The 57671-nt window shown below is 70.9% G+C and carries 43 protein-coding genes (1 of these 43 running past the window's edge); 15 read left to right on the forward strand and 28 right to left on the reverse strand.

From position 1 onward, the window contains the following. From AC6JA9_RS13610 to AC6JA9_RS13680, 15 genes are all read right to left on the reverse strand, one after another. A protein-coding gene (locus tag AC6JA9_RS13610; RefSeq protein ID WP_223785029.1) for a putative baseplate assembly protein crosses the window boundary here: on the reverse strand, nucleotides 1-820 show its beginning. 1781 nt of this gene lie to the left of the window's left edge; only the first 820 of its 2601 coding nucleotides appear in the window; it begins with the start codon at nucleotides 818-820; its stop codon lies beyond the left edge, outside the window. A gap of 1 nt (nucleotide 821) precedes the next feature. Then, entirely contained in the window at nucleotides 822-1178 is a 357-nt protein-coding gene (locus AC6JA9_RS13615) for a GPW/gp25 family protein (protein WP_223751500.1), read from the reverse strand. A gap of 2 nt (nucleotides 1179-1180) precedes the next feature. Further along, entirely contained in the window at nucleotides 1181-1504 is a 324-nt protein-coding gene (locus tag AC6JA9_RS13620) for a hypothetical protein (protein ID WP_141328759.1), read from the reverse strand. A gap of 2 nt (nucleotides 1505-1506) precedes the next feature. Then, nucleotides 1507-2055: a phage baseplate assembly protein V gene (locus AC6JA9_RS13625; protein ID WP_141328757.1), complete on the reverse strand. Its 549-nt coding sequence runs from the start codon at nucleotides 2053-2055 to the stop codon at nucleotides 1507-1509. Continuing rightward, the gene (locus tag AC6JA9_RS13630) at nucleotides 2052-3194 is read right to left on the reverse strand and encodes a hypothetical protein (protein WP_223751501.1); all 1143 of its coding nucleotides are present in this window, start codon (nucleotides 3192-3194) and stop codon (nucleotides 2052-2054) included. The genes AC6JA9_RS13625 and AC6JA9_RS13630 overlap by 4 nt, the downstream gene beginning before the upstream one ends. Before the next feature lie 7 nt (nucleotides 3195-3201). Continuing rightward, the gene (locus tag AC6JA9_RS13635; protein WP_046712450.1) at nucleotides 3202-3492 is read right to left on the reverse strand and encodes a hypothetical protein; all 291 of its coding nucleotides are present in this window, start codon (nucleotides 3490-3492) and stop codon (nucleotides 3202-3204) included. Between the two features lie 26 nt (nucleotides 3493-3518). Continuing rightward, nucleotides 3519-4160, reverse strand: coding sequence for a hypothetical protein (locus AC6JA9_RS13640; RefSeq protein ID WP_223751502.1), 642 nt, complete (start codon nucleotides 4158-4160; stop codon nucleotides 3519-3521). Continuing rightward, the gene (locus tag AC6JA9_RS13645; RefSeq protein WP_141328751.1) at nucleotides 4157-4429 is read right to left on the reverse strand and encodes a hypothetical protein; all 273 of its coding nucleotides are present in this window, start codon (nucleotides 4427-4429) and stop codon (nucleotides 4157-4159) included. The genes AC6JA9_RS13640 and AC6JA9_RS13645 overlap by 4 nt, the downstream gene beginning before the upstream one ends. Next, entirely contained in the window at nucleotides 4426-6408 is a 1983-nt protein-coding gene (locus AC6JA9_RS13650) for an ATP-binding protein (protein ID WP_497959886.1), read from the reverse strand. Before AC6JA9_RS13650 ends, AC6JA9_RS13645 begins: the two co-directional genes overlap by 4 nt. Continuing rightward, on the reverse strand, nucleotides 6405-7607 hold the full coding sequence (locus tag AC6JA9_RS13655; RefSeq protein ID WP_223751504.1) for a Pvc16 family protein: 1203 nt from the start codon (nucleotides 7605-7607) through the stop codon (nucleotides 6405-6407). The genes AC6JA9_RS13650 and AC6JA9_RS13655 overlap by 4 nt, the downstream gene beginning before the upstream one ends. 202 nt (nucleotides 7608-7809) lie before the next feature. Further along, nucleotides 7810-8226 carry a hypothetical protein gene (locus tag AC6JA9_RS13660; protein WP_223751505.1) on the reverse strand — a complete coding sequence of 139 codons (417 nt, stop codon included), beginning with the start codon at nucleotides 8224-8226 and terminating at the stop codon, nucleotides 7810-7812. Between the two features lie 926 nt (nucleotides 8227-9152). Beyond that, on the reverse strand, nucleotides 9153-9881 hold the full coding sequence (locus AC6JA9_RS13665; protein WP_267697012.1) for a T4 family baseplate hub assembly chaperone: 729 nt from the start codon (nucleotides 9879-9881) through the stop codon (nucleotides 9153-9155). Nucleotides 9882-9895: 14 nt separating this feature from the next. Further along, a complete protein-coding gene (locus AC6JA9_RS13670) occupies nucleotides 9896-10423 on the reverse strand; it encodes a phage tail protein (RefSeq protein WP_046712457.1) in 528 nt (175 codons plus the stop codon). A 15-nt stretch (nucleotides 10424-10438) separates the two neighbouring features. Continuing rightward, the gene (locus AC6JA9_RS13675) at nucleotides 10439-11968 is read right to left on the reverse strand and encodes a phage tail sheath family protein (RefSeq protein ID WP_223751507.1); all 1530 of its coding nucleotides are present in this window, start codon (nucleotides 11966-11968) and stop codon (nucleotides 10439-10441) included. Nucleotides 11969-12404: 436 nt separating this feature from the next. Beyond that, nucleotides 12405-13895: a hypothetical protein gene (locus AC6JA9_RS13680; protein ID WP_408891057.1), complete on the reverse strand. Its 1491-nt coding sequence runs from the start codon at nucleotides 13893-13895 to the stop codon at nucleotides 12405-12407. A 211-nt stretch (nucleotides 13896-14106) separates the two neighbouring features. On the opposite strand from AC6JA9_RS13680, the gene AC6JA9_RS13685 reads away from it, so the two are divergent. From AC6JA9_RS13685 to AC6JA9_RS13730, 10 genes are all read left to right on the forward strand, one after another. Continuing rightward, complete coding sequence (locus tag AC6JA9_RS13685; RefSeq protein ID WP_497959890.1) at nucleotides 14107-15648, forward strand: ELWxxDGT repeat protein; 1542 nt, start codon at nucleotides 14107-14109, stop codon at nucleotides 15646-15648. Between the two features lie 96 nt (nucleotides 15649-15744). Continuing rightward, entirely contained in the window at nucleotides 15745-17559 is a 1815-nt protein-coding gene (locus AC6JA9_RS13690) for a hypothetical protein (protein ID WP_473570789.1), read from the forward strand. Between the two features lie 90 nt (nucleotides 17560-17649). Further along, a complete protein-coding gene (locus AC6JA9_RS13695; RefSeq protein ID WP_141332636.1) occupies nucleotides 17650-18222 on the forward strand; it encodes a hypothetical protein in 573 nt (190 codons plus the stop codon). Between the two features lie 48 nt (nucleotides 18223-18270). Beyond that, on the forward strand, nucleotides 18271-18951 hold the full coding sequence (locus tag AC6JA9_RS13700; protein ID WP_223785037.1) for a leucine-rich repeat domain-containing protein: 681 nt from the start codon (nucleotides 18271-18273) through the stop codon (nucleotides 18949-18951). A gap of 156 nt (nucleotides 18952-19107) precedes the next feature. Further along, nucleotides 19108-21198 (forward strand): FUSC family protein, encoded by a 2091-nt coding sequence (locus AC6JA9_RS13705; RefSeq protein ID WP_223751512.1) that lies wholly within the window; start codon nucleotides 19108-19110, stop codon nucleotides 21196-21198. 95 nt (nucleotides 21199-21293) lie between these two features. Next, a complete protein-coding gene (locus AC6JA9_RS13710) occupies nucleotides 21294-22580 on the forward strand; it encodes a hypothetical protein (RefSeq protein ID WP_497959892.1) in 1287 nt (428 codons plus the stop codon). Between the two features lie 413 nt (nucleotides 22581-22993). Beyond that, nucleotides 22994-23290, forward strand: coding sequence for a DUF3325 family protein (locus AC6JA9_RS13715; RefSeq protein ID WP_141326279.1), 297 nt, complete (start codon nucleotides 22994-22996; stop codon nucleotides 23288-23290). A gap of 2 nt (nucleotides 23291-23292) precedes the next feature. After that, nucleotides 23293-23550: a hypothetical protein gene (locus tag AC6JA9_RS13720; protein ID WP_223751514.1), complete on the forward strand. Its 258-nt coding sequence runs from the start codon at nucleotides 23293-23295 to the stop codon at nucleotides 23548-23550. Next, nucleotides 23547-25097 carry a PepSY-associated TM helix domain-containing protein gene (locus AC6JA9_RS13725; protein ID WP_223751515.1) on the forward strand — a complete coding sequence of 517 codons (1551 nt, stop codon included), beginning with the start codon at nucleotides 23547-23549 and terminating at the stop codon, nucleotides 25095-25097. The genes AC6JA9_RS13720 and AC6JA9_RS13725 overlap by 4 nt, the downstream gene beginning before the upstream one ends. A 36-nt stretch (nucleotides 25098-25133) precedes the next feature. Next, nucleotides 25134-26363 (forward strand): DUF4374 domain-containing protein, encoded by a 1230-nt coding sequence (locus AC6JA9_RS13730; RefSeq protein ID WP_223751516.1) that lies wholly within the window; start codon nucleotides 25134-25136, stop codon nucleotides 26361-26363. Between the two features lie 53 nt (nucleotides 26364-26416). On the opposite strand, the gene mxcH is transcribed toward AC6JA9_RS13730, so the two are convergent. From mxcH to AC6JA9_RS13750, 4 genes are all read right to left on the reverse strand, one after another. Beyond that, nucleotides 26417-28933, reverse strand: a complete 2517-nt coding sequence (gene mxcH, locus AC6JA9_RS13735; RefSeq protein ID WP_497959894.1) for a TonB-dependent siderophore myxochelin receptor MxcH — start codon at nucleotides 28931-28933, stop codon at nucleotides 26417-26419. Between the two features lie 229 nt (nucleotides 28934-29162). Next, a complete protein-coding gene (locus AC6JA9_RS13740; RefSeq protein WP_223751518.1) occupies nucleotides 29163-30008 on the reverse strand; it encodes a fatty acid desaturase family protein in 846 nt (281 codons plus the stop codon). After that, entirely contained in the window at nucleotides 30005-31447 is a 1443-nt protein-coding gene (locus AC6JA9_RS13745) for a cytochrome P450 (RefSeq protein WP_408891050.1), read from the reverse strand. Before AC6JA9_RS13745 ends, AC6JA9_RS13740 begins: the two co-directional genes overlap by 4 nt. A 15-nt stretch (nucleotides 31448-31462) precedes the next feature. Continuing rightward, complete coding sequence (locus AC6JA9_RS13750; RefSeq protein WP_408891049.1) at nucleotides 31463-33493, reverse strand: lipoxygenase family protein; 2031 nt, start codon at nucleotides 33491-33493, stop codon at nucleotides 31463-31465. A gap of 230 nt (nucleotides 33494-33723) precedes the next feature. On the opposite strand from AC6JA9_RS13750, the gene AC6JA9_RS13755 reads away from it, so the two are divergent. Continuing rightward, nucleotides 33724-35766, forward strand: coding sequence for a lipoxygenase family protein (locus tag AC6JA9_RS13755; protein ID WP_497959895.1), 2043 nt, complete (start codon nucleotides 33724-33726; stop codon nucleotides 35764-35766). 33 nt (nucleotides 35767-35799) lie between these two features. Here the strand turns inward: AC6JA9_RS13755 and AC6JA9_RS13760 are convergent, their stop codons facing one another. Then, a complete protein-coding gene (locus AC6JA9_RS13760; RefSeq protein ID WP_408891047.1) occupies nucleotides 35800-42825 on the reverse strand; it encodes an RHS repeat-associated core domain-containing protein in 7026 nt (2341 codons plus the stop codon). Between the two features lie 179 nt (nucleotides 42826-43004). Here AC6JA9_RS13760 and AC6JA9_RS13765 point away from each other — a divergent pair, with 179 nt between their 5' ends. Next, a complete protein-coding gene (locus AC6JA9_RS13765) occupies nucleotides 43005-43379 on the forward strand; it encodes a hypothetical protein (RefSeq protein ID WP_408891046.1) in 375 nt (124 codons plus the stop codon). Between the two features lies 1 nt (nucleotide 43380). Here AC6JA9_RS13765 and AC6JA9_RS13770 read toward each other — a convergent pair whose 3' ends face one another. Continuing rightward, on the reverse strand, nucleotides 43381-45351 hold the full coding sequence (locus AC6JA9_RS13770) for a 2,3-oxidosqualene cyclase (RefSeq protein WP_497959897.1): 1971 nt from the start codon (nucleotides 45349-45351) through the stop codon (nucleotides 43381-43383). Then, on the reverse strand, nucleotides 45348-46394 hold the full coding sequence (locus AC6JA9_RS13775; protein WP_223751524.1) for a phytoene/squalene synthase family protein: 1047 nt from the start codon (nucleotides 46392-46394) through the stop codon (nucleotides 45348-45350). Before AC6JA9_RS13775 ends, AC6JA9_RS13770 begins: the two co-directional genes overlap by 4 nt. 46 nt (nucleotides 46395-46440) lie before the next feature. On the opposite strand from AC6JA9_RS13775, the gene AC6JA9_RS13780 reads away from it, so the two are divergent. Beyond that, complete coding sequence (locus AC6JA9_RS13780; protein ID WP_223785047.1) at nucleotides 46441-47802, forward strand: FAD-dependent oxidoreductase; 1362 nt, start codon at nucleotides 46441-46443, stop codon at nucleotides 47800-47802. Here the strand turns inward: AC6JA9_RS13780 and AC6JA9_RS13785 are convergent. The 4 genes from AC6JA9_RS13785 to AC6JA9_RS13800 form a co-directional block, all read right to left on the reverse strand. Next, on the reverse strand, nucleotides 47799-48998 hold the full coding sequence (locus tag AC6JA9_RS13785) for a glycosyltransferase family 2 protein (RefSeq protein ID WP_223751526.1): 1200 nt from the start codon (nucleotides 48996-48998) through the stop codon (nucleotides 47799-47801). The two genes, AC6JA9_RS13780 and AC6JA9_RS13785, sit on opposite strands and share 4 nt — an antisense overlap. Continuing rightward, nucleotides 48995-51226, reverse strand: a complete 2232-nt coding sequence (locus AC6JA9_RS13790; protein WP_473570772.1) for an MMPL family transporter — start codon at nucleotides 51224-51226, stop codon at nucleotides 48995-48997. Before AC6JA9_RS13790 ends, AC6JA9_RS13785 begins: the two co-directional genes overlap by 4 nt. Then, nucleotides 51223-52563 carry a hydroxymethylglutaryl-CoA reductase, degradative gene (locus tag AC6JA9_RS13795; protein WP_223751528.1) on the reverse strand — a complete coding sequence of 447 codons (1341 nt, stop codon included), beginning with the start codon at nucleotides 52561-52563 and terminating at the stop codon, nucleotides 51223-51225. Before AC6JA9_RS13795 ends, AC6JA9_RS13790 begins: the two co-directional genes overlap by 4 nt. 173 nt (nucleotides 52564-52736) lie before the next feature. After that, the gene (locus AC6JA9_RS13800) at nucleotides 52737-53336 is read right to left on the reverse strand and encodes a DUF998 domain-containing protein (protein WP_223751529.1); all 600 of its coding nucleotides are present in this window, start codon (nucleotides 53334-53336) and stop codon (nucleotides 52737-52739) included. A gap of 106 nt (nucleotides 53337-53442) precedes the next feature. Between AC6JA9_RS13800 and AC6JA9_RS13805 the strand changes: the two genes are divergently transcribed. Beyond that, entirely contained in the window at nucleotides 53443-53826 is a 384-nt protein-coding gene (locus AC6JA9_RS13805; RefSeq protein WP_497959899.1) for a VOC family protein, read from the forward strand. 6 nt (nucleotides 53827-53832) lie between these two features. Here the strand turns inward: AC6JA9_RS13805 and pdxR are convergent, their stop codons facing one another. Further along, the gene (pdxR, locus tag AC6JA9_RS13810; RefSeq protein WP_497959900.1) at nucleotides 53833-55260 is read right to left on the reverse strand and encodes a MocR-like pyridoxine biosynthesis transcription factor PdxR; all 1428 of its coding nucleotides are present in this window, start codon (nucleotides 55258-55260) and stop codon (nucleotides 53833-53835) included. A gap of 103 nt (nucleotides 55261-55363) precedes the next feature. Between pdxR and AC6JA9_RS13815 the strand changes: the two genes are divergently transcribed. Next, nucleotides 55364-55828 carry a cupin domain-containing protein gene (locus tag AC6JA9_RS13815; RefSeq protein WP_497959902.1) on the forward strand — a complete coding sequence of 155 codons (465 nt, stop codon included), beginning with the start codon at nucleotides 55364-55366 and terminating at the stop codon, nucleotides 55826-55828. A 12-nt stretch (nucleotides 55829-55840) separates the two neighbouring features. Here AC6JA9_RS13815 and poxB read toward each other — a convergent pair whose 3' ends face one another. Further along, a complete protein-coding gene (poxB, locus tag AC6JA9_RS13820) occupies nucleotides 55841-57568 on the reverse strand; it encodes a ubiquinone-dependent pyruvate dehydrogenase (protein ID WP_223751533.1) in 1728 nt (575 codons plus the stop codon). Between the last annotated feature and the right edge of the window lie 103 nt (nucleotides 57569-57671).

Below are 57671 nucleotides of genomic sequence, written 5' to 3' on the forward strand. Positions count from 1 at the left end.
CGCGGGCGTTGCCGCCGTCGTGCATGGGGTAGTCGAGCAGCCGCGCGTGGCGGCGCACGGAGGTGCGCTTGCGCGCGGTGCCCAGGTACGCCTCGGTGGCCACCGCGTCCTGGTAGTAGCTGAGGTAGTCGGCCGAGTAGGCCATCAGCTCCACCAGCGTCACGCCCAGGTCCGCGGGGTTGCGCTCCTTCCACTGCGGCGCCACCTCCGACAGCCGGTCGAGGAGCAGCCGCCGGAAGCTGGCGTAGTCGCGCGTGAGGTAGTCGAGGGTCGGGTCCACGCCGTCCGGCGTGACGGCGGACTTCGGCGGGGCGCAGTCGAACTCGCTCGGGCACTCCACCTTGAAGGTGAAGTCCACGCGCGACAACAGGGCGTCGAAGCCCTCCAGGGGCACCGTGTCCAGGAAGCCCCGCAGGAGCGCGAGCGTGTACGTGGAGAAGTCGCCGGAGGACGTGGTGCGCACCACCAGCGTCTGCTGCGTCTCCGTCGTGCCGTTCTCCACGTCCAGCGCCACGCGCCGCGCGTACTCATCGCGCTCGGCCTGGGTGGTGAGCGGGTCCGGCGGCGGCTGGTCCATGCGGAACGCGAGCGCGACGCCGATGTCCTTCAGGCGCACGCCGCCGGTGATTCCCACGTTGTCCGCGCTGATGGTGACGGGCAGCGGCTTGTAGCAGCGCACCCACAGCGTGCGCTGGCGCTCCAGCTCGAGGGTGGCGGCCTCCTCGTCCAGGACCTCCAGGTAGTCGATGCCGTTGAAGGTGGGGTGGGCCTCCACCAACCGGCGTCGCTGCTCGCTCTGGCAGACGTAGCGCGCGCCCATGTCAGAGCTCCCGTGAGAACTGCGCCGTCTGGCGCTGCTGGGTGCGGCGCACCACGTAGCGCACCGTCACCTGGAGGGCGGCCTCCTCGCTGTGCGTCTCCACCGCCTCCACCTGGATGAGGTCCCCCAGCCACTGCTGGAGCGCGCCCTGCACCAGGAACTGCGTGGCGGTGGCCAGCTCCGAGCTGTTGGGCGCGAAGACGAGCTGCCCCAGGCCCGTGCCGAAGGTGGGCCGGTTGACGCGCTCACCGGGCGAGGTGAAGAGCACCTGCTCGATGAGGTGCCGCACGTGCGTGTCCAGGTCCGCGTCCGCCGTGCGGCCCCGTCCATCCAGGCGATAGGGGAAGGCGATGTGCATGGTCAGGTCCCCCTCACGCGGACCTGCGTCATCACCACCTGCGGCGGCCCCAGGGGCGCGGCCCCCAGGGACATCCCCACGCTGTTCTGCAGGATGACGAACTGGCCCCCCACGCGCACGCGCACCGAGGGCACCATCCACTTCACCTGCACGCACGGCCCTCCGCTCTGTGGCGGGAAGGTGCAGCCCGTCACCAGGTACTGGTCCGCCATGGTGGCGACGAACTGCCCGCCCACCTTCACGCGCGGGTTGCCGGGCATCGTCTGCACCTGGCCCCCGTGCGGACACATCACCGTGGCTCCGACGTGGACGACGAAGGCTCCCATGGCTAGATGACCTCCAGCGCGCCGTTGTTGACGTTGACGCCCGTGGGGCCGAGCTTGATGTTGGCGGCGCCGAAGGACAGCTCGATGCCGGTGGCGCTGAGCACCACCTTGGCCGTGCCCCCGTGGTTGATTTCGATGCCGGCCGCCGTGAAGGTCGCCTTCAGCGGCATGGGCACCGCGGGCGGGCTCACCTCGATGCTCAAGCCCCCCGCGCCCGGCAGGTCGTCGAGCTTCACGGTGACGGCGTCCGTCTTCCACACCTTGGTGGTGGGCAGGCCCGGCGTGGCGGGCGCCTCGCCCTCGCCCCAGAAGCAGCCGGCGACGATGGGGTAGTTCAAGTCCCCGCGCTCGAACTCCACCCAGACCTTGGCGCCCACCGCGGGCACCGCGAAGAAGCCCTTGCCGCTGCCGCCGTACGGCATGCACGGCATGGCCCAGCCCAGCTGGCTGTCGCCCAGGACGGTGGGCACCTTCACCTGCACGCGGCCCATCATCAAGGGGTCGATGTTGTTGACGACCTCGCCGCGGTACTTCCCGAAGTAGGAGCTCATGGCGGCACCACCGGAGTGAGCGCCCCGGCACCCTCGCGCGTGAGGGTGAAGCGCTGCTTGTACTCACCGGGGCGGATGGAGTGGGTGACGTTGCGCACGTAGAAGAAGCCGTCGTGCTGGAAGCCCGCGCCGCGCACGCCGACGAGCCCCCGGGGACGCAGCACGTCGCCGTAGCGCGTGGCGTCCAGCTCCCCGGAGCCCGTGAGCACCTGGTCCGTGGAGGCGTCCGTCTGCCCCTGCGCCCGGGCGAACGCGGCGAGGTAGCCCGCGCCGTCCGGCACGTCCTCCAGCAGCGACGTGCGCACGCTGGACTGGGTGAGCAGCGCGGGCTGGCTCGCCAGCGGCGGGACGCGGAGGCTGGCGAAGGTCTGCACCGGCAGCGCGCGGCCGAAGACGATGGCCTGGCCCTTCACCGTGGTGGGCGCCAGCGCGTTGTACTGGAAGTCGAGCGAGTCCACGTTGGTCTGCGCGCCCAGGTTCACCGAGAGCGCCCGCTGGGGGATGCCCAGCCGGTTGGGCGGGCCCCAGTACGCGGTGTTCATCAGCGGCGCGGGGCCGGGGGTGACGTGGAAGACGTAGCCGTAGCGGCTGGCCATCTCCTGCAGGTAGGCGTAGTCGGTGCCTCGGAAGACGGGCGTGCGGTAGATGGGCAGCGGCACGTCCAGCGTGGGCGGCGGGATGATGACCGGCACCAGGCCGTACTGCGCGTAGCCCAGCACGAGCTGCGCGATGATGATGGGCTCCACCTGCGCGGGGTGCTCGTGGACCTTCTGCTCCAGGTCCATGGCCACGCTGATGTCCTCACCGGTGACGGTGAGCGTGGAGGCGCCCGGCTGATGGGAGGGCGTGAGCGTGCGGTGGGTGATGATGCCGTCGAAGAGCACCTGGGGCACCACGTTGAACGTCACCAGCAGCACCACCCGGTTCATGGGCTTGAGCAGCGGGTGGCCCACCAGCCCGTAGTCGAGCAGGTCCATGGCCCCCGCCCGGCCCACGCCGAAGGTGAGCTGGAAGCCCGAGCGGCCCTCGTCGTTGTGGGTGACCTCCACGTTCTGGAGGGCCTCCATGAACGACGCGGGCGCGGGCACCGCCACCGTGGGGCCCACCAGCAAGGTGAGATGGATTCCCAGCAGGCTCATCGGGCGCTCAGAACTCCGGCATGGCGATACGCACCACGGAGCCCGTCTCCCGCATCAGCTCGAAGGGGTTGAGCGTGTCGTTGGCGTCGCACACGCGCCAGAAGTGCTCCGGGTCTCCCAGCGTCCGGTGGGTGAGCAGGTCCAGCCGGTCTCCCTCGGTGACGGTGACCTCGGCCAGGACCTTGAGCGCGTTGCCCGCGGGGATGAAGCGGCGGCGCTTGTAGGCGGCCACGCGCCCGTCGGGCAGCGTGAGGGTGGCGGTCTCGAGATTCGCGTAGCGGCTGGTGGGGTCGAGCATGGTGACTCCCGGGTGACGAAGGGGCTTCAGCGAGGCAGCGAGGCGTTGGCCACGCCGGAGACGCTGCCGACGACGGCCAGGGCTTCCTTGACGACCTGGTGCGTGAGGAAGAGGGCGTAGCCGGGGTGCGTGAGGGGCAAATCGTTGTACGAGAGCACGCGCAGCCCCAGGGACACCTTGGCGCGGATGGGGTTGAGGTTCGGGTCGAAGGCTTCCTCGGTGATGGTGAACTCGGTGAGCTTCACCGGCAGCACGCGCTTGGGGCCCCAGACGAAGAGCGTCAAGGGCGCGGTGGCGGGGACGACCTCCAGCGTGCCCACCTGCATCAGCACGGCGTTGAGGATGACCTGCGCGGACTTGGGGTAGACGAGCATCTCCAGCGAGGACAGCTGCGGGTAGATGCCCACGCTGCCGGCCAGCGCGTCCCCCTGGGCGAGCTGGTCCGTGGCGTCTATCTCCACCTCCACGCGGATGTTCTCCACGGGCGCGCCCTTGAGCCTGAGCGCCTCCGTGCGGTCCCCGCCTTCGCCCGACATCTGGGGCGTCAGCGTGCGCGTCATGGTGTCCGGGTTGTATTGGAACACCACCAGGCTCGCGACGGGGTTGAACGGGTCCAACCCGACGATGGCGCCGCGCTGCGTGCGCGGGGTGCGAGGGAACGAGCTCATCGCGTCGGTCCTCCCTGGCCCAGGCCCGCGTACACCGCCTGCGCCACCTGGACGCCCAGCGACTGGGGCGCGGCGTGGGGCCTCGTGTGGATGGCGCCCGCGTCCACGCGCGGCACGGCGCCGGACAGGCCCTGGGGCAGGCCCCGCTCGGTGAGCAGGCGCGTCAGCTCCACGCGCACGGCCTCGCCCACCTGCTCGCGGTGGGAGGCGGGGACGCCGTGGAGCACCAGCTCGTCGATGTGCAGGCAGATGTGTCGTGGCGTCGTCATGTCCACCCCGAGACCTCGGCCTCCGCCAAGGGCTTGTCGAGCTTGCTGAACTCCGAGCGCACCGCGCGCTGGAGGTGGGCCATCCGCACCGGCTCGTTGGCGTCGGCGGCCAGGAACGCGGCGTTGAGGGCGATGGTGCGGATGTTGCCGCCGGTGACGCTGAGCCGGGCCAGGCGCGCGACGTCCAGGCCTTCCGTCGGCGTGGCGGCGGGGAACATGCGCCGCCAGATGTCCGCGCGCTGGGCGGCGTCCGGGAAGGGGAACTGCAACACGAAGCGCAGCCGGCGCAGGAAGGCCGTGTCCAGCGCGTCCTTCATGTTGGTGGTGAGGATGGCCAGGCCCCCGTACGACTCCATCTGCTGGAGCAGGTAGCTCACCTCGATGTTGGCGTAGCGGTCGTGGCTGTCGCGGACCTCCGAGCGCTTGCCGAACAGGGCGTCGGCCTCGTCGAACAGGAGGATGGCGCCGCCCTCCTGCGCGGCGTCGAACACGCGGCGCAGGTTCTTCTCCGTCTCGCCGATGTACTTGCTGACCACCTGGCTCAGGTCGATGCGGTAGACGTCCAGGCCCAGCTCCAGCGCGAGCACCTCCGCGGCCATCGTCTTGCCGGTGCCGCTGGCGCCGGCGAACAGGGCGCTGATGCCCAGGCCGCGCGCGCCCTTGGAGGCGAAGCCCCACGCCTCGTACACGCGCGTGCGCTGGCGCACGGCGGCGGCGATCTCCTTGAGGATGGCCTTCTTGTCCGGCGGGAGCACCAGGTCCTCCCAGCCCGCGGTCGGCTCCAGCCTGCGCGCCAGGTCCTCCAGCCGGGGACGCGACTGCACGCGGCAGGCGTTCCAGAGGACCGCGCCCAGCGCGCCCTCGTCGTCGAAGGGGCCTTGCTCGCGCACCTCCAGGCTGGCGGCGCGGATGGCGTGCAGGGGCAGGTCGAACTGCTGGGTGATTCGCTCCAGCGCGCCGTTGAGCAGGACACCCTCGGGCCCGAGCGCTCCGGTCCACAGCGCCTGCTGTTCGACTCGCGTGGGCCGCTTCACCTCCAGCGGCAGCGACGCGCGGCCTCTCAGGCGCATGGGCTCGCGCGCGGCGAGGATGACCATGCCCTGCACCTGCTCGGCGAAGGCGCTCGCGGCGCGGAGCGACTCGGCGCTGGTGCCGTCGTCACACTCGATGAGCAGGCCGCTGCCAATCAGCAGGGCCTCGCGCTCCCAGAGCCGGGCGAGCATCCCTCGCTCCTCGGCGCCGAGGGGGAGCTGGCTCGCGCGCGCGACGTGGAGCTGCAGCCCCAGGGCCGCGCAGGCGGTGCTGGCGATGGCGCGCGCGCCTTCGGACTCCACGCCGCACAGCTGGATGACGGCGGCGCTCGCCTCGCGCTCCCAGAGTCGGTACATCCGCTCGGCGAGCTCCTGGTGCGAGGGCGGCGGCGGGGCCTGCGCGGGGACGGGCGAGACGAGCTCCTGGAGCCGGCGGTCCAGGTACGACAGGCCGGTGAGGTAGTGGAGGACGCGCTCGTCGATGCGCAGGGGACTCGTGGTGAGGCCGTCTTCCGGCGCGAGGGTGAGCAGCTCCCAGCGGCGCAGGGCGGCCACGGGGGTGAGGGCGCTCCAGTGCGCGTCCGGCAACATCGACAGGGCCAGGCCGAACGTGGGCCAGGGGCGCCGCGGGTCCCGGTTCACGGCGGCGAACAGCGCCCCGAAGCCGGTGCCCAGCTCCACGCTCGCGCAGCACAGCAGGATGTCGCGCTCGAAGGGGGAGAGCTGGAAGGTCTCGCACAGGTTCTCCAGCGCGGACGGGGCCGGCATCGCGGAGCCCGCCTGCGCGAGCGCGGCCAGGGCGGCGTCGATGTCGCTCCCCTCGGCGGGGAGGGACTCATCGCCCGTCGCGCGCACCTGCTGGAGCAGCCGCGCGCGCACCACCGCGAGCGCGGCGGTGAGCTGACGCTGGTTGGCCTCCTGCCAGGTGGTCGGCGCGGAGGTGCTCATGTGACGCTCACCCGCTGGGTGGGGTCGAACACGGGCGGGGTCTGGCTCCGGTCGATGAGGAGCGAGTCCACGCCGTCCACGCGCAGCCGGACGTGGTGGTCGCCCGCGTTGAACCCGCGTCCGGTGAAGGTGAGGTTGTCCACGGCGGCGACGCGCTCGGGCGCGGGGAGTTCCTGGCCACCGAGGAGCAGGGACACGCGCTGGTCCGGACGGACGTGCGGGCCGAAGGTGGCGGTGAGCGTGATTTCGCCATCGGGGCCGCGCGGCACGGGCGAGGGCGCGAGCGAGAGGATGCGCGGGGCGAGCGTGAGCGGCAGGGCGGGAGAGGCGTGCTCGACGCCGTTCGTGTCGGTGACGATGACGGACACGGCGTAGGTGCCCGCGGGCCAGTTGACCGCGTCATTCGGGATGGAGGTGGTGAGCCGCGCGGCGGTGACGTCGGCGGCGGGACGTGTCACCGGCGTGGTCCAGAGCGGATGCTGGAAGCGCACGCCCACGGTGTTGCCCGCGAGGTGGTGGCCGGTGAGCACGAGCACGTCCCCCAGGCGCGCGCTGGCCTGCTGCTGTGGAGGCGTGATGGCCTCGAGCAGGGGGAAGGGGGGCAGGGTGTCCGGCTGGACGGAGAGGACGGGACGCAGCACGGGGAGCGGCGTGGCGCGCGGACGGGTGCTCTCGATGAGGACGACGGAGACCTGGTAGACGACGGAGACCCGGTACTGCGTCTGGAACATGGTCCAGAGCTTGGAGAGCTCCTCCAGGGAGAGCGGCTCCGAGGTGATGCGCACGCGCTCGGCCTGGCGGTGGAGGTCATTGCCGGGGACGGCGACGCGGAGCTCCTCGGACCCGAGCAGCGGGTGGTCGTGGAGGACGCTCATCGCCTTGCCGAGCAGCTTGTGGCTCTCCACGTCGTCATCGGACGGGGCGTAGGGCGTGAGCAGGTACGTGAGCCGCAGCGCGAGGGGCGGGAGGCCCGACTCGCCGGGCTTCACGTGGGGCGGGAAGGTCGTGTTGCGGAGCGCGGCGTCGTGACCGACCTGGAAGAGGAAGAGGTTGAGCTGGTGGTGCGTGGCGTCCCGGGCGCGGGCCTTGTCCGGAGGCAGCGTGGTGACGGTGACGTCCGGCGTGTCCACCTGGAGGTGGTTGAACAGGAGGGTGCGCAGCGTCGCCGTCACCGTCGCGATGGAGAGCGAGTTGCTCATCGTCCACCTCCCAGGCGAGGCGCGAGGCGTGATGCATGTCGTGCGGCCATCCCGGGTCGGAAGAGATGACTCTTCGCCTGCCCGGACGCCCCCCGTGACGCATGACGCGTGGATGAGGTCGGGTGCGCGCAGCGTGAGGCCGCCCGTCGCGGTGCGAGGCACAATGCGTGGCGCGCGGCCATCGTCCGGCGAGGGAGGCGGTTCATCGGCCCCCTCCGTTGCGGCGCGCGAGGTAGTCCTCCAGCGACGGAGACGCAGAGGGGCGCGCGGGTACGCCCCGAGGAGGCGCGGCGGGCGCCACCGCGCGCACCTCGATGCGACCGATGGTGACGTTGATGACCGGGGCCTCCGGTGCCTGCGTCATGGAGGGCGGTGCGGCGCGGGGCTCCTGTCCGCCTCGCGCCCTGTCGCCCTCGCCCGATTCGAGCGCCGCGGCGAGCGCGCGCGCCTGACGAACGGGCGAGGCGGGGCGCATCGTGCGGTCCTGCTCCTCCGCGAGCGAATCGCGAGCCAGGCCCCGCGTCGTCTCCAGCGCGACGGACAACCCGAGGGCCGTGATGCCCCCGCGAGTCGCCTCGTGCGCGCCAGGTGCCGCGCGAAGTGGCTCATCCCGAGGCATGATGCTCCCCTCGCCGCGCGAGGACTCGTGCTCCGTGCGAGGCGTGAGCTCCCCGGCTCGCCGCGCGTGACGAGACGGGGACGCCGCCGAACCGTCGGAATGCTCCGTCGAGCGGGCGAGCGGTGACCCGGCGTCGGTCTCCTCCGCGCCCGGCGCCGACCTCGCACGCGAGGCAAGGCCCCCGTCCCCCGACGTCCTCACCCGCGGGACGACGCCTGACTCCCCATACGTCCCTGCACGCGGGGCGACGCCCGCCTCCCCTGACGTGCGTGCGTGCGTGAAGGCGCCCTCGGCACCCGGTGTCCTCGTACGCGGTTCACGCGTGAAGGCACCGTCCGCGCTGTTCCACGCGGACCCCGGCTGATGCCGAGCCTCGTCTTTGCGCCCCTCGTGTGGCGTGCCCGCCGCGCTCCATGACGACTGCTTGAGCCCCGTCGCGGTGTCGCGGTCCCTCGAATCCGAGGCCCGTCCCTCATCGGCGCGCGGGCCCAGGGCCGAAGCCGTCGACACGCGCGGACCGGGGTGTCGCGCGGGGCCCTCGCTCACCAGGGCCTCCGCGCGCTCACGGGAGCTCTCACCCCTCGACGCGGCCTCCGTCGATTCGGGCCCGCGTCCGAAGTGCCCCTCACCGACGCCAGGGCCTCCACGGCTCCGAGGCTCGCCGAGCAGCGGACCCACCCCGTCCCGAGCCTCTCCGGACCTGGGGGCCTGCGTGCCCAGGGGCTCGGCGAGCACCTGGCCCACCGCGCTCCAATGTTCGCGGTGAGGCCGGACCTGGCCGAGCGGGGCACGCGATGCTTCACCTGACGTCTCCTCCAACTCCCTCACCACGCCCCGCGTCTCGGGCGCGAAGTACGACGCACTCCGAGGCCGGACTCCCTCCGTGGGACGGACCTGCCGGGCCACCAGATGGCTCAAGTAGTCGCTCATCGCCCCACCAGCTCCAGGTAGCGCTGCCGCTTCCAGGGGCTCATCGCGAGGATGTGCTCCTCGGACCAGCCATACAGGCTCGCCAGCGTGTGCACGTCACGCAGCAGCCGCTGCGCCCACGCCTCCACCTCGCGCCACAGGAACTCCGCGATGTCGAACCCCGCCGCCCAGCCATGGCCACAGCCGGGACACGTCGTGGCCAGCTCCACGCGGGCCTGCGGATCCGCGGCCTCCATCGCCGAACTGATGGCACCCACCACGTCCTCCGGCAGCTCCCGCACCTCCACGCGCGCCCCCTCTCGACGGGCCTCCACCACGCACCGCGCCAGCATCTGCCCGGGCCCCGCCGGCTCCCGCCCCGCCGCCAGCGCCGCCAGGTCCCGACTGTCCGGAAGCCGGAACCGCACCACGTGGCCCGCCCGCTCCACCTCCAGCACCTCCGGCGCCGCCGCCGTGGGGACGCGGATGTCCCCCACCTCGAACGCCAGCTCCACCTGCTCTGCGCACCGCGGACACGCCACCAGCCCCCAGATGGCCCCGCCGAACGTCCCCTCCCGCAACGACAGCAGCAGCGCGTCCCGGGCCCCCACCGGCAGCCGCGCCAGCTCGCCCAGGCTCCGCTCCGGGAAGGCCGCGCCCAGCAGCGCGAGCGCGCGCCCCGCGGACGGGTGCGGGTAGCCCGCCTCCCACGCGCCCAGCAGCTCCGAAGCCGTCAGCGAGCGCATGGGGCCTCGGTGCGTCAGGGATTGGGCTCGTTGAAGGTGGGCTCGGTGGGCTCGGTGACGTCGTAGTCACGCTCCCAGCCCTCGTTCTCCAGCTTCAGCGTCTGGATGGCCACCGCGTTGGCGTTGGCGTCCAGGTCCGGCATCGCCTGGTACTCCGACACCCAGCAGCGGTAGAGCTTGTAGGAGATGGCCAGCTGTCCGGCCTCGTTGTAGACCTCCAGGATGATGTCCTTCCTGAAGTCCTTGAGGGACACCTCGGCGCCCAGCCCGGAGCCGTAGTTCCAGACCTTGTTCGCCCAGCGCTCGAACTCGGTGTCGTGGGTGACGCCGCGCTCCAGCGTAATGGCCTCGTACTCGCTGCGGCCCGGGGACTTGCGGCTGCTGCTGGGGTCGCCGCCCTCGCGGTGCTTCACCACCTCCGTGGTGCGCTTGAGCGCGCCCACCTTGCTGATGCCCGCCACGTAGCGGCCATCCCACTTCACCCGGAACTTGAAGTTCTTGTACGGGTCGAAACGCTGCGCGTTGACGCTGAACTGAGCCATGGAATGGGTCTCCCTTTACGCCGCGACCTGGCCGGCCATCTGCTGGAGCTTGAGGACCACGAACTCGGCCGGCTTGAGCGGCGCGAAGCCCACGACGATGTTCACCACGCCGAGGTTGATGTCGTTCTGCGTCGTCGTCTCCTTGTCGCACTTGACGAAGTACGCGTCCCGCGGCGTCTGGCCCTGGAAGGCGCCCTGCCGGAAGAGGTTCTGCATGAAGGCGCCCACGTTGAGGCGGATCTGCGCCCACAACGGCTCGTCGTTGGGCTCGAACACCACCCACTGGAGGCCCCGGAAGAGGCTCTCCTCGATGTTGAGCGCCAGCCGGCGCACCGGCAGGTACTTCCACTCGTCGGCGAGCAAATCGTTGCCGCGCGTGGTGCGCGCGCCCCACACCACCCGGCCCGCGGCCGGCAGCGAGCGCAGGCAGTTGACGCCCAGCGGGTTGAGCTGGCCGTTCTCCGGGTCCGTGAGCGGCACGCTCAGCTTGGGCACGCCGGTGAGCAGCGCGTCCAGGCCCGCGGGGGCCTTCCACACGCCGCGCTGGGTGTCCGTGCGGGCGATGACGCCGGCCACCGCGCCGCAGGGCGCGAAGGTGTCCAGCTGGCCCTCCCGCAGGGGGTTGGCCTGCACCAGCCGGGGGAAGTAGAGCGCCGCGTTCTTGCTGCGCAGGCTGCTGGCGTTGAAGCCGGAGACGGCGTCCGCCACGCTGTCCCAGGCCGCCGGCGGGTCGGCGATGAAGATGGCGCGGCGCTCCTCGCAGTAGGCCGCCGCGTCCGTGGCCAGCTCCGGCTCGATGTCGCCGCCCAGCGTGTGGGGCGCGATGCACAGCAGGTTGAAGACATCCACCTTCTCCAGCGCGAACAGCCCCTTCTTGTCCGCGCGCAGGCCCGCGGCCTGGGTGAAGTGGGTGCGGGTGAGCGCGCTGCCGTTGGTGCCCGCGTCGGCCGCGGCGGGCGTGTAGGTGCCGGCCGGAGGCCGGGCCGCGGTGGCGGGCAGGGTCCTCACCCGCAGGAGCGTGGAGCCCTGCGCGAGCACCGTCGGGTAGTAGCGCGCGCTGGCCGCGTCGATGGAGAGGTTGATGAACTTCTCCGTCACCTTGGTGCCCGTGTCGGTGACGGTCAGGTTGAAGAGCAGGTCGTCGACGGCCGGAACGCCCGTCTTCTTGGTGTTGTGGTCCACCACCACGCTGAGTTTGCCGCCCCAGGCGCCGGGGCTCGCCGCCTCCAGCACCAGCGGGCCTTCGGTGGTGGTGATGCTCAGGTCCGCGGTCTCCGAGCCGTTGTCCAGGCGGACCACAACGGCCTGGCCGCCTCCATTGAGGAAGAAGTCGCGGACGGCGAAGCTCATCGCTCCGTCCTCCCACAGACCTCCGAAGCTCCGCTCGAAGTCACCGTAGCCGTTGCAGACCACCGGCTCGTTCACCGGCCCGCGCAGCGCGCGTCCGACGAAGGCGGTAATCGACGTGGGCACCCCGGTGATGGTGCGGACCCCACTGGGAATCTCCTCGATATAGACGCCCGGATAACTGAGAGCTGCCGGCATGGACGACTCCTCCCTCTGCGGGTTCGTCGACTCCGCCCCGACTCACGAGGCAAGAGCCCTGCTACGCGCGGCGTGCTCCCAGTCCCCAGGGAGCACCCCGCACGTCGGGTGACACATTCAGCTGGAGGGGTTGCGGCAATCCATGCCGTCGTGGCAATTCCTATCGCGTGAAAACCGCGCGACCCCCCTGGTCTCGGAATCCTGGCTCACTGCTCGGCGACGTCTCGGGACTCTGCCAGAAACACGACGGAAAGTCATTCATTCCGTCGTAGTGGTTTCTACTTATGGTGCTTGGATGTGTCACGGGTCGGGTGCGCCGGACCAATCCAAGACATTGGATGCGGTGTGTTACACGGCTTCATTCATGGCCACCGTTGTACGAACGACGGCGGAGAGATTCCTTCGAAAGTCGTTTCAGCGGGGGCGTGGCGGTGCGTCACGTTTCGTCGGTGGCGTCCGAGTCCGCTGTGCCTGTCGCGTCCGCGAGGATGGCGGCGAGCCCCGCGCGCGTGCGGGCCTCCTGGATTCGCGCGGTGAGCTCCTCGGAGGTGCCTTCGGGCAGCCGGTCCAGGGCCTGCGCTCGGAGCTCCTCGGTCGCGGGGGCGCCCATCCGCAGCGTGAGCGCGCCCGCGACGGTGGCCTGGTGCTTCGCGTGGAAGGACTGGGCCTCGGGGCCCTGCATGTCGAAGTACCACCGTGAGGTTCCCTCGGCGTCATCCTCCCGGTTGAAGTTCTCGAGCGTGAGGCTGTCCTCGCCGTCGCGTGCGATCACCGCCGCGAAGTGGAAGCTCCAGAGTTGCTGTGGGTCCTCGGCGGTGCGCTCGCGGGTGCCGACGATGGCGTAGGACTCTCCGACCTCGGGACGTGCGTGGGCGTTGACGCCAATCCGTCGGCTCCTCTCGCTCATCGTCTGCTCGGGCAGTTCCCGGTAGGCCGTCGTCGTGGCGTTCCTGTCGTCCGCCAAGCGGGCATCGAGGTGCTGGGCGAGCCGGGTGGCCCAGCCCGCCTGGGTCTCGAGCTCCTCCCCGACATGGCCCGCCTGGATGAGCGGGGTGAGCACCTCCACGGCGAACTGCTGGAAGCCTGGCTGGTACTCATACCGGTCCTTCATGATGTTCTTGAGCAAGGCCCGGCGCAGCGGTTGGCTGGGGATGGCGTCCTCCAGCAGCGTGGAGGCCTCTTGCAGCGAGCTGGTCTCGACCTCGAGGCCGTCCCCGTAGGTGAAGCGGAATGATTCCAAGTCGTCCTCTCCGAAGCGCGCTTCCTGGGCGGCGACGACACCCTGAGGGGTGGGCGCCTCCTGGTTCGTCAGTTCCCGGGCGATGAGGTTGAGCTCCCCGACGGCCCCCGGGTAGGGGTTCTGTCTGCGCAAGGCCAGGTCGGCGTCATCGGGGCCCTGGTAGAGGGCGTGGGTCTGCCCCGAGTTCGTCACGCGGTCCGCCACATCGATGCACTCGTGGACGTCGAAGAGGGGCTGCTCGGCGACGACCGCCCTGGGCGTCACGGACTGCATTCCCGCCAGTGCTTCGGGGGCGTCGTCTCCAGCGAGGAGCCTCACGCGCGAGCCCATCGCCTCGAGGATGCGGTTGGACCGCTCGATGAGGGCGGGCGTGGCGAAGAACCGCTGCGTTTCGTTCTCGGCGGGCAGCGCGAACGCGCGGTTCGCGGAGATGCGATAGCCCGCCTCCTCGGTGAAGCGCTGGACCACGCCGCCGGTCCGCGCGGTCGACGTCCTCGCGCGCGAGCCCTGGTCCGCGTCGCGCTGTCGCTGGAGCAGCGACTGGACCGCGGGCCGGTGGTCCAACATCCGCTGCAGCGTGCGTTGGCGTGCGCCCGAGGCAGACTCCAGGCTGTCGCCAGCGGTGGCGCGAGGCTTGTGTGCTTCGGCGTGGTGCGTGGTGTTGCGCGGCCGCTCGTGGACCTTCATGGGCATCACGCTCCCTGGACGGAGCCACGAGCTTAGAGAGGCCGCGGGATGCGCTGAACGCCCTGGCACATCTCACGAGACCGAACCGGTGCACATGTCCCACCACACGCCTTGTCAGTCCAGGCAGGCGAGCAGGGTAGGTCCTGGGGGCACTTTGCACGGGGAATGACACGACACACCCTCCCTCCCAGTCTCTTCAGTAGGGGGCAGCATGTCGTGGCGTGGTGGGTGGATGGTGTCGTCGTTGCTGGTGTTGGGGGCGGGTTGTGGCGGTGCGCTTCCCGGGGAGGAGGTGCCCGCCCCCGCCGAGGAGGCAGAGGAGCGGTTGGATGGTTCCTATTGCCTGCCGACGGAGGATTCCACCCAGCGTGTGAAGACCATCCTCCCGCCCTCGGACATCGGGATTCCGCGCTACGCGGCGAGCCCCAGTGACTTCGTGCGCTTCAAGGGCCAGCTGCACTTCGCGGTGAACTACGAGGATGGGAAGCGGGCGCTGTGGCGCAGCAACGGCGCCGCGGCGGGGACCACTGAAATCAAGAGCCTCCCCGCGACGGAGGGGAACTTCACGCCGCCGCTCGGCGGTCTCACGCCCACCTCGTCCCTGCTGTTCTTCCGGGCGGCGGACGTCGTGCACGGCACGGAGCTGTGGGTGAGCGACGGCACCTCGGGCGGCACCCGCATGGTGGAGGACCTGACGCCGGGGACGGCCAGCTCGTATCCGACGCACATGACGGCCACCGGCAGCGGCTCGGTGGTGTTCTTCCTGGAGCGCTACGAGTCGGGCTCCACGCGCGTGCGCTACGAGCTGTGGGCGTCGGATGGCTCGGCCGGCGGCACGTCACGCGTGCGTGACTTCGGCGCCGACGCGGAGGTGAGCTACCTGTCCGGCGCGTCGAACAACACGCTGCGCTTCTTCGTGCGGGACTTGTCCGGCGGCACCAGCCTCTGGAAGACGGACGGCACGTCGGCGGGCACCGTCCAGGTCAAGCGGCTCACGTCGGGGCCCAATGCCTTCATCAAGGACGCGCGGACCCAGGATGGGCTCACGCTCTTCATCCTGCGTCAGGACTCGGGGCTCCAGGAGCTGTGGAAGACGGACGGCACGTCGGGCGGCACGCTGCGCCTGGCGTCCTTCGGCGCCACCCGGGACGTGCGCCTGCTGGGCGCGCTGGGGTCGACCGTCTATGTCACCACCACGTCCCTGACGACGCAGTACATGGTCCTCTACCAGGTGCCTCTGGCGGGCGGCACCCCGACGTCCGTGGTCAGCCTGCCCAATGACTACACCTCGCTGGGCGAGGCGTTCCCCTCCATCGACAGCGTCAGCATCCCCCCGGGAGGCTCGAAGCTGTTCTTCTCCGTCATCATCGGCAGCAATGGCCCCGCGCCGCGCGACTCGCAGCTCTGGGTGACGGATGGCACCGCGGGCGGAACGGTGCGGCTGCGCCGGCCGCTGAGCCTCTCGGACGAGTACGCCTCGCCCGTGTATGCCGTGTCGGACGACCTGGTCTTCTTCAGCGCCTACGAGGCCGACGGAGGTGGCATCGAGCCGTGGGTGAGCAACGGCACGCCGTCCGGCACGCGCAAGCTGCGGGACATCGCGAACACGGCCCTCTCGACCTCGTCCTACCCTCGTGAGTACTTCCGGCTGGGCTCGCGGGTGTACTTCAGCGCGTATGACGACACCGAGGCGGGACAGCTCTGGTACACGCAGCTGACCGACGCGTGCTTCGCGCCGCAATCCCAGCCGTAGGCTCGCGGAACGCAGTCACTCCTCGCGCCAGGTTGGGGGCGTGGGACACGTCAGGGCCGGTGGCTACGCTCCAAGGCCTGACGCGAGGAGTGCCTCATGAAGAGCTTCGAGTCGCGGCGCGCGGTGCTCTCATCTGAAAAGACAGAGGGTCGAGTCGCCCCTGTCCCCGCGGCGCCGACCTCCCGCGAGGCCGCGCTCCAACGGATGGAGGCCCGGCTCAACCAGTCGCCGCGCGTGGTGGCGCAGGCAAAGTTGTCCGCGAGCCTGTCGGGGCGTGATGCGTCCGCCCCCATCCAGCGGGTGGGCGGGCCGAAGTTCGGGCTTCGTCCCGCGGAAGGCGCCGACGGCTCGGAAGGGCTCGTCAGGCTCACCGCCGCCTATGCGGCCTACAAGGAGCAGGTCCGCAACCAGAAGCAGATGGCGCGGGCCGCCTTCACCGGGCACGAAGGCGACCACGGGGCGCAGACCGTCTACAGCCAGGCGCTGGCGGCCGCGGAGCTGACCTCCGAAGGGCTGATGGGCGCGCTCGGCGAGGGCTTCACTCGCGGCGAGGACGGGCTCATCTCTCATGGGGGCATCGCCGTGGCGAGCCTGCTCACGGGGGATGACGCCTATGAGGAGGTCGAAGAAGAGGGGCTCGCGCAACCCGTCTACAAGAAGCACACCCTGGAGGGGCTGAGCGGGAAGGATTACGTGAGGGTCCATGGCGCCTATCTGCGACGCATGGCCTACCGTGGAATCACGCCTCCGGAGCGCAAGGCCTATCAGGAGGGTGAGGCGCTGCGGCCGCTCAACGACGGACCTGACGCGCGCGTGCAGGGACAGATGGGCTACACGTTCAAGGAGTCCGGAGTGGCGAAGGAGCGTTCTCGCAAGCCTCAACCCGGGGACGACGACAAGGAGCGGCAGACGGACCTGGAGTGGGCCCAAAGCCACTTCAACGACGAGCTGGAGTCCTTCGAGGACGACGAGCAGTTGTTGTCCTTCCTCCAGACGCGCAAGGGGGTGGGGAAGTTGCTGTCCGCCAGGTCCACGAAGAAGCCCATCACGTCCAACGCGGGCAAGGGGTTCTCCGGGTTCGGTGAAGTGACGATAGACCTCGCCCGCGTCCCCCCCGAGTGGATCTTCCACCACTACGCCGAAGGCGGCTTCGATGCGGGGGCGCTGGCGGGCCTGCTCGGGAAGGACCACGTCCCGGGTGCCTTGAGGTGGGAGGTCGACCGCGCGAACGAGACCGTCCTGCGCAACCGGGAGATCGTGCTGGCGGGAATCCCTCGGGAGGCCGTGACGAGGTTGAAGGACGTTCCGTCACGCGAGGCGTATGACCAGGAGTTCCGCCGCCTGTATGCGCCCCACTATCGGGAGGCCTATGAAGCCTTGGTCGAGGAGGCGACAGGATTCCAGGAGCCCGCGCCCGAGCCGGAGCACATCCCGTCGCCACAGGACCACTTCACGCAGCTGCAGGCGCGCTCGGACCTGAATGTGGCGCAGGCCCGGGCGGAGGGCCGCGGGGACGCGCGTGCGCGCATCGACTACATCGACCAGTTCCTGAAGTCCTACCCTCATGCGTGGACGCAGGCCTACGAGGACACGCTGTCCGAAGAAGGCGATTGGGAGCGATTCGATTATCCGGAGGCGCCCAAGGCGCCGAGGCCCGTCTCGGTGCCGTCGATGGGCGAGGAGCCCGACGCGGGAGTCGCGGGAAAGGACCAGGGCGCGGTGGATGGCGCGGCGGCCGCGAGGGCCTTCCTGGCCAGGCTCGTCGAGGGCTCCAGGTTCGTGGAGGACGAGGGCGCGCAGCTGGATTCCGGCGAGGACGAGCCTGCCTCGAAGAGCAAATCCAAGAAGGGCAAGGCCAAGGCGCCGAAGAAGCAGCAGGGGAAGAAGGGCAGGGGCAAGGGCCACAAATAGCCTTGCCCGCATGCGCGAACGGGACACTCCCTCTCGACAGGGGTTGTTTGTCCGTGGCATTCCGCGCCCGGGTGCTGTTGTCTGTCGATCATGGAGAAGACTGTTCCGACAGACCGCGTGGAGTCACCCCAAGAGCCGTTGCCGGCGCTGGATGGCCCTCGCTGCCCGCGGCACCCCGAGGTGGAGGATGCCCAGCCCTGTCCTCGCTGCGGCGGGTTCTTCTGCGAAGCCTGTCTGCCGGACTTGCTCGTGGTGGAGCGGACGCACTGCGCGGACTGCCTTGCCCGCGACAAGGCGCCAGAGGCTGTCCGGACGGCGCTCCTTCGAGACCTGACCCGGGTGCAGGTGGGCGTCATCGCCATCCTCATCCTCGAGGCCCTGTTCAGCACGTCCCTCGCGCTGGGTGCGCCCCGTGGCGTGATGCTGTTGGGCAGCCTGTGTCTGATGTCGCCCATCATCGCCCTCACCTTGCTGTTCGCGAGGTCTCGCAGTGCCACGGTGGGCTGGGTGCTGTGTGTCATCGACCTCGGCATGGGGCTGCTTCAGCTGTTCGGGGGAGGCAATGCGCTCGTCGGGGCCGCCGTCCTGCTCGCGGGGGTGCTCGCCGCCTTCCAGCTCTTCAAGCTGGGAAGTCTCCCACGACTCACCGCCTCGCCGGACTGAAGACACCGCGGTCATCGCCTGCGGGCGATGTTGCGCGCGGGGCAGCCCGTGCTGGCCGACACGAAGCTCGGGCCGGTGGAGAAGGCGCTCGCGGCCGTGCGGGAGAAGGTGGCGCGCGGGGAGAAGGCGCCCAGGCTCTCGCTCGCGCAGAAGAAGCTGAAGGTGATTCCCGACGAGGTCTTCTCCCTCACCGCGCTCGAGGGGCTCACGCTGGACTTCAACCCCATCGACGTCGTGCCACCGCGCATCGGTGAGCTCAAGGCGCTGCGCTCGCTCAGCCTCGAGGACCTGCCGGTGACGTCCCTGCCCGAGGAGCTGGGCCAGCTGACCGCCCTCAGAAAGCTCAGCCTGCGCTACTGCAAGCACCTCACGCGCCTGCCGGAGTCGTTCGCCGGCCTGGAGTCCCTGGAGGAGCTGTACCTCGACGCGAAGGGGCTGGAGACCTTCCCCGAGGTGCTCACCCGGCTGCCGAAGCTCAAGAAGCTCTGGTGGTGGCGCTTCTTCGGCACGCCGCCGGAGAAGCTGCGCGCCCTCGTCGACGGCCTGGGCCGCATGCCCAGGCTCACCCACGCGGGGTTCCTGCAAGGCGAGCTGGGGCAGCTGCCGGAGGACCTGTCGCCGCTCGCCCGCCTCCAGCAGTTCAAGCTGGGCATGGACAAGGCGCCCGAGTCCGAGGTGCGTCGACTGGAGGCCGCGCTGCCCCCAGGGCGCCTGCACGTGGGGTACTGAGGCGCCCCTGGTGGCGTGCGAGGAGGCATGAGGTCGCCCGCGGGCATCCCGGGCGCCTGACACCTGTCGAGCGTCCCCGCGCGCCCGCGACGCTTACCGACGCGGCGGGTCATGGCCACATGAGGACATTCACCGCTGACTGGGGAGGTCGTGGGGATGCACCGTCTGTGGCGTCACCTCCGGAGATTCTTTCGTCTCCAGCCGGGCCGGCCCGCCTGGGCGTTGGGGATTCGCGCGGCGCTGGCCGTGACGATTCCGTACTCGCTCGCCACGTTGCTGGGCCTCAAGGACGCCGGATGGACGGGGCTCACGGGATTGCTGGTGACGCTGGCGAACCCGGGCGGCGCGTACCAGGGGCGGGCGAGGGTGATGGGGGCCGTGGCGATGCTCGGCGCGCTGGTGGGCACCGTGGCGGCGCTGGCGGGCGGGCGGTTGTGGCTGGACGCCACGCTGATTCTCGTGGGCGTCTTCGTGATGACCTTCGCGCGGTGCTACGGCGACACGGCGGGCTCGGTGGGGGAGAAGCTCGCGGTCATCTTCGTGGCGTCGCTGGGGGCGCACGCGGTGGAGCTGGACGCGGCGCTGACGCGCGGAGGCGCGCTGCTGTTGGGCGGCGGCTGGGCGATGCTCCAGTCGCTGGTGCTGTGGCCGGTGCATCCGTACCGCCCCTCGCGCCGGGCCATCGCGGACGTGTACCTGTCGCTGGCGGCGGGAGCGAGGGACCTGGCGACGCTGTCGCGTGAGGGCGCCTCGGCGGACACGTGGGCGGTGGCCACGGCGCGGCACCTGCCCCTGCGCGCGAAGATCGAGAAGGCGCGCCAGACGCTGGCGACCACGCGGGTGGGGCGCGCGGACGAGACGCTGCGCGGTGAGCACCTGCTCGTGCTGTTGGAGCTGAGCGAGCAGCTGCTCGGCGTGCTGTTCGCCCTGGAGCAGGCGATGGAGGTGGCGAGCCCCGAGCGCGGGCTGGGGCCGGTGCGCGAGGAGGTGGCGCGGGTGTGTGACTGGTCCGCGGACATCTCGGAGCGGGTGGCCAAGGTGTCGCTCTCCCCGGAGGCGGCGGCCGTCTTCTGGCCCCTGTTCCCGACCAACAGCGAGGAGCTGGGTCGACACGATTCGTGGCTGCGGGTGGTCCCCGTCTCGGTGACGGAGTTGCTCGCGCGCCTGCGGGGCCACTGCGTGGCGGCGCAGCGGGCCGCCATGGCCATGCGGCGCGGAGACCCGGTGTCGCTGGAGAACGCCCGGTCGCTGCTGCCCTCCGACGAGCGACGGCCGCTGCTGCAGCCCTTGCGCGCGAACCTGCACTCGCGCTCGGTGGTGCTGCGCCATGCGCTGCGCGCGGGGACGGTGGCCGCCGTGGCGCTGATGCTCACGCGCGCGTTGGGGCTGGGCGAGGCGTACTGGGTGGTGCTCTCCACCATCGGCATCCTGCAGCCCTACTCGGCGAACACGGAGGAGCGCGCGCTCCAGCGCGTCACGGGCACGCTATTGGGCGGGACGCTCGCGGCGGTGATTGCCACGCAGGTGGGCTCGCCGCTGGTGCTCATCGTGGTGATTGGGGTGCTGACGGCCACCTCCGTGTCGCTGTTGCCCCTCAACTTCGGCGCCTTCCAGATTCTGCTCACCCCGGACTTCCTCCTGCTCGCGACGCTGAGCGCGGGGGACTGGACGGTGGCGGAGAACCGCGCGCTCGGGGTGCTGCTGGCGTGTGTGCTGGCCTTGGCGGGGGTGTGGCTCTTGTGGCCCTACCCGGAGCGGCGGCGCTTCCCGGACGCGGCGGCGACGGTGCTGCTCGCGGATGGGAACTACTTCCGCCAGGTGGCGGCGAGCCGCGATGGACGCGAGCCCCGGGTGAGCGCGGCGCGGAGGGATCTGGGCCTGGCGCTGCTCGACGCGGAGGCCTCGTTCGAGCGGCTGATGGCCGAGTACCGGGGCCCCGCGCACCGGCTGGAGCCCGCGATGGCGCTGTTGACGTACTCGCGCAGGCTGGCCGCCTCGGTGACGGCGTTGGGGGAGCAGAAGGGCGTGATTGCCTCCTCGGAGGTGCTGGACGTGGTCGCGCACAGGGCGAGCGGCACGCTGGATGTGCTGGCGGAGTCCCTGCGCAAGGGACAGACGCCGCCGCCGATGCCCGAGCTCCCCTTGCGACGCATCGCGAATGACCCGGTGTCGGGGAAGCTGGTGGAGCGGGTGCCTCGGCAGTTGGAAATCCTCCATGGCGCGGTGGAGAAGCTCACTGTCGGATGATTCCGCGTAAGGGGTTTCCGCCAGTGATTGTTTCCGGTGGGTCGTGAGGGACGGTTCGGTGGCAACCCGGGTTCGCGGCCTCCGATAATCCAGACATGAGCCCCATCAACGAACTGAACCGCCGTCGCCAGCCCGTCGTCCGTCCGCCGGAGCCGCCGCCGGCGGAGAAGACGCCCGCCCAGGCGAAGCCGGCCGCGCCGAACCGCGTGCTGCGGGACGAGTCCCTGTTCGAGGCGCCGGGCGCGAAGCCTCGGCTGGAGCTCAACCCGCAGCGGACGTTGGCGGAGAGCCCCGCGACGCCGCCCCGGGGCGGCCGGCTGGACATCGAGGCCATCTCCAACATGACGGACCCGGTGGCGCGCAACCAGGCCATCACGGAGGGCTACTTCCAGCTGTCCAATGACATGGCGGGGCTGCTCGGCAAGGAGAACGCCAACTGGGCCACCTTCGGTGTCTGGGCATCCAAGCAGGCCGGGGTGAGCATCCGGCAGGAGGACCTGCCCAAGGTCTTCATGGACCAGCTCAAGAACAGCAACGCCTGGGCCAGTGGCCTGACGGCGGGCGCGCTGTCGGTGCTCAGCCCCGTGGCGCCGCTGCTGGTGGAGGGGCTGAAGGTCCCCATCCGGGACGCGCTCAACCGCGTCAGTGACGCCATCGCGGACGGCAACAAGAAGCTGTTCCAGGACATCGCCCCGGAGTTCCAGCGCTTCACGGAGACCTTCAAGGGCGACACGAAGTACGACGCGGCGAAGGTGGAGAAGTACCTGGCGGCCTTCCCGCCCGGGAAGGAGAACCTCAAGGCGGCCTTCTCCGACTATGCCAAGGCGATGTTCGAGAGCGACCCGAACAAGAAGGCGGAGCTGATGCTGGCCGCCAACAACCGCGTGGGCGTGCACGAGCAGTCGCTCATCCAGGGCGAGGTGGACCGCGCGCTCAACGCGCCGCTCAAGGAGACCTTCCGCCCCATCGCCGAGGGCATCGTGGATGGGTTCGGCAACGCGCTGCCGTTCCCCGGCAACCTCGCCTACAAGGGCGCGGAGGCGACGGGCCTGGTGGACAAGGCCATCGACAGCGTAGTGGACGCGCTGGCCGGCCAGTTCCGCCAGTTCGCGACCGAGCACATGATGAAGATTGGCCTGCCCAATGGCTCGCTCAGCCTGGGGGATGACATCACGCCGGGCAACCAGGGCGCCTTCCCCGAGCACCTGCGCACGATTGAGAGCGGCGACCTCAACCGGCTGCTGGGCCAGTACGACAAGACGCCCAACTCGCTGAGGGGCTCGTCGGCCAATGACTGGTCGAAGTTCGACCAGCGCATGAACTACATCGTCGACCTGTTCCGCTCCCGCCAGAGCGACCCGAGCCTCTTCAACGCGCCCTGAGGCGCGTCAGACGCCAGTGACAGCATTCCCGCCACGTGCCTTCCACCCTGGAAGGCGTGGAGGTGTGGAATGCGTCCTGGCCTCTGGCTCCTCGGCGTCGTCCTCGTCGTCACGGGCTGTGCCGGGGGCGACGCGTCTTCTCGCAGGGGGACGCTCCAGCAACGCTCCGGGTTGGCGCAAGACGCGTGGCCGGATGCGCGCGGCCGAGCCTGCTCCTCTGCTCCGGATGACCCCTGGATTCCAGGCGTCCGGCGTCCAATCCCAGCGCCGGAAACCCGTGTTCCAGGCATAGACGGAGACCCTCCAGGACGGCTCCCCGACGCGCCTTGACATCCCTTCCCGGGTGCAGTTGAACTGCGCGCGATTCGCAACTGCGAATCATTCTCAAGTTTCCGCGTGCCCCCGAGGAGGACATGGCGACATCGACCCTGCTGATGGTGCTGGGCCTCGCCGTGCTCCGTGGCGTCGCGCTTCCGGACGGACTCCATCGCCACCGAGCGAGGGCGCTGGGCGCGCTGTGCGTGGCGGCGTCCGTGGCGTTCGCGGTGAGGGCGCAGGGGTGGGGCGTGGGGCTGACGTGCGCGGTGGTGCTGGCCATGCTGGTGGCGCCGGTGCTGGCGCTGGCGGTGCCGCTGTGGCCCCGGGCGACGCGCTTCGTCTGGCCGGTGTGCGCGCTGGGGCTCGCGGGCCTGTGGCTGGGAGGCGCCTGAGGATGGCGCACCAGCACGGAGCCGCGCGAATCTCCGCCGCCGTCACCGCGGCCCCCGCCGCCGCCGTGCTGGCGAGCCTGGCGCTGCCGGCGGTGCTGCCCGTGGCGGAGGATGTCCGGTTGTTGCTCGCGCTGCTCGTCGTCCTGCCCGCGGTGGCCACCGGCGTGTGTCTGGCGTTGCTCTCCCGGAGCGGCGCGCGCGCATGGGGCGGCTGCGCGCTGGTCTGCGCCCTGTCGTCGCTCGTGTTGGTGCTCACGTGAAGCTGTCGCCCCGGGCCTACGAGATCCTCTGGGACGCGCACGCCTGGGCGGGCGTGCTGTCGTCGCTGGTGCTGTTCGTGACGTTCTTCCTGGGCGCGTTCGCCCTGTTCGCGGAGGAGCTGTCGCCCTGGCAGGAGCCCACGTTCCGCGCGCCCGTGGCCGTGACGGAGGCGCGGGCCGTGGAGCTGGCGCAGCAGCTGGCCGAGGCGGAGACCCGGGCGCATCCCGTCTGGTTCGGCATCTCCCTGCCCACCTCCGAGGAGCCCTGGCTGCGGCTGTGGCGCATGTCTCCGGACGGGGCCATCAAGCCGCTCTGGGTGGACCCGGTGTCCGGGCGTCAGCTCGGAGAGCGAAGCGACCTGGGCGAGTTCCTCAACGCGATGCACTTCCTGGAGCCCATCCCCGGCGGCGCGCACCTGACGGGCATCGCGTCCGCGGTGCTGGTGCTGCTCATCGGCACCGGGCTGCTGCTCCAACTGGGCCGCATGCTGCGAGAGCTCGTCCAGTTCCGCCCCAAGGGCGCGCGGCGGGTCATCTGGTCGGACGCGCACAAGGTGATTGGCGTCATCACCGCGCCCTTCCTGCTCGTCTTCGCGGTGACCGGCGGCGTCCTCTGGCTGGACGACTGGTTCGAACCCGCCGTGGTGAAGACGTCGCTGGACGGCGACCTGAAGGCGCGTGAGCGCATCGTGGACTGGCCCACGCCGCCCGCCGCCGTGGGGCGCGATGCCGGCGCGCCGGACCTGGCGCATGCGCTGGCCGTGGCGAAGCAGCGCTTCCCCCAGTCCGAGCACAGCCATTTCTTCTTCGACCACCTGGGGGACGAGAACGGCACCGTCCACCTGCCGGGTGAGCGCGAGGGCACGCTCCACGCCTTCACCCACGTGCGCGTGGCCCGCACGGGGGAGCTGCTCTGGGCGCGCGAGACCGGGGGCGGGACCCTGTACTCGCAGGTGATGGACCCCCTGTACGGCCTGCACTTCGCCACCTGGGCCCGCTTCCCCGCCAAGGTGCTCTACGCGCTGCTGGCCTTCGTCTCCGCGTTCGGCATCCTCGCGGGCAACCTCTTGTGGCTGGAGCGCCGGCGCGCGAAGGGGCAGGGCCGCTTCGACACCGCGCTCGCGAAGCTCACCTCGGGCTTCTGCGCGGGGCTCGCGCTCGCGGTGGGCGGCGTCTTCGTGGCCAACCAGCTGCTGCCCGCGGACCTGCCCGAGCGGCCCTTCTGGGAGCACACCGTCTTCCTGGCCACGTGGGCCCTGTCCATCGCCAGTGCCTGGCTGGACGCCTCGCCCGCGAGGCACGCGCGCCGGCTGCTCTGGGGCGCGAGCGTGCTGCTGTTCCTCGTCCCCCTCCTCGACGCGGCGCGGACCGGGCGGCTGCCCTTCGCCTCCGGCTCCGCGCACCTGCTGGCGACGGAGCTGGGCCTGTTCGCCCTGGTCCTGGTGCTCGTGGGCGCCGCGGGCGTCATCCGCCGCCTCCAGCGGCCCCCGGTCCTTCCTTCCACCGCACCGGTCGAACCGGAGGCCCCCGCCCCCGTGCCGACCTGAGCTTCACCCCTCCCCCCCGAAGACGGAGTTGTCCCCATGAGTACGTTCCGCCGTTTCGCCACGGCCTCGGCCGCCACCTCGCTGCTGCTCTCCTCCGCCCTGGTGGGCTGCGGTGACGACGACGACAAGACGCCGCCGGACCCGACGCCCACGGAGAAGCCCGCCTACAGCCTGGCCACGACCGTCTCCCAGACGAACGGCGCCGTGACGTACGTGAGCCTCTTCGACTCGCTGGACATCACCAGCCTGGACCTCACCAAGGCCAGCGAACACTCCGGCTACGCCACCATCGGCGCCGTCGAGGGCCAGCTCTTCGTGGGCGACGGCGAGAAGCCGGAGATCTCCCGCTTCACCGTCGGCGATGACGGCTCGCTGGTGGCCGCGGGCCGCATCAGCTTCGCCAACTACGGCTTCACCGCCTCGGCGCCGCTGTACCTGAACCAGTTCGTGGACTCGACGCGCGCGTACATGTCGCTGGAGGAGTCGCGCCGCGTGGTGTGGAACCCCACGACGATGCAGATCTCCGGCACCGCCGACGCGCCGGGCCTGGTGCGCGAGCGCGAGGGCCTGGTGGTGAAGACCGGCTTCGACCGCGCCCGCGTCACGCGCGGCAACGACGTGTTCCAGGCGTTCTACTGGACCGACGGCAACTACTTCGACTTCCTGCCCACGTCTCAAATCGCCGTCTACTCGAAGGCGAACGACAGCCTGGTGAAGCTGCTGGACGCGCCCTGCCCGGGGCTCGACGTGGCGACGCAGGACGAGGCCGGCAACCTCTACTTCAGCAACTGGGTGTTCAGCAGCGCGGCGCCCCTGCTCAAGGACGGCGCGCCCGATACGTGCGTGGTGCGCATCAAGGCGGGCGAAACGGAGCTCGACGCCGCGTGGACGCGCTCGCTGTCCTCGCTGGTGGGCGGCCGTCAGACGGCGGCGTTCCGCTACCTGGGCAACGACGTGGGCGTGGTCGCCGTCTTCCACCATGAGAACGTGGACATCACCCCGACGACGGCGCCCGGGGTCATCACCGGCGGCCTGCACTGGAAGCTCTGGCGCGTGAACCTGGCGAGCAACACCGCGACGCCCATCGACGAGCTGGGCTTCATCGCGGGCGGCTACTACGCCTTCACCCTCGAGGGCCGCACCTTCCTGCTGCTGCCCACCGCCGACTACGCCCGCACGGCCGTGTGGGAGCTGGGCGTCAGCGGCACCCCGGTGAAGCGCTTCGAGGTGCAGGGCTGGGCCTACCAGTTCCTCCAGGTGCGCTGAGGCGTCGCTTCCTCCTCGCGCCCGGGGGCATGCGGGCGCGAGGGTGACTTCCGTCAGTACTCGAGCGTGCCCTTGAGCCAGCCCGCGCGGCCGGGCCGCTCGACGCCGTAGTAGTCGAACACCTTCGCGTCGGTGAGGTTCTCCAGTTCCGCCGTGAGCCCCACGGTGAGCTTGCCCCGGCGCACGCGGTAGCCCACGCCCGCCGCCTGGACGAACTGCGCGTCCAGGTCGTCCTTCGTGGACTCCAGCCCCAGGCCCTCCCAGTTGCGGAAGAAGCCGTGCACGTAGCGCGTGCTCCAGAAGGGCGACAGCTCGTCCTCCGCGAGCGCCAGTCCGCGCAGCGACAGGCGGGCCGTGGCGTTGGCGAAGAGCCAGGGCCTGTTCGGCAGGCGCCGGCCGTCGAAGTCGCCGAACGTCCCCTGGCTGGACGCGTTGCGCGGGTCCTGCGCGGTGGCGTTGGCGTCCACGCTGAACAGGCCGCCCGGTGACGTCCACCCCGCGGACAGCTCGACGCCGAGGATGCGGGCGCCGTACACGTTCTGGTAGCTCCAGTCGCGGTCCCTCCCCGTGAGCAGGATGAGGTTGTCGGCGAAGCGCGCGAAGCCGTTGACCTCGCCCCGGAAGCTGCCCGCGCGCGTGCGCAGCGGCACGGTGGACAGGCTCAGGTTGAGGTTGTGGCTGTGCTCGGGCTCCAGGTCCAGGTTCTCCAGCACGAGCACGCCATTGCCGAAGACCTCGTCCGCGCGCGGCAGCCGGGTGGCGCGCTCGTAGCTCGCCTTGAGGTAGAGCGGGGTGCCCAGGCGCAGGCGCATCGACGCGCCGCCGCCCAGGTGGTGGAGGCCCTTGTCCTTGTCCAACCAGCCGCCCACGGCCAGGGGCTGCCGGGCGCGCCCCTGGTAGAGGTAGTCCTTGCCGAAGACGATGACCTCCAGCGCGTCGTCGAGCAGGTCGACCTGGTACTCGAGCCCGGTGACGAAGGTGAGCTGGGTGCGCCGGGGCGCCAGGCTGTCCGGGTCGCTGGGGCTGGCCCGGCGGCGCTCCTCGCCCGTGCGCGTCGTGACGGTGGGCGCGAGCGCGAGCCGCAGCGTGTGTGACGCCGCCACGTCCCAGCCCACGTTGACGCGGCCATAGGCGGTCTGCTGCCAGACGGTCTGGTCGATGGCGCCGCCGCCAATCTCGCCGGGCAGCTCGCGCGGGAAGACGCGGTTGCCGAACCAGTCGTAGCTCCACTCGGCGATGTCGACCAGGCGGGTGGCCTGCCACGCGTAGCCGGCCAGCGCGTCCAGGCGCACCGTGGGCGAGAGCGTCTTCGCGTAGAGCAGCTGCGCGCCCAGGGAGTCGGCGTCGTACGTGGCTTCACCGTACGGCGCGGCCATCACCAGGTTGTGTTGCAGCTGCTTGTCGTTGCGGGAGCCGAAGGCGCGCAGGACGACACGGTCCGCCCAGGACAGCTCGGTGAAGCCCACCTCGACGCCGCCGCCGAGCGCTTCGTAGCCGTCGTGGAAGCGCTTGACGGTGACGGGGCGGAGGTTGCCCCGGTCATCCGCGGCCTCGACGTCGATGGCGTAGTTGTTCTTCGTCGTATCGGCGAAGAAGTGCGCGCGGGCGTAGAAGCCCGTCGGCGCGGGCTTGTAGCCGCCGCCCAGCGTGAGCCGGAGCGTCCCGAAGGCGCCGCCCTGGAGTGACACCGCGCCATGCGCGCCGGGCTCCAGCGGCGTGGAGGTGAGGTTCACCGCGCCGCCCAGCGCGTCCGCGCCGTAGCGGATGGGGACGACGCCCCGGTAGAGCTGGATGGAGTCCACCAGGTTGACGGGGACGTTGGCGATGCCGAACGGATAGCCGGACAGGTCCAGCGGCACGCCGTCGAGGAAGAAGCGGACCTGGTCGTCGGTGAGGCCGTTGAGCGTGAAGGAGGCGGAGCTGCCCAGCCCGCCCGTGCGGCGCACCTCGACGCCCTCCTGCGCGGCCAGCACCTGGCCCATGTCCACCGAGCGGGCACGCGCGCGCTGCACGCTCACGACCTTCACCGCCTCGGCGGATTGCCGCTGGCGCTCCGCGTCCGAGCGTCCGGACACGGTGGTCTCCAGCTTCTTCTCCTCGGGCGCGGTGGCCGTGGCCTCGGCGGCCGCGGTGGGCGCCTCCGTCGGTGTCTCCGGAGTGGCGACGGGTGGCGGCGTGTCGAGCTGGAAGGTATGGACCAGCTCGATCTGACAGGCCACGGGCTCGCCGCGCACGCGCGCGGGCTCGAAGCGGAAGGAGAGGCTCGCGGTGCGCACGGCCTCGTCGAAGGCGGGGCCCGCCGAGCGGACGACCTCCGAGTCGGTGACGACGCCGGTCTCATCCAGCGTCAGCCGCAGCACCACCTCCCCCTCGCGCCGCGCCGCCTGCTCCGCCTGGGGATAGGGCACCACCACGCTGTCGATGCGGCGGGGGACCTGGACCTCGTCCGTGGGCGGTGCTTCCTGAGTCGCCTCGGCGCCGGCGGGCGCCTGTTCCGGTGAGGCAGACGAGGCCGGAGGCGGCGAGGCCACCGAGAGCAACAGCGCGAGAGGGGTGACCGGCAAGAACATCCGCAATCCCGGACTAGTTGGTTCTGCGACGCAATCTCAACGAGCGCCGGAGCCGGTATCAGGGATATGGGGTGGGGCGGTCAAGGCGCGCGGCGGAGAAGGCAGAAGCCCCAGGCTCGGCAGCCGCAAGCCGTCGCGATGCTGGCGGTTGCGCGGGATGCCCGCCCCCCTGTGCAGGGAGCGGGCACGGCGGGGAGCCTCGGGGCCTCGCCCGAGGCCCGGCACGTCGTCACTGCGCGATGGCGCCCAGCTCCGACTCCGCCGGGTCGATCTTCGCCTCGGTGCCGCTCCACACGAACGGGATGCCCGGCTGACGGTAGAGCGTGGCCGGGATGTCCTTGGCCAGCTGCGCGTGGAGCTCGGGCAGCTGGGACCAGTGCAACCCGTGCTTGGTGTGGTGCGCGGTGTGGTAGCCCAGGTTGCCGGTCATCAGGTTGTAGCCCTTGTGCAGGATGTTGTACGAGGCCTGCGAGTGCTCCGTGACGTCCAGCCCCACGTGGTGGAAGTAGGTGGCCCAGACGGTGACGTAGAGCGACACCGCCATCGGCAGCAGGAACACGAAGAGGGCGTTGTACCAGTTGTGCCAGAACAGCACGCCCAGCAGCGCCACCTGCAGCGCGCCCATGCCCAGGAACACGCGCAGCGCCTTCGGATGGGACAGGCCCACGCGGTACGCGCGCGGATACGCCATGAGCCAGTTGAGGACGGAGAACTCCACCTCACCCATGGTGGTGCCGTCGGCGCGCTTCCACCCGGCCTCGTCCTTGGTCTGGTCCAGGTAGTTGCGGTGGTGGCCCACCACGTGGTGCAGGAACCACGCGTGGGACGTCACGCCCGTCTGGAAACCGAACATGATCTCCAACAGCCGGTTGGGCAGCGCGTGACGGAACATCGTCACGTGCTGGTGGTGGTGGTTCCAGGCGCTGATCCACCCCTTGGGGATGACTCCGAGGCCGAGCCAGAGGATGGGCAACCACCAGCTCGTCGCCGTGAAGAAGACCGTCAGGTCCAGGGCGAACATCAGGGTGAACAACAGGACGGGGATGCGGTCTCGGGGATGTCGGAACAAGGTCATGCGGATTCCACTGCCGGGGGGAGGGGGGCTTCCAGGGAAGCGGGGTGAAGGGTGGACCGCTCTCGCGGGATGATTCTGCCCGTGACGCCCTGGGGACGCACCACGCCGAAGAAGAAACCCTCCTCGAAGGGCTCCGTCGAATCGACGTGGATGCGCGCGCGGGCGCTCAAGGTGGCCAGTGCCGTGCGCAGGTACACCATGGCGAAGTCCCCGGCCACGCAGGCCCGGGGGCCCCGGCCGAAGGGGAAGAAGTGCCCGCTGCCGAGCGGGTCTCTCGCCGCGCCCCCGTGGAGCCAGCGCTCCGGGTCGAACGTCTCCGGGCTCGCCCAGTGGCTCGGGTCGCGGTGCAGGTGCTGGTTGGACACCATGAGCGTGGTGCCCGGCGGCAGCGTGACGCCCGCCAGCCGCGAGGGCGTCAGCGGCGAGCGGCGCATGAAGACGCGCACCGCGGGCAGGATGCGCAGGGCCTCGTACGCCACGGCCTCGCCCCACGGGGCCTCGGCCACCAGCCGCGACAGGCTCAAGGGGCCTTGGGCCAGCGCGTCGGACTCCAGCGCCAGCCGTTCCAGGGTGGCGGGGTACTTGTTGAGTTGATGGAAGGCACCCACGAGCGTCGTGCTCGAGGAGAACACACCCCCGAAGAAGAACCCGCCGAGCAGGTGGGCGTGCACCTGGTCGTCGAGTCGGGGCATCTCCCGCAAGGTCCACGACATCAAATCCACGGCGGTGGAGGAGCGCGCCTGCCTGGCCTCGTGGATCTTCCGGGCGAACACGCCGTAGAAGCGCTCCTTGGCGGCCTCGAAGCCCTTGGGCGCCGAGACGAACCGCAGCGGCAGCTTCGCCTGGATGCGCGCGTCCGCGCCCGCCGCCAGCAGCATGAAGTCGTCGTAGTACGACGCCGGCAGCTTCTCGCCCACCGTCGCCACGCAGAACGCGTCGAACGTCATCTTGCGCAGCGTGGGCGTCAGGTCGACGGACGGGTGCGCGAAGCAGGCCTCCACCGATTCGAGCAGCGCCCGGCGCAGCGGCTCCACCTGGGCCGCCTGCCACGCGGGCGTCCAGGGCTGCGCCAGCGGGTCCATGGCGTGCTTGCGTGACCAGTCGTCACCCTGCTCGGCGATGAAGGGCGTGTCGTCCGTGGTGGAGTGGCGGATCTGCTCGCCGATGTTGCCCTTCTCGAACTCCAGCCGCCGCGTCTCCAGCACCTCGTGGATGACGTCCGCGTCGTTGAGGATGAGCGCGGGGGACGGCCCCAACCACGCCACGGTGACGGGGCCGTACTCGCGCGCATAGCGGGCGCAGACCTCCCAGGGCTGGGTGCCCAGGAAGTCACCGAGGTTGCCCAGGAGGCCCGGCGTCGGCCCGGGCAGGCTCGCCAGGGGCGCGCGGCGGCCGCCGAAGAACAGGTTGAAGAGACCTCGGGAGAGCAGGTTGGGCACGCGCGTCTCCAGGGCTCAGACGGTGATGCCGCAGGGAATCCGGTCGGGACTCAGCACGGTGTAGGGCACCTGGGCGCCCGCGTTGCGCGCCGCCACCACGTCGCGCTGGGTGCGCAGGCGCTGCTCGAACCGCTCGCGCAGGGCCTTCACCTCGGGCTCCTGGAAGTACTCCTCCCGCCAGCCTCCCTCGTGGAGCAGGTACTCCTCGTCGTCGCCGAAGCTGGACAGCGCCCGGCCGATGGCGACCTGCCAGAGCGTCTGGGACTTGGAGGGAATCATCTCGGGGATGTCCTCGGCGCGCAGCGTCCCCTTCTGTCGGGGCGGCTCCCTGCGCATGCACAGGGGCGCGTTGGGTACGAAGGCGTAGTGTTCGTATTGCAGGTAGTTCACCGCCGCGTGCTGCACGCTGACGGTGAAGACGACGGTGGTGAGGATGTCGACCAGGTCGTCGACGCGCGACAGCTCCCGGCACGGCAGCTTGTCCACCGGCAGCCCGTGCTCGGTGAGGTCCTTCCACCAGTGCTGCATCTCGGTGTCGCCCTCGAGGTCGGCGTCGGTCGGGTAGAAGTACCGGAGGACCCCACCGACGTATTCCTCCAGAGCATCCCACAAGGGCAGCGCGTCGTCGCGGTAGGGGTAGTACGGGAGCACCGCCGGGTCCAGCACACCCCGGCGCTCGAGGTCCTGACGGGGTCGGTTGTCCGTGAGCTTCCAGCGCTGGTAGCCCTTCTTGCCCAGCTGCAGGTGTCCCTTGTCGGGGCCGCCCGTGGCGATGAAGTCGTCGAACACCCCGCCCGCGGCGAGCAGCCCCTTTCGTGCGCCCTCGTTGATGGCGAGCGTGTAGCGGAAGTGCCGGCGCAGGAGCTTGTAGACGGGGTGCGGGTCCGGGAGGTTGCGCATCGTCGCCATCACGAAGGGCTCCGCCACGAAGTGCGTGCGCAGGGCGTGCGCCACCATCTGGTGCGTGTTGCCCTCGCTGCAGCGCAGGTAGATCTTCGCCGCGAGCCAGTCGTACGTGTCGTCGTTCGGCGTGAAGACGGGGTCCCTCCCGCCGTCGCGCCCCAACTGGATGGCCAGGGGCCTGAGCTGCTGCAGGTCATCCAGGTACAAGAGGCACCGCGCCGCGGGCGCCCACCGGCGCTCCTCCACGCCGTCCTCGTCGACCTTCCGGTACATCGGGATGTCCTCGAGGATGTCGAAGTCGAGCAGGAAGATGCGCTTGGAATCCAGCGCCCGGGCCAGCGTGGTGTCGGGGGACAGGATGCCCTTCACGTCCTCATCCGTCAGCGGCATGCCCGGGGGCAGCTGGGGGATGAGGGTGATGTGGAGCGGGTTGATGCCCTGCACGGCCTGACGCGCGAACTCCAGGTCGTCCTGCCAGCGCGGGGCGAGCCGGGGCACCTCCAGGCCCTTGAAGAAGTCGAAGATGTCCACCAGCCCGTTCCAGGCCTTGGACAGCAGGGGCAGGTGCAGCTTGATGGCGGCCAGCGTCCTGGCGATGACCACCTCGTAGCTGCCCTCCGTCAGCCCCCGATACAGCTCGTCCTTCGGCAGGGGCCGTGACTCGCTGAGGTCCAGCGCGCCCGGAAGCCCCTCGGTCGCCTCCGCCGGACGCCACGGGTACATGCGCCTGCGCGCCTCCAGCAGCTCCCGCCTCGCCGCGGTCTCCCGCTCACAGCCCGCATGCCGCGCGAGCTTCGCGGTGCCCTCCAGCACGTCCACCGTGGCCCCACCCCGCACCCAGCGGAAGAACGGGAAGCTCCACTGCCGCTCCCCGGCCGTCACCCACGCGTGGTCCAAGAGCCAGTCCGCCGCGATGCCTCCGGTGTTGCCGAAGCGCAGCAGCACGAGCTCCCCCACGTCGTCCGGGGCCTGCACGGAATAGACATCCTCCGCGCCCGCCTCGAAGTCGTTGTGGAAGGGCTTGTCCAGCACGTGCGGGCCACTCTCACCTCGCGTGCCCACCAGGACGACGGAGATGTTCGCATCGGTTCCCGCGCCGAGCTTCGTGCTCGTCCGAATCCTGAGCTTGTACTCGACAGTCATGAACTCCCCTATGGAACGGGTAGGACCGTAGGACGCGTAAAGCAGGAGCTCAAGCAGTGGTACCCTCCCTGGAGAACGAAACCGGCGTCGCGCAGCGCACGGATGGTCCTGGGCGTGTGGCGAGTGGGCGTGCGAGCGACTCCCGGAGAGGTCGGGCTGATGACAGACACGTGGCCTCGTGGGCCCGTGACATGGGGATGGGGATGATGTTCGCGGTGCTGCGCCGATGGATGGGTTCTCTCGGATTCAAGGGACGCGAGAGCCCACGCAACGAAGTGCTCGACGCCCAGGAGCTGTCCCGGTGGTACGCGGGGCTGGCGCTCGAGGAGCGTCTGGCCATCAGCCGGGAGCTGGGCCCGCGCGTGCGCGCGAGCCGTCCCGCGCGGGATGAGGCCGCGCTCCCGGCGGTCGCCGTGGGGCGTCTGGTGTTCGAGCAGGAGGGGCCCGGCGGTCCCAAGGCCCTGCACCACATCAAGGTGGAGCTGTGGGATCGGGACTTCGGCTCGCCGGATGACTTCCTGGGCGAGGGCTTCACGGACCCGGAGGGGTATTTCCGTGTGCGTTATGACCCGGCCGACGCGGGCGAAGGGGACCTGCCGGACCTGGAGGTGCGTTTCTTCGAGCCCCAGCACAGCTTCCGTCCGGATGGGCAGGTGGTGGAGACGTGGCGGCGCATCGGCTCGGAGAAAGGGCCGGATGACCATGGTGGGCTCCACCACGACTTCGGCACGCTGAGGCTGCCGTACTGGGAATACGACACCTCCACGCCGCTGGCGCGGCTGCTCGTCACGGAGGAGGGCACGCCGCCCACGGCGTACGCGCCGGGCCGCGCGCTGGCGATGCTCAAGGCGGTGGCGCCCATCGAGCTCGTCAAGCGACGCCACCTGCTCCAGGGGAAGCTGGGACAGGCGCCGGGGCTGGACAAAATCCAGGCGGACTACCCGGAGGCGATGACGGTGCGGATGGAGCGCGAGTCACCGGGCTCCACGCGCACGGATGCGTTCTTCGGTGAGCGATTGCTCAACGGCATGTTCTCCACGCTCATGGATGGAGACCCGGAGGCGCCGGGGGACAGGGCGGCCTTCCGGCTGTACTTCCCATGGAACGCGTACGAGCAGGATGGCGAGCACTGCCTCCCCGACGTGGACGTGCGTCTGCGATTGGAGGAGGGGCGGCTTCTGCCCACGCGCATCATCCTGGGCATGCGTGAGCCGGGCGTGAAGCAGGCGGGCGCGCCGGTGACGCGGCGGAGCTACACGCCCGCGGATGGCCCGGGCTGGGAGGCCGCGAAGCGGATGGCGCGGGTGAGCGCGACGCTGGAGACGGAGCTGGGCAACCACCTGGGCCAGTGCCACTTCAACGTGGAGCAGTACGCCATCGCCGCGCATCGCAACCTGCGGCGCAGCCCGCTGCGCTGGCTCTTGATGCCGCACCTGCGGGAGGTGGTGCTCATCAACCACTCCGCCAATGGCTTCCTCGTGGGGCCCCGGGGCTACATCACCCGCGCCAGCGCGCTCACCGAGCGGAGCGTGGAGACTCGGCTCCTTCACCTGATGGGCAGCTACGACTGGAGGGGCTTCGCGCCCGCGCCGCCCATCTGCGAGTCGCACCGCTACGCCCGCGCGGCGAACCTGTTCTGGCGCTTGCTGGGCGAGCACGTGAGCGCCTTCTTCGCGGAGCATGCCCAGGCGCTCGCGGCCGAGTGGCTCGAGGTGCGGCGCTTCTCCGACGACCTGGTGGCGCACTCGGCCCCCGCCTTCGTGTGCCGCTACCTGCGCGCGACGGTGCCGGGCAAGAGCGCGCCGTGGTTCGTGCGCTCCGAGCGCATGGACCTGGACGCGAAGGCCGCCGAGCCCGTGGCGAAGGCCGTCAGCCCGGTGACGCTCACGGACACGCCCCAGTCCGGCGAGCTGGAGGCGCTCCAGCAACTGTGCCGCTACGTCATCTTCTTCGCGACCTTCCGCCACGCGTGGGCCAACAACCTCCAGTGGGACGACGCGGGCGAGGTGCTCTACGCGTGCCTGGGCCTGCGCTGGGGCAGGGACGGCGCGCTGTCGACGGAGGCGGACCACGACGTGGCGCCGCCTCCCGAGGAGGCCACGGAGATGCTGTGGATTTCGTGGATGCTGTCCAAGACGAGCTACGGCTACCTGCTGTCGAACGAGGAGGCGGACGTGCATCCGCGCTTCGTGGAGCTGTTGCGCGCGCACGCCGCCGACTTCGCCGCGCTGGGCCTGGACATCCGCACCGTCAGCTCCCGCATCAACATCTGAGCGGGCGCCGACGGGGCGGGCGGCCAGTCCGGCTCACTCCTCGGGGGTGAGCCACTCCATGGTCTCATCGGTCACGAACTGGACGTAGCCGTAGATGGACATGCGGGCGCCGAAGTTCTTGAGCATCCCTCCGAATCGGGAGAGGGGACTCATGGCATCGGCGACCCCGTCGGCGGCGGTCCCGGCCGCGCCGCCAAGGGTCGACGCGGTGGAGGGGTGACTGCTGTCTTCGGTGATGAGCTGTGTGAAGACGCTCAACTCCACGCCCGCGAACCCCAAGCCGAACGCCAGGAGCCCTCCGCCGGCGCCACCGGAGGCGATGGCCAGGCCCAGGCCCACCCAGCGTGCTCCGTGTGCGAACTTGCGATTGAACCGCCGGCGCTCCCGAGCCGCCTCCTGCTGCCGGATGGCGCGCTCCTCCAGCTCCTTCTGCGCCCTGGTGAAGAGGCCATTCAGCGCTCGCCCTATCTGGAGCGCGCGCTCGTCGAATCGCTCGATGTCGAGCGTGAGCCCACGCATGGCGTGCTCCAGCGGTGCCAGCTTCCTGGCCTGGTCATACGCATCCCGGGTCAGCTCATACGACCGTCGGGCCAGCGCCAGCGCGGCGGAGGCCCTGCGCTGGCGCTTGGACAAGGAGGTCGTGTCGCGCTGGACCTGGATGGGCCCCGCCGCCGCCTCGCCGGAGGGCACCGGGACCGAATCGACGCTCGGGTTCGACTGGGCATACTCGTGCTCGGGGTTGCCCGGCGTGAGCGAGGGAGAGCCGTTGCCGCCACCTCCGCCGCCGGAGCCGGGCCCGTCGTCACCACCGTGCTCGGGGATGAGCGGGTCGCTGCTCCCGTTGCCCGAGCCCCCGCCACACCCTCCTGGGACGCGGACGGACAGCCCACCGCCCGTTCCGACGGTGCCGGGGCCACTCCAAGCGCCCTCCTCGCAGAGGCCGGTGGGGTCGGTCACGCTCACCGGGTTGTTCCAGGCGTAGCTGTAGCGGTTGAGGTCCGCGAGCTTGAAGGGCGCCTGGACGATGGGGTCGGGGCTGATGAAGCGCCCCACCGACGCGTCGTACATCCGCCCGCGCATGAACGTGAAGCCGCCGTCATCGCGGCCCTCATGGCCCGTGAACCCCCGGGTGACCAGGGAGGCGGTGCTGAACAGCGTGGTCTGCGTCCAGTCGAGTGGATCCCTGGGCTGGCCCCAGGCGGTGTAGCTGCGCCGCTCCACCACCGCCCCCGCGTGGTTCGTCACGAGCGCCGTCGACCCCAGCTCGTCCGGCAGCAGGAAGCGGTTGGCGGAGGTGACGATGTTGCCCTGGCTGTTGTAGGTCCGCTCCAGCTCCGCGATGGTGTCTCCGCCGACCTTGACCAGGTGCGTGTGCCGCGCCGGCGTCAGCGGCGTGTTCACGTTCCGCTCGCGGCGGTACCACCCGCCGAGCGTCAGCGTCTCGAGCCCGCTCTGGGCGTCGAAGCGGCGCACCCGGTCTCCATCCGCGTCGTAGCCGAACTTCAGCTCGTAGGTGGGCAGGCTGAAGATGGACGTCACACGGCCGAGGGGGTCGTGCGTCAAGGCCGTGTTGATGCCATTGACCGAACGGGCAATCATCGCGCCGTTGTCGTCGTACCAGAACGCGGTGGCCCCGGCGGTCTGGAGGCGCTCGTCCTGATAGGTGTACGCGCCGACGTCCGGGCGCTCCTGCAGGTTGCCGAAGGCGTCATAGACGAACGTCGCATCCTGGGTGACGGCGCCCTTCTTGGCCTGGGTGCCGAGCAGTTGGTGCTTCGCGTCGTAGCGGAAGGTCTCGCTCTGGTTGTTGATGGCGTCGAGCCGCTTGCGCAGGTCCATGGCCTTCGTCCACTCCAGTCGCAGGTCCTGCACCGTGGTGGCGGCGCCCTGGGGTTGGAAGACCGAGCGGATCGACTCGAGCCGCCCCGTGTTCGCATCGAAGGTGCGCGTGGAGACGACGCCATTGCCGAAGAGCGCCTCATGAACGCCACCATACGGGTCCGCGCGGAGCTGCTCCCACAGGTCGAAGCCCACGGAGGGGTCGTCGAAGCCCTTGAGGCGCAGCAGGTTGCCGAAGTCGTCGTACTGCATCGTCACGACGAGGTCCGTCGGGTAGCGCAGGCTCTGGGGCCGGCCGAACGTGTCGTAGGCCGTCTGGAGTCGGAAGACCTCGCCGTTGAGGGTCCAGTCCGTGGCGGTCGGCCTGCCGAACCCGTCGTACACATGCGTCTTCGAGTGTCCGTCACGGGAGACGGACTGGTGCAGGAAGCCTGGGCGGCTCACGTCGTAGGCCCACGTCGTGCTCCCTCCCTTCGAATCCAGGATGGAGATGGGGCGGCCCAGGTCGTCGTACTCGTAGACCAGCGTCTGGCCCTTCGCATCGACCGAGCTGCGCAGCTGCCCGAGCGGGTCGTAGTCGAAGGTCTGCAACCCCGTCTGCTTCTCGGTCAGCGCCAGCCGCCGGTTGTAGAGGTCCAGCTTGAACTGCGTCGGCGCGCGCAGCGCCGTCGGCGTGCAGGGCTCCATCCGGTTCAGGCCCTCGAAGTGGCCGTAGCGGTAGCACATCTGCGTCGCGGTGCCCGGGGCGTCCGCCTTGTGGCCATCCGCCGAGCGCACGACGTTGCCGCGCGTGTCGGACAACAGCCACGTCTGGTTGCCGTCGGGGTCGATCTGCGTCGTCTTCAGGCCCTCGTGAACCCAGCGCGTCTTGATGACCCCCTCGATGTCGCCGGGCGTGGCGCGCTCGACGAGGCGGTTGCGGACGTCATAGGTCAGGTGGGTCCACAAGGGTGACTCGCCCGTCTTCGCCGGCTGGGACACGCGCACCAGGCGGCCCCGGTCGTCGTACTGGGCATAATTGAAGATTTCGTACTGGCCCTTGAAGCCCTTGCTGACGGACTGGACCGGACGGCCCAGCGTGTCGAAGGTGGTCTCCGAAATGCCCAGGCCGGGGGCCTCGACGATGACCCTCGGGGGCATGAAGGGCAGGGGCTCATAGGTGATGGACGTGCCCGGCGTCATCGCCGTGTTCTGGCTCCAGACCTGGCTGAACGTCGGACGCCCGAAGCCGTCGAAGTCGCTGATGGACTTCACGCCGTCCGGTGAGGTGGAGGAGAGGACCAGCCCCATGCCCGGCTCCCAGCGGCGCGTGGCGGTGTGCCCCAGCCCGTTCGTGAAGGAGATGGGGAAGACGCCGTCCGTGCCGTACTGGAGGGTGAGGTTGCGGTCATTGCCCTCGGCGTCCGACACCTGGAGGGCCGTCTCGTTGCCGAAGCTGTCGTACCCATGGCGCGTGGTGTAGCGGTACTCCGCCAGGGTGGGCTCCACCGTGACGACGTCGGGATCTCCCAGGGCCGTGTACGTGGTCTGGACCGTACGCGTCTTGGACGCCGGCGTGGTGCCGGGGAGCCGATGGGTGACCTTCTCCTCGAGCACCAGGCCCAGCTGCCACACGCCGAGCCGGTGGTCGTACTTCAAGTCAGTCTCATAGCGCGCGCCGGAGCCCACGTCCTCGGAGTAGAAGCGCGTCGGGAAGCCCAGTTCGTCGTAGTCGTGGTGGTAGTTCGGGTTCTGGGCATCGGGGAACGTGGAGTATCCCCGCCGGGTGTGCTTGAGCGGGAGGATGCCTTGCTGCGCATCCGCGTGGGCGATGTCCGCGAACTGCGCGGGCGTCAGCGCAGTCCAGGACAGCCCGCCATACGTCAGGAGCCAGGAGTTGAACTGCTCGAAGGCCCGCACCTCGGTGGCGCGCGTCAGGGAGGAGAAGAAGTAGGACGCGCACAGGCTCTGGTCGTACTGGTAGCCGCAGGGGCCGAACCAGTTGGGGTTGACCTGCCAGTCCGGGTCGCCATGGAAGTCCGCCCTGGGGACGAACGTGTATTGGTTCTCCGTGAGGACGGCGAGCGCGCCGTCCTGGCTGTCTATCTGTTTGCGCAGGGAGAGGGATTGGAGCAGCTTGCCGGCGTGGGGCGCGACCCGGCCGTTGTGATTGATGTTCGCGGTGCGCGTCGAATACGTCTCGAGGCGCAGGTCCAGGAAGTCCAGGGGCGGCGCGTCCGGGCCCGTGGCCGCGTCGTTCTTGATGTTGCGATGCTCGAAGCCCAGGAACTGGTGTCCCTGGAGCAGCTGCTGCGCGTTCTTGTAGAAGTAGTCGGTCTTGCGCGAGCCGACCGTCGGGGAGATGCCCGTGGGTGAGAGCAGGCTGGAGACCAGGGGGCGGGTGTCGAAGACGCGTCGGCTCGCCACCGCATCCTCCAGGCCGGGGAACGCGACGAAGGCCTCGCGGTAGACGTGCGGGTCGGACATGGGCTTGTAGAGCGCCGTCCAGCTCGCGCCGTTGCCGTTGGTGAGGCGCTGCATCAAGTCCGGCACGTCGCCCTGGCGGACGTGGAAGTCGAGCAGCCAGGGGTCGTTGGACGGGTCGCTGTCGTTGTCGGGGTTGCGGGTGCGCACGAGAACGTCGAGCAAGCCGTCGGCGTTGTAGTCGCCGAGCGACAGGGCGCGCTCGTCCAGGACCCACGGCAGCGGCGGCAGGGTCGTCATGCTCCACTCGAGCGTGCCTCCGCCCTGACGCGGATACTCGATGACCATGGGCTGGGCGTTGCTGTCCGAGGGGACGCCGTTGCGAATCAGGAGCTCGTCGCTGCCGTCGCGGTCCCAGTCGACGAGGTGCGCGGACAGGAACTGTCCATGGAACGACGTGGCGCCCAGCGTCTGCAGCCAGTCATGGCTGCGCACGAAGAAACCGCCGATGTTGAGCCACACCTCGATGCGCCCCGCCCACGCCACGCCCACGTCGGGGAGCAGCGCGCCGCCCTCCGGCTTCACGAAGGGGCTCAGGCCGTTGGACTCGAGCGTGGCCTCGGACTCGTAGCGGACCACGTCCGGGAACCCGTCGCCGTTGACGTCACCGACCTTGTCCGCGCCGAAGCCATTGCCCCGGCACAGCGCGCCGTACTGGTCCAGGCAGGCGCGGTTGGCGCCGTTGCCCGCGTGCAGGCGCTGGTAGTAGTCGAACGGCAGGCCCGTGTTCCGGGTGTAGAAGTCCAACTCCGTGGTGTGCTGGCCGAGCGGGGTGTGGAAGACCAGGGCCTGGTAGTTCCTGCCGCGCAGCTGCGCGGGGCTGAACCAGGAGCCGTTCTCCCACAGCGGAGGCCAGTGGCCCGGCGGGGAGGCGGCGTGGCTTCCGCTGCCGTCGTAGCCTCGGATGGTCAGCAGGTTGTCCGTGCCGTCGCCGTCGAAGTCCATGACGTGGATCTTGTCCAGGGCGGAGCAGGGGTGGGCCGTCAGCGTCACCGGCGTGAAGGTGTACGGATTGAGGTAGCTCCTGTTCTCCAGATAGACCCAGTGGCCCTGGTACAGCGTCGAGCCCTCCAGCCCCGGGGGCAGCGTCCCGGAGCCGTTCTGCGCGTCGAAGTAGCGGCCGCGGTCGTCGTTCTCGACGCACACCATCAGGTCCGACAGCCCGTCGCCGTTGAAGTCACCCGGGGCGACCAGCAAGGCGGTGCGTGGAGAGGGGATGTACGTGTCCGCGACGGTGAAGCCCTGGGGCAGTCCCGGGGTCTGCTGCAGGACCTGGAACCCCTGGGCGAAGCCCCACATCATCGGGAGGTCCGCGTACTCCCCCTGGGGCACCAGGACGTCCGTGCGGTCGTCGCCGGCCAGCTCGAAGGTCGCGCTGGAGAGCGCGTCCCCGGGCAGCAGGTAGGTGTGGCATTTCCTCTCGCGGTCGCAGACCTCGACCGGGGTCTGCGGAATCGGCTGCGGCGCCCTCACGGGGATGCCGGTGTCGACGATGCTCGACTCCTGAGGCGACGGACGGATGGCCCAGAAGCTCCAGTTCTGGGGCTGGTTGCCGCCCTCCCACCAGGGGGCCACCAGGATGTCCGTGGTCCCGTCCTGGTTGCCATCGAGCTGGAGCAACTGGAAGACGGCCTCGTGGTCCTCCTCGGGGATGCCGTGCACGGGGAAGAGCTTCTGGTCGAAGGCGAAGTCCGCGTCCTTGTCGTCGAGGAGGATGTTGCCGGAGTAGCCCCCGGCCTGCCAGGTGAACTCGGTGGCGCGCTTGCACACCGCGGCGCCGTTCTCCTGGACGCACTCCTGGAGGCTCTGGAGCAGCGAGCGCTTCGTCGTCGACGTGTTGTTGGCGTAGGTGAAGACATACTGCCGCACCAGTCGCTGGCCCGCGGTCGCGACGGCCGACGGGGCGAAGGTCGAGATGCTCTTGAGCCGGTAGGAGTGCCGGTAGCGGGTCATCGAGAAGAAGCCGTTGAAGACCTCGTGCTCCGGCAGGCGCTCGTACTGGAAGGTGACGCGGCGGGTGTTGTTGACGTACCGGATTTCAGTCAACCGGTGGTCCAGGCGCGAGTGCGTGCCCAGCGGGTCGGTGAAGTTGTCGGTGAAGGCATAGTGGTACGTCATCACGTTGCCGTGGGCGTCCCGGGCCTGGGTCTGCTTCCATTCATAGGGCAGCTTGATGGGGGCCCCCGAGGGGTCCATGTCGAAGCTGTAGACGCGGCTCGGGTCGTCCGTGCCGTAGAGGTGGCTGGAGCCGTCCGGCAGTTGCAGCTCGAAGCCGGGCAGGCCATCGGACGAGGTCTTCGCGATGACGCGGCTGCCGTCGTCGTTGTACTTGCGGTAGACGCGGCCCACCTTCAGGCTGTTCTCCACGCCGATGAGCCGCATGCCATCCAGGCAGAGCCAGTCCGCCGGGAACTGGGGTGGGTTCTCGTTCGCCTCGTCCCGGAAGGTGATGGGGTGGAGCGTGGCGTCGTCGCTCATGATGCGGCCACAGCGCTTGATGCTCGAGGTGGCGGCGAGCGAGAACCCCACGCCGAGCTCTCCGCTCTCGGTGTGGCTGCTGTAGCTGACGCTGAGGGAGGGGGACAGGGCCCCGATGCCGGGAGGGACCTGGAGGGGAATCGAGGTCACGGCCTGGCCTGTCGCCGTCACGGCGAGGGCTCCGCCGGTGTTGCCCGTGGGGGCCGTCTGACTCAGGTGGCCATCCGGGCTGTTGGCGCTGGCCGCTCCGACGGCCAGGAGCACGGGTAATAGCAACAAGGGTTGTCTCATTCCGAAGTCTCCAGCCCCCCGGGAGGTGGGGGGTGTGGAGATGACGCGGAAGGAGGGCGGACTCCCTCACCCGCCCGCGTCGCTCCGCTGTCATCCAGGTGGTGTAGGGTCCCTGGACGCAGGGGCCGACAGCCCTGCCTCGATGAACTCAGTGAGGAAGAGACGCCATGTCTGGAGATGCGCCGAACAAGCAAGCCACCGAGTCCCTCGTGGACCGGATGAAGCGACTGGACTCCGTCCTTCCTCCCGAGGGGCAGCCGTACCATGTCCTGGAGGCGCAGAACGAGGCGGGGGCGCGCGCCGGGCTGTGGATGGCCGGCCCCAAGGGAGGCATCCCCGTGTTCCAGAGCCGGGAGAAGGCGACCGACGCGCTCCGGTTCGTCCCCTCGCCGCAGGCGCTCGGGCACGACGCGGCCGCGGTGCGCTGGGCGGTGCACACCCTCTCGGACGATGAGTTCCGCACCCTGTTCCTCAACCCGGGCCTGACGCTCTTCGTGGTCCACGCGATGAACGACGCCGGCATCGAAGCCCAGCCCCTGTGAGCTAGGGCGTCAGGGCCCCCGCCTCCAGGGGCGGCAGGGTGAGGACCTGGATGGGCGGGAAGGCGCGGCGCTGCGTGCGCTCCGCGAGCGACAGGGCCCACAGCGGGAAGGTGCGCAGATAGGTGTCGTAGTGGATGCCGCCGGTGCGGTTGTAGACGCCCGCCAGCGGCTCCCGGGGCCAGCGGCCATCGGCGCCCTGCCGCGCGCGCAGCCACGCCACGCCCCGGCGGGTGGCCCCCGAGTCGGCCTCACCGCAGGCGAAGAGCGCCAGGAGCGCCCACGACGTCGTCACCGCGTGTCCGGTGGGGCCGTCCACCCAGCGACGCTCCCGGCAGCCCTGGAGGGTCTCACTCCAGGAGCCGTCCTCGCGCTGGTGCTGCTCCAGGAAGCGCACGGCCCGGCGCAGCGCCGGGTCTGCTGGCGGAGCCCCCGCGGCCACGAGCGCCGTCACGCCGAACCAGGTGCCGTAGCTGAAGCACACGCCCCATGCCCCCTCCCAGCTGCCGTCCTCGCGCTGGGTGCGCCGCAGGTACGCCAGGCCCCGGGTGATGGCCTGCTCCACGGGCGTCTCCGGCTGGGCCTTCTTCCAGGCGACCAGTGCCTGGACACACGAGGACGTGCACTCGACGTGGCTGACGTCCACCATGGTGTTGGCGAACACGTCCGAGGCGTTGATGCGCTCGAGCCACCGCGGCGCACGCGTCGGCTCATAGGTGGCCCAGCCTCCGTCGCGGTTCTGCAAGGAGAGGATGAACTCCACGGCCTGGGCCAGCCGCTCGCGCGGCACGCGGTTGAGCCCCAGCGGCTCCAGCAGGAGACACGCCTTGACGGCCTCCGCGGTGCAGTCGCTGATGGGCCAGCCGTGCTCGCGCGTGCTGAAGGGCCAGGCGCCGCGGCTCGGGTGGCGGTAGAAGCGCTCGTGGTGAGGCGAGTCCTCGCGCACCTGCTGTGACTCCACGAAGCGGCTCGCGCGCGCGAGCGTCGCGCGGGCGTGGTCCGCGCCCGAGGCCACCAGCGCCTGGATGGCGAACGCGGTGTCCCAGAGCTGGGAGGAGTTGTAGCCGTTGAGCGTCACGCCCTCGGGGGTGCGCTGCAGATAGTCCGGCAGACGCTCCAGATGGGCGCGCACCTCCGGACCGTCGGGCCGGGCCAGATGCCAGACCACGGTGTCGAGCACCTTGTTGATGGGGGCGATGCAGATGAAGTGCGTGGCCACGTCCTCGCCGCGAATCTGCTCGAGCGACTCCTCCAGCGCGCGGGCCCTCAGGCGCTTGGAGTGCAGCCGCTCATAGAGCCCGAGCACGCGGCTCGCGGCGCGCAGCCAGGGACTGCGCGGGGTGTACGCGTCGGTGTCGGCCACCCGCTGGCGCGCCGCCTTCCAGTCCACGTGCTCATAGGGTTCGGGATACAGCTCGCGCTTGAGCTCGGCCAGCAGGGGCGTCTGCCGCACGCGCGCCTTGCGTCCATAGAGCCAGCCCATGGGCAGGTACACCATGCGGCAGTGGCACCACATCCTGGAGGGGTGGAACGGCAGCGCCTTGGGCAGCAGCCACAGCTCCGGTGGGGTGGGGGTGAGCCCCTCGTATTCGTAGAGGCCCAGCAGCGCGAGGATGGCCTTGCCCCAGGAGCCGCTGCCCAGCGGTCCGCCGCGAGGCAGGAGCCAGGCCCGCGCGCGCACGAGGTCCGGGTCGTCGGCTTCGACGCCGAGCAGTCGCTGCGCCACGTAGGTGAGCACCGTCGTGAAGACCATGCTCGGTGATTCCGGCGAGAGCCCCCAGCCACCGTCCTCGTTCTGGTGGGCTCGGAAGTAGGAGAGCAGCCCGTCTGCCAGCGGCGCGTCGGGCGCCCGCTCCATCGCGTAAAGGCCGATGATGTACAGCGGGCTCAGGAACAGCGGGCCGCTGTAGTCACCCTTCCAGGAGCCATCCGCCTCCTGGGTCCGCATCAGCACCTCGCGCGCCTGTCGCGTCATCTCGCCGCCTCCACCTCCGAGGGCACGCGCGAGCACTCCGCGAAGAGCGCCCGCAGCGCCGAGTCCGAGGCCACCCGCTCCTGCGTGAGCAGCATGAGCCGCAGCACCACCTCCCGGCTGAGCTTCAAGGGCGTGGTGTCGAACACCGCGGGGTTGCCATCCACGAGGTTGAGCGTCGTCACCGCGAAGAACAGGGGATAGAGGCAGAACAGCCGGAGGCCCGGCTCGCTCTGCGGGAGCGCCAGCGTGTACTCGAGCGCCTCGTCCAACGCCCTGCGCGCTATCACCACCAGCTCCGAGTGCAGCGCCATCGCCTGGGCGCGCAGCTCGGGGCGGGCCAGCGTCGCGGGCTCCAGGCCGTGCAGCGCCATCCGGTCCAGCGGCAGCCAGCAGCGCCCCTGGTCCAGGTCCTCGCGCACGTCCTTCAGGATGTTGGTGAGCTGCAGCGCCTCGCCGAACATGATGGCCCTGGAGCGCAGCTGCGCCCGCGCGCGCTCGTCGAGGGTGGGGGCGTGCGCGATGAAGAGCTCCGTCAGCATCTCGCCCACCACGCCCGCCACGTAGTAGCAGTAGGCGAGCGTCGTCTGGAGGTCGGGCAACCCCAGCACCGACTCGCCGCCACCGTGCCTGCGCTGAACCTGGCTCATCCCGTGGGTCATGATGCGCACGCAGCGGCGCAGGGGCGCCTGGGCCCAGGGAGGGAGCGAGGCCAGGGTCTTCAGCACGGAGAAGGTCCCCGCGATGAGCTCCACCTCCGCTTCGGGCGCGTCGGGCAGGAACTCGTCTCCCGCCAGGCGGGCGAAGGCCTGGGCGCGAGCCTCCCAGCCCGGCTCCAGGCGCACCAGGTCCTCCAGCGCTGCGAACAGCTCCTCCTGCCGGGGCCGTTGGATTTCATCCTCCACCGTGTCCGCGATGCGGGTGAGCAGGTAGGCCACTGTGACGACGAGGTCCAGGGGAGGAGGTAGCAAGGGGATGTTCAGCGCGAACGTCCGGGAGACCCGGGGCAGCACCGCTCGGCAGAACGACTCTTCATGGGCGACCATGGTTGCTCCTCTGCGTCGGGCCGGGGCCATGCGCAGTTGTTGCGTCATGGGAGGCCCTTGGGACTTCGATGTGGTGGTGGTGGGCGGCGGCCCCGCGGGGTGCGCGGCGGCGGCGGCGCTCGCCGAACTGGGGCGGTCCGTCCTGCTGGTGGACGCGGGCGTGGACCGGCACCGACAACTGTCGGGGGAGCTCTTGCACCCCACCGCCGTGAGCGCGCTGCGGGAGCTGGGCTTCGGTGACGTCGTCGAAGGCTGGACGTCGCGCCCCGTGCGAGGCTTCGCCGTCTTCTTCGCCGCGCCCGCCCGCACCGTCGTCCTGCCCTATGCGCGGGGCGCCACGGGCATGTCGCTCGAGCACGCCGAGCTCACCGAGCCGCTGCTGCGGGCCGTGGCCCGGCGGCCGGGCGTCACCGTCCAGGCCCGCTCCCGCGTGACGTCGGTGGAGCACAACGACGCGCGCGGTGTCCGGCTGCGCTTCCTCCACGAAGGCGTCGAGCACGCGGTGGGCGCCCGGATGCTGGTGGCCGCGGACGGGCGCGCGTCGCCCGTGCGGCGGATGCTGGGTATCTCCGAGCGCTTCACGCGCATCTCCACCATGCTGGGGCTCACCGTGGACAGCGCCTGCCTGCCGCGTCCCGACCATGGACATCAGTTCGTCGGAGGGCCGCTGTACGCGCTGGCCTATGCCATCCAGCCGGACGTGGCGCGGGTGATGGTGGACCTCCCCCTGGGCAGCACCGCCCAGACCCTGCGGGAGCGCCCGGAATGGCTGGCCACGTTGCCATCCGCGCTGAGCGCGGAGGTCCGACGGGCGCTGGACGCGAGCGCGACACCCCGCATGGCCTCCAACGACGACCGGTTGTCGCGGACGGTGTGGAAGGGGAGCGCCGTGCTCGTGGGCGACGCCGCGTCCTGCTGCCACCCGCTCACCGGGAGCGGCATGGCCTCGTGCTTCGATGACGCGCGAGCGCTCCAGCGGGCGCTGCGCCACCACCCCGAGGACATCCCCCGGGCCCTGGAGCGCTATGCCTGCGAGCGGCGGCCCGCGCAGCGCACCCGCGTCCAGCTCGCCGCGTCGCTCTACGACGCCTGCGCGGGGCAGGACGCGGGCATGAGGGCCCTGCGGCGAGGGCTCCTGCGCTACTGGGAGCACAGCCCGCGAGGTGCCCGCGTCTCCATGTCCCTGCTCTCGTCCGAGGAGTCGCGCATGCGGGTGCTCGCGCGCGAATACCTCTGCGTCGTCGGCCACGCGCTGGTGACGTTGCGGCCGGGGCGGCGGCGGGACGTCCGTGCCCGCGCGGCCGTGCCGCTGCTTCGCTCCGCCGGGCCACCGCTGCGGGGCGCCGTGGCGAGTACGCTGGAGCAGGTGGGAAGTTGGTGGCATCGCCGCGTCCGCCGTTCCGCCTAGGGGCTCGTCCGCGCGGGCAGCGCGCCACCCAGGGCCGCTCGCGCGTCCAGCCGGTAGCTCCGGCCGCGCCAGTCCACGTCGCGTGACACCCTCGCGGACAGCGCCACGCCCGCGCCCAGCAGCGGCAGCACCGCCGGCACCCAGTAGTGTCGGGGGGAGACGCGCGGCCCATGGCAGGCCCGCTGCAGCCGCAGCTGGCTCCACACGGAGAAGCCGATGGGCAGCGCCGCCGCGGCCGCGTGTCCCCAGGCCCGACGACTGACGGCCGCCGCCAGGCCCCCCCACGAAAGCCAACCCATCACCCCGCGCACCCAGTTGGGGCGCGCGAAGCTCCAGGGGAGCCCCGCCTCCGAGAAGAGCACCCAGCGCCGGAAGATGCGCAGGAAGGCCTTCAGCTCCAGGTTCCCCGTGACGATGCGCAGGGGCGCGTGGATGACGCGGTTCTTCCACCCCGCCTCGTGGAGCCTGCGCCCCAGGTACATGTCATCCACGAACTGGCCGGCGGCCGAGCCCACGCCGCCGATGTCCTGGAGCGCCTCCCGACGGAACACCATCAGCTGGCCCATGATGAAGGGCAGGGCGCCGTCGGGCTCCGCCGCGCGCGCCACGGACGCGCCGTACCAGGCATTCACCAGCAGCCCGTAGCCCACGTCCCCCGCGAGGGGTGCCCTGGCCGCCGCGTACACGGGCGCGAACGTGGCGCCCGTCCGCGCGTCCTCCAGCAGCGCGCCCACCAGCGCCGTGAGCACGCCCGGCTCGGGCCGCGTGTCGGAGTCGCTGAAGGCCAAGAGCGTGCCCCGGGCGCGTGACACGCCCAGCTGCATGGCGTTGAGCTTCCCCGTCATCCCCGGCGGCGGCTCTCCCGCCACGAGCAGCTCCACCCGCTTCGCGCGCGTCGGATGACGACCCAGCTCGTCCTGGGTGATGGCGAAGGCGGGGTCCTCGGCGCTGTCGAAGACGAGGAGCACCTCCCACTCGCCCGGGTAGTCCAGGGCGAGCAACGCGCGGACGTTCTCGCGCGCCTCCACATCCAGTCCCCGGATGGGACGGATGAGCGTCACCGACGGTGGCTCGAAGGGGGCGGTGGGGGGCGCGCGGCGCCGTCGCACGCCCGCCATCAGTCCCCGGTGTCCGTGGGCCAGCACGCCCAGCGCCGCCGCTCCCGCCGCCACCCACGCGATGTCCCGTGCGCTCATCGCCTCTCCCCCCGTCCCCTCGCTCCGGGCGCCCACCAGTTCCAGTCCCCCATCAGCCGCATCATCGCGGGGACGATGAGCACCCGGACCAGCGTGGCATCCAGCGCCACGGCGATGGCCATGCCCAACCCCATCGCCTTCACCACCACCACCGAGGCCAGCGCGAACGCCGCGAAGACGGCCACCATGATGGCCGCCGCGCTGGTGATGAGCCCACCGGTGCGCTCCAGGCCCTCGGCCACCGCGTGGGTGTTGTCACCCGTGCGCAGCCACTCCTCGCGGATGCGGCTGAGCAGCAGCACCTCGTAGTCCATGGACAGCCCGAACAAGGCGCAGAACAACAGGATGGGCAGCGACGGCTCGATGGGCCCGGGCTCGAAGCGCAGGAGCCGGTGCAGGTGCCCCTCCTGGAATATCCACACCAGCGCGCCGAACGAGCCCGCCAGCGACAGCAGGTTCATCAGCAGCGCCTTGAGCGGCAGCACCACGGAGCGCAGCAGCACGTAGAGCACGATGCACGTCATCCCCATCACGAAGCCCACCGCGGCCGGCGTGTTCTCCTTGAGGAACTCCGTCGCGTCCACGTCCGTGGCCGTCTGTCCGCCCACGAGGAGCGTCCCGTCCCCCACCGTGCGCTCCTGGCGCAGCGCCCGGACCAGCTCCCGCGCCTGGTGGCTGCTGGGCGGCGCGGACGTGAGCACCTGGAGCACGGCGACGCTGCCCGCGCGGTACGCCTCGCGAGCGGCGCGCACCTCGGCGGGCAGCAGCTCCGGGGGCGCGGCGGCCATCTGCTGATAGGTGGCCTTGTCCAGGCCGGGCGACAGGTCCACCGCGCTCTCCACGCCCACCACGCCGGGCAGCGCGGCCATGCGCCGGCTCGCGTCGAAGAGGGCGGCGCTTCGCTCGGCCGTGAGCGCATCCCCGGAAGGGAACTCCACCGCCACCAGCACGCGCGTGGCGGCCTCGCGTGGGAACAGCCGCGCCAGCGTCTGCGCGCCCTGCCGGGCCTCGGTGCCAGGAGGCAGCGCGGTGATGTCCGTCGCGGCCAGCTCCAGACGTCGGAAGGGCAACCCCATGGCGAGCAGCAGCGCGAGCGTGGGCAGCAGCACCAGCCACGGATGCTTCATCACCCAGGTGGCCAGCGCGTGCCACACGCCGACGCGCCCCGTGCCGCGCCCGAAGGGCAGCCGCCCCTTGTCCACCCGGGGCCCCAGCCAGGACAAGAGCGCGGGCAGCACGGTGAGCGCGAAGAGCACCGCGAAGGCCACGACGAGCGCGCCGCCCAGGCCCATGGCGCTCAGGTACGAGCCGTGGAAGAAGAGCAGCCCCGCCAGGCCCACCGTGACGGCCAGGCCCGAGAACGCCACCGCGCGCCCGGCCGTGTCCAGCGTGCGCGCCAGCGCGGCCTGCGTCGACAGCCCCTCGGCGAGCTCGCCCCGGAAGCGGCTCACGATGAAGAGCGAGTAGTCGATGGCCACGCCCAGCCCGATGAGCGACACCACGTTGAGCGTGTACTGCGCCATGTTCGTGACGCGCGAGAGCAGCAGCACCCCCGCCACGCCGCAGAGCACCGCGAGCCCGCCCACCACCAGCGGCAGCATCGCGGCCACCACCGTGCGGAACACCCACAGGAGCACCAGCAGCGCCAGCGGGAACGAGATGAGCTCCGCGCGCAGCAGGTCGTGCTCCAGCAGTTGGTTGAGCGCGGCGAGGAAGGCCACCTTGCCCGTCTGCGTCGTCTCCAGCCGCGGGTCATCCAGGGCCGCGCGCACGGTGGGGAACGCGGCCACGGCCTCGCGCTCCCCGCCCTTCAAGCGCACCAGCGCCAGCACGTCGTGCCCCGTGGCCGACACGAAGCGCGCGCCCAGCGCCTCGGGCGCGCCCACCGGGGACACCACCGACTCCACCTCCGGCAGCCGCCGCACGCGCTCGAGCACGTCCGTCATCGCCTGGGTGAAGCGCGGCTGCTTCGCCGTCCAGGTGTCGTGGTGGAAGATGACGGCCAGCGTCTGGTCCGTGGAGCCCGCCGTGGCGGGCCGGGCCAGGGCCTCGGCCCGCGCGGCCTCGATGCCGTCGATGGTGCCGGTGGTGAGGTGACCGCCTCGGCTCAGCACCCAGATGGCCGCGAGCAGGAACACGACAGCGCCCACCAGCACCGCCCGCCGGTGCCGATGCACGCCCAGGGCGAGCCGGGCGAACAGGGAGGGGGACGTCGTCTCCGCGCTCATGGGGGCGAGGGGACCTGGAGGGAGGCGAGGATTTCGCGCGCCGTCTCCACCTTGATGTTGCCGCGCTCCATCAGCAGCCGGACCACCTTCTCCACGTCCGCGCCGCGAGCGCCCGCCGTCACCGCGACGCACCGGGCGTGCATGGCCATGTGGCCCTTCTGGATGCCCACCGAGCCCAGCGCGCGCACCGCCGCCAGGTTCTGTGCCAGGCCCACCGCCGCGAACACCATGGCCAGCTCGCGCACGGTGCTCACGCCCAGCAGCTTCAGCCCCAGCTGCGCGCCGGGGTGCACCTTGATGGGGCCCCCCACCAGGCCCAGCGCCAGCGGCAGCTCGATGCGGCCCACCAGGTGCCCATCCTCCATCGTCCAGTTCGTCAGGGGGCCGTAGTGGCCCTCCCGGCATGCATAGGCGTGCGCACCGGCTTCGATGGCGCGCCAGTCCTGCCCCGTGGCGATGGCCACCGCGTCGATGCCGTTCATCACGCCCTTGTTGTGCGTCGCGGCGCGGTAGGGGTCGGCCCGGGCGAAGCGACCCGCCTGGAGGATGCCCTCCGCGATGTCCTCGCCGGACATGCCCAGCCCCGACAGCGACGCCACGGGGAGGCGGCAGGAGGCCCGCGCCAGTCGCTGGTCGGCGAGGTTGGAGAGGATGCGCAGATACACCCGTCCCCCCGTGAGCTGCTCGACGAGCGGCGCGATGCCCTCCGCCATGGTGTTGATGAGGTTGGCGCCCATGGCCTCCTGGGTGTCCACCAGCAGGTGGACGATGAGGAGCGGCTCCGCGTGGGGGCCCTCGGGCGCGGGGAGGATGCGGACCTGCAGGTCACACGCGCCACCGCCGCGCTTCACGAGCGAGGGATGGAAGCTGTTGGCGAGCGCGAGCAGCTGCTCCCTCCCCGCGAGCAGCCGGGCGCGAGCGAGCTCCGGGTCGCCGTAGCCGGTCAGCTGCACCTGGCCAATCATCATCGAGGTGTTCGCCTCGGCGAGGAACCCGCCTGCGTCGCGCACCAGCTTCGAGGCGAGGGATACCGCGGCGATGACGGACGGCTCCTCCACGACCATGGGCACCAGGTGGTCGCGCCCGTTGACGGTGAGGTTCAGCCCCAGGCCCAGGGGCAGGGCGAACACGCCGACGGCGTTCTCGATCATCTGGTTGACGACGTCGAGGTGCGGCGCGTCCAGCGCGCACAGCACGCGCAGCTCCTCGGGCGTGAGGTCTCCGCGTAGCGCCAGCTCGCGCCAGCGCTCCTCCATGCTGCGTTGGTGGAAGCCCGGCAGGCGAGAAGACCGCGTCGCCGATGGCACCTGCACCGACTCGTCGTTGACTTCCCCCATGCCCCCCCCTGTGGCTCCGACCATCGAGCACCATGGGAACTGGTGACGACCGGAGCGGTTGGGCAGGGCACCCAGTCCTTGGGGCCGCGTGGAATCCGGCAGTGGACTTGCGTGGCGAGGGCGATGCCGCGCCCGTCGCCCGCCTGCCCCTCCTCATGGGGCGATGGCCGTGCTCAGTGGGCGAGCATCAGCCACACTCCCACGGCCACCATCCATCCGAACACGAGCGCCTCCACCGCGCGCTGGAGGAGCCCTCGCACCGGGGAGTCGAAGGACAGGCCCACCATGCCGAGCAGCACGAGCTTGCCCAGCGCGCCCGTCACCGGGGTGAGCGAGGTGAGCGCCGGCACGTCCTCGAACACGCGCTCCATTTCGATGAGGCCGCCGCCCGCGCCGAAGTAGCCCAGGCCCGCCACCAGGTGGTGCATCTGGTTCTTCCACGTGCCCCAGAACGGCGCGCCCGCGTCACAAGGGAACACGGCGGCGCCCACGTAGCTGACGCCCAGCAGCGACAGCAGCACGGCCCCGGTGCCCCCCTCGCCCTGGGCGGTGAGGTACGCGTGGAGCAGGGCGCAGAAACCCAGGACGGCCAGGCCCGCGGGCGCGAAGCCGAGCCACCCCGCGCGGGCGGCCCCCGGGGCGCCCGTCTCACCCAGCTCGCTGATGGTGTTCCTCACGTGGCTGTAGCCGGGCCTGTTCCGCGCGAACCAGAAGGGCGGCAGGACGCCGAGAGCCACGACGAGCAACGCGCTGGGGAGAATCCACGGGACCATTGAAGGAGTATCAAGGCGGCGGCGTCCCGGACGAAAGCCGGCGGGGGTAGACCGGTGCCTGGGGCGTTGTCAGATTGCGCGGGAACCTCATCGAGCGGAGGGCGTCATGGCGCACCGCAGTCGTCTCTCGGGCCTCATCATCGATTGCGAGACGGGGGAGCTGCTCTCCGCCGCCACCTTCTGGAGCCAGGCGCTGGGGCTCCCGGTGGGGGGGCACGAAGTCGGGGAGACCTCCGAGTACGTGGGCCTCGAGGGCACTGCCGCGGGGCTGAGCGTCGGGCTGCAGCGGGTCACCCACCCCTCCCGTGTCCACCTGGACGTCGAGGCGGATGACCAGGACGCCGAGGCCGCGCGCCTGGAGGCCTTGGGAGCGAAGCGCATCGGCTGGGTGAAGCGCTGGTGGGTCATGGAGGCGCCCACGGGCCATCGCTTCTGCATCGTGAAGATGGACAAACCCGACGAAGGTCCGCCGCCGACCGTCTGGAAGTGAGGCGGGCTAGCGTCCTTCGTGGAGCCGCGCCCGGAGGCGCCGGAGCCCCTCGTCGATGCGCTGCACCGTCACGCCGCCGTAGCCCAGCACCCAGCCATGGCGGGTGGGGGCTCCCATGAAGTAGCGCGAGAGCGACTCCACGCCGACGCCCGCCGCGTGAGCCCTGGCGGTGAGCTCCTTCTCCAGCCGCGCGCCGCCCCGCGTGAAGGTGGCGCACAGGTGCAGACCGGCGACGGAGGGGAGCAGCTCGAGCGTGTCCGCGAAGTGGCGCGCGAGGCCCTCGGCCAGTCGGGTGTGTCGCTGCTCGTACTCGCGCCGCGTCTTGCGCAGGTGCCTTGCCAGCGCGCCCGTGTCGATGAAGCGCGCGAGCGCCCCCTGCGCGGGGAGCTGGCTGTGCCAGTCCGTCACCTGCTTGGCCAGCCGCAGCTCCCGCCGGAGCGAGGGCGGCGCGACGAGGAAGCCCAGCCGTAGCGAGGGCAGCAGCACCTTGGAGAACGAGCCGACGTAGAGCACCCGGCCCGAGCGGTCCAGGCCGTGGAGCGTCTCCAGCGGACGGCCGCCGAAGCGGAACTCGCTGTCGTAGTCATCCTCGATGACCACCGCGTCGCGGCGCCGGGCCCAGTCGAGCAGCGCCTTGCGACGCGCCGGGGACATGACGATGCCCAGCGGGAACTGGTGGGACGGGGTGACGTAGACGGCGCGCGTGTCGTCCGGCAGGCGGCTCACGTCGAGCCCCTCCGCGTCCACGGGCACCGGCACCACGCTCGCGCCGAGCGACTGGAACAACGCGCGCGCGGGCGGATAGCCGGGCTCCTCCATGGCGACGCAATCCCCGGGCTCGAGCAGCACCCGGCCGACCAGGTCCAGGGCCTGCTGCGCGCCGTGGGTGATGAGCACGTCGGACGCGTCCGCGGTGACGCCTCGCGAGACACCCACGTGGCGGGCCACCGCCTCGCGCAGCTCCGGATGGCCGGCCGGGTCCGCGTACGCGGGGCCCGCCGCGGAGGCGCGCCACTGTCGGGCCATGAGCCGGCGCCAGGCGTCGAAGGGGAACAGCGACGCATCCGGATAGCCCACCCGGAAGTCGTACGGCGTCTCGGGGACGGGCACGGGGGGCGCGGGCAGCCCGCGCCAGACCGCGCGAGGCCGCAACTCCACGCCCTGGGAGGCCCTCGCGCGCGCGCCGCGCTCCCGAGGTGCGTTCTGGATGAAGCTCCCGGCGCGACCCCGGCTCACGAGCAGGCCCTCCGCCATCAACCACTCGTAGGCCACGCTCACCGTGTTGCGGGAGATGCCCAGCCGCCGGGCCAGCTCCCGCGAGGGGGGCACCTGCTCACCGTCCCGCAGCCGTCCGTCGAGGACCCGCGCTCGCAGGCCCCGGTAGACCTGCCCCGCGAGGTCCCTTCGCTCCGTCAGGTCGACATGCAGGTCCATGGCCCAGGCCTACCACGGATTGGCCCAACGAGATTCGTCGGTCCTGGCACCGTGAGAGGGCCAGGGACGGGGCACCCTGTCGGCACTTCCTCAAGGAGACCGCATGAGCCCCACGCCTTCGTCCTCGTACGCCTCGCAGCCGGTCCACGCCGAGCGCATGCCCTGGATTCCCATGACCTCCCCGGGCCTCTCCTTCAAGCCGCTGCGCTTCTTCAAGGACGACGCGGGCTGGATGTACCTCTTTCGCCTGGAGCCCGGCACCGTCATCCCCCCGCACCGCCACACCGGCGAGTCGCACGCCTTCAACCTCTCCGGCTCCCGCGAGCTGCTGGACACGGGCGAGGTGATTGGCCCGGGGGGCTACGTCTACGAGCCGGCCGGCAACGTCGACAGCTGGCGGGTGACGGGCCCCGAGCCGCTCGTGCTGCTCATCCACACGCGCGGCGGCGTGGAGTACCTGACGGCGGACGGCCAGGTCTCGCGGCACGTCGCGCCCGCGGACCGGCTGGAGTCCTACCGCCAGTGGTGCGAGGCGAACGGCCAGCCGTTCCTGGCCACCCTGGAGTGACTGGGGGCCCTGTCAGTGCCGCAGGTGGGCCTGCACCGTGTCCACCACCTCGCCGCCGTCGCCGTTGAAGACGAGCTTCGTCATGGCCAGCGCGAAGCCCGCCGCCTGCTTGATGGTGACGCGAGGCGGGAGCGAGAGCGCGTGCGGGTCCGTGACCACGTCGACCAGCGCTGGCCCCGGGTGGGCGAGCGCGCGCTCGAAGGCGCCCCGGAGGTCCTCGGGCGCCTCCACGCGCTGGCCCATGACGCCCACCGCCTCCGCCAGCTTCGCGAAGTTGGGGTTCACCAGGTCCGTCTGCGTGTCCGGGTAGCCCGACACCTGCATCTCCAGCTTCACCATGCCCAGCGAGCTGTTGTTGAAGATGACGACCTTCACCGGCAGCTCGTACTGCGCCAGCGTGAGGAAGTCCCCCATCAGCATCGCGAAGCCGCCGTCGCCGGACATGGAGATGACCTGCCGGCCCGGGTACAGGAGCTGCGCGCCGATGGCCTGGGGCAGCGCGTTGGCCATGGAGCCGTGGGTGAAGGAGCCGATGATGCGCCGCTCGGCCGTTGCGTGGAGGTAGCGCGCCGACCACACGTTGCACATGCCCGTGTCCACGGTGAAGACGGCGTCCTCGGCGGCCACCTCGTCCAGCACCGACGCCACCAGCTCCGGATGCAGCGGGCGGTGCGAGCCGACGTTGCGCACGTGCGTGTCCAGCTTGCGCCGCGCCTTGGCCAGCTCCTCCAGCGCGCCCTCGAGATGCCGCCGGTCCTCCTTCTGCTCCAGGCGGGGCAGCAGCGCGCGCAGCGTCTCGCGCACGTCGCCGCAGACGCCCAGGTCCAACCGCGAGCGGCGCCCCAGGTGCTCCGGCCGCACGTCGACCTGGGCAATCTGGGGTTTGACGGGCATGAACGCGTCGTAGGGGAAGTCGGTGCCCAGCAGCAGCAGGACGTCGCAGGCGTGCATGGCCTCGTACGCGGCGCCGAAGCCGAGCAGGCCCGTCATGCCCACGTCGTAGGGGTTGTCGTAGGCCACCCACTCCTTGCCCCGGTACGCGTGGCCCACGGGCGACTGGAGCCGCTTCGCCAGCGCGAGCACCTCCGCGTGGGCGCCCCGGCAGCCGCTGCCGCAGAACACCGTCACGCGCGAGGCGGAGTTGAGCAGCTCGGCGAGCCGGTCCAGCTCCGCGTCGGCCGGGCGCACCACGGGGCGCTCGGTGGCGAAGGTGGAGGGCACGTCCTCGCCGGCCTCGAGCGCGGCCACGTCCCCGGGCACCACCACCGCGGACACGCCGCCCTTCGCGAGCGCCGTCTGCGCGGCGAGCCGGAACAGGCGCGGGGCCTGCTTGGGGTTGGCCACCATCTCGCAGAAGTGGCTGCACTCGCGGAAGAGCAGCTCCGGGTGCGTCTCCTGGAAGTAGGACGTGCCGATCTGCTCGCTGGGGATGTGCGAGACGAGCGCGAGCACGGGCGCGTAGCTGCGGTGCGCGTCGTAGAGGCCATTGATGAGGTGCAGGTGGCCCGGGCCGCAGCTGCCCGCGCACACCGCCAGCTTGCCGCTCAGCTGCGCCTCGGCGGACGCGGCGAAGGCCCCCGCCTCCTCGTGGCGCACGTGGACCCACCGCAGCTTCCCGTCGCTGCGCCGCACGGCGTCGGTGATGGGGTTGAGGCTGTCGCCCACGACGCCGTAGATGCGCTCGGCCCCCGCCTCGATGAGCACACGAACGAGCGCTTCCGCCACGGTGAGAGAGCTCATGGGCTCAAAGCTGGGCGGGGTGACAGCGGGGGACAACCCAGGGGAGCGGGGTGACGGGCGCTCCCGTGGGTGTGGGGCGTGGGAGCGTGCTCCCTCTCGCCGG

It is taken from the genome of Myxococcus sp. MH1 (assembly GCF_059738865.1).

Bases quoted from the DNA above. Each gene is read 5' to 3' on its own strand.
- AC6JA9_RS13615 (WP_223751500.1), bottom strand. From the start codon at position 1,178: ATGCACATCGCCTTCCCCTATCGCCTGGATGGACGGGGCCGCACGGCG.
- AC6JA9_RS13620 (WP_141328759.1), bottom strand. From the start codon at position 1,504: ATGGGAGCCTTCGTCGTCCACGTCGGAGCCACGGTGATGTGTCCGCAC.
- AC6JA9_RS13625 (WP_141328757.1), bottom strand. From the start codon at position 2,055: ATGAGCTCCTACTTCGGGAAGTACCGCGGCGAGGTCGTCAACAACATC.
- AC6JA9_RS13630 (WP_223751501.1), bottom strand. From the start codon at position 3,194: ATGAGCCTGCTGGGAATCCATCTCACCTTGCTGGTGGGCCCCACGGTG.
- AC6JA9_RS13635 (WP_046712450.1), bottom strand. From the start codon at position 3,492: ATGCTCGACCCCACCAGCCGCTACGCGAATCTCGAGACCGCCACCCTC.
- AC6JA9_RS13640 (WP_223751502.1), bottom strand. From the start codon at position 4,160: ATGAGCTCGTTCCCTCGCACCCCGCGCACGCAGCGCGGCGCCATCGTC.
- AC6JA9_RS13645 (WP_141328751.1), bottom strand. From the start codon at position 4,429: ATGACGACGCCACGACACATCTGCCTGCACATCGACGAGCTGGTGCTC.
- AC6JA9_RS13650 (WP_497959886.1), bottom strand. From the start codon at position 6,408: ATGAGCACCTCCGCGCCGACCACCTGGCAGGAGGCCAACCAGCGTCAG.
- AC6JA9_RS13655 (WP_223751504.1), bottom strand. From the start codon at position 7,607: ATGAGCAACTCGCTCTCCATCGCGACGGTGACGGCGACGCTGCGCACC.
- AC6JA9_RS13660 (WP_223751505.1), bottom strand. From the start codon at position 8,226: ATGCCTCGGGATGAGCCACTTCGCGCGGCACCTGGCGCGCACGAGGCG.
- AC6JA9_RS13665 (WP_267697012.1), bottom strand. From the start codon at position 9,881: ATGCGCTCGCTGACGGCTTCGGAGCTGCTGGGCGCGTGGGAGGCGGGC.
- AC6JA9_RS13670 (WP_046712457.1), bottom strand. From the start codon at position 10,423: ATGGCTCAGTTCAGCGTCAACGCGCAGCGTTTCGACCCGTACAAGAAC.
- AC6JA9_RS13675 (WP_223751507.1), bottom strand. From the start codon at position 11,968: ATGCCGGCAGCTCTCAGTTATCCGGGCGTCTATATCGAGGAGATTCCC.
- AC6JA9_RS13680 (WP_408891057.1), bottom strand. From the start codon at position 13,895: ATGAAGGTCCACGAGCGGCCGCGCAACACCACGCACCACGCCGAAGCA.
- AC6JA9_RS13685 (WP_497959890.1), top strand. From the start codon at position 14,107: ATGTCGTGGCGTGGTGGGTGGATGGTGTCGTCGTTGCTGGTGTTGGGG.
- AC6JA9_RS13690 (WP_473570789.1), top strand. From the start codon at position 15,745: ATGAAGAGCTTCGAGTCGCGGCGCGCGGTGCTCTCATCTGAAAAGACA.
- AC6JA9_RS13695 (WP_141332636.1), top strand. From the start codon at position 17,650: ATGGAGAAGACTGTTCCGACAGACCGCGTGGAGTCACCCCAAGAGCCG.
- AC6JA9_RS13705 (WP_223751512.1), top strand. From the start codon at position 19,108: ATGCACCGTCTGTGGCGTCACCTCCGGAGATTCTTTCGTCTCCAGCCG.
- AC6JA9_RS13710 (WP_497959892.1), top strand. From the start codon at position 21,294: ATGAGCCCCATCAACGAACTGAACCGCCGTCGCCAGCCCGTCGTCCGT.
- AC6JA9_RS13715 (WP_141326279.1), top strand. From the start codon at position 22,994: ATGGCGACATCGACCCTGCTGATGGTGCTGGGCCTCGCCGTGCTCCGT.
- AC6JA9_RS13720 (WP_223751514.1), top strand. From the start codon at position 23,293: ATGGCGCACCAGCACGGAGCCGCGCGAATCTCCGCCGCCGTCACCGCG.
- AC6JA9_RS13730 (WP_223751516.1), top strand. From the start codon at position 25,134: ATGAGTACGTTCCGCCGTTTCGCCACGGCCTCGGCCGCCACCTCGCTG.
- mxcH (WP_497959894.1), bottom strand. From the start codon at position 28,933: ATGTTCTTGCCGGTCACCCCTCTCGCGCTGTTGCTCTCGGTGGCCTCG.
- AC6JA9_RS13740 (WP_223751518.1), bottom strand. From the start codon at position 30,008: ATGACCTTGTTCCGACATCCCCGAGACCGCATCCCCGTCCTGTTGTTC.
- AC6JA9_RS13750 (WP_408891049.1), bottom strand. From the start codon at position 33,493: ATGACTGTCGAGTACAAGCTCAGGATTCGGACGAGCACGAAGCTCGGC.
- AC6JA9_RS13755 (WP_497959895.1), top strand. From the start codon at position 33,724: ATGGGTTCTCTCGGATTCAAGGGACGCGAGAGCCCACGCAACGAAGTG.
- AC6JA9_RS13765 (WP_408891046.1), top strand. From the start codon at position 43,005: ATGTCTGGAGATGCGCCGAACAAGCAAGCCACCGAGTCCCTCGTGGAC.
- AC6JA9_RS13770 (WP_497959897.1), bottom strand. From the start codon at position 45,351: ATGACGCGACAGGCGCGCGAGGTGCTGATGCGGACCCAGGAGGCGGAT.
- AC6JA9_RS13775 (WP_223751524.1), bottom strand. From the start codon at position 46,394: ATGGTCGCCCATGAAGAGTCGTTCTGCCGAGCGGTGCTGCCCCGGGTC.
- AC6JA9_RS13780 (WP_223785047.1), top strand. From the start codon at position 46,441: ATGGGAGGCCCTTGGGACTTCGATGTGGTGGTGGTGGGCGGCGGCCCC.
- AC6JA9_RS13785 (WP_223751526.1), bottom strand. From the start codon at position 48,998: ATGAGCGCACGGGACATCGCGTGGGTGGCGGCGGGAGCGGCGGCGCTG.
- AC6JA9_RS13790 (WP_473570772.1), bottom strand. From the start codon at position 51,226: ATGAGCGCGGAGACGACGTCCCCCTCCCTGTTCGCCCGGCTCGCCCTG.
- AC6JA9_RS13795 (WP_223751528.1), bottom strand. From the start codon at position 52,563: ATGGGGGAAGTCAACGACGAGTCGGTGCAGGTGCCATCGGCGACGCGG.
- AC6JA9_RS13800 (WP_223751529.1), bottom strand. From the start codon at position 53,336: ATGGTCCCGTGGATTCTCCCCAGCGCGTTGCTCGTCGTGGCTCTCGGC.
- AC6JA9_RS13805 (WP_497959899.1), top strand. From the start codon at position 53,443: ATGGCGCACCGCAGTCGTCTCTCGGGCCTCATCATCGATTGCGAGACG.
- pdxR (WP_497959900.1), bottom strand. From the start codon at position 55,260: ATGGACCTGCATGTCGACCTGACGGAGCGAAGGGACCTCGCGGGGCAG.
- AC6JA9_RS13815 (WP_497959902.1), top strand. From the start codon at position 55,364: ATGAGCCCCACGCCTTCGTCCTCGTACGCCTCGCAGCCGGTCCACGCC.
- poxB (WP_223751533.1), bottom strand. From the start codon at position 57,568: ATGAGCTCTCTCACCGTGGCGGAAGCGCTCGTTCGTGTGCTCATCGAG.